The 43,996-nt window shown below is 45.1% G+C and carries 36 protein-coding genes, 1 other RNA gene and 1 CRISPR repeat array; all 37 genes read left to right on the top strand.

The annotated features are described in order from the left end of the window. Positions 1 to 712 precede the first annotated feature (712 nt). On the top strand, positions 713 to 1,954 hold the full coding sequence (locus Q0612_RS01795; RefSeq protein WP_298879982.1) for an MFS transporter: 1,242 nt from the start codon (positions 713 to 715) through the stop codon (positions 1,952 to 1,954). A 293-nt stretch (positions 1,955 to 2,247) separates the two neighbouring features. Next, a complete protein-coding gene (gene queC, locus Q0612_RS01790) occupies positions 2,248 to 2,928 on the top strand; it encodes a 7-cyano-7-deazaguanine synthase QueC (RefSeq protein WP_298879979.1) in 681 nt (226 codons plus the stop codon). Between the two features lie 14 nt (positions 2,929 to 2,942). Next, positions 2,943 to 3,446, top strand: coding sequence for a QueT transporter family protein (locus Q0612_RS01785; protein ID WP_298879977.1), 504 nt, complete (start codon positions 2,943 to 2,945; stop codon positions 3,444 to 3,446). After that, complete coding sequence (gene queF / locus Q0612_RS01780) at positions 3,446 to 3,943, top strand: preQ(1) synthase (protein WP_009145817.1); 498 nt, start codon at positions 3,446 to 3,448, stop codon at positions 3,941 to 3,943. The genes Q0612_RS01785 and queF overlap by 1 nt, the downstream gene beginning before the upstream one ends. Before the next feature lie 275 nt (positions 3,944 to 4,218). Then, on the top strand, positions 4,219 to 5,253 hold the full coding sequence (locus Q0612_RS01775) for a sugar-binding transcriptional regulator (RefSeq protein WP_298879976.1): 1,035 nt from the start codon (positions 4,219 to 4,221) through the stop codon (positions 5,251 to 5,253). 80 nt (positions 5,254 to 5,333) lie between these two features. Then, positions 5,334 to 6,341, top strand: coding sequence for a type I glyceraldehyde-3-phosphate dehydrogenase (gap, locus tag Q0612_RS01770; RefSeq protein ID WP_087942312.1), 1,008 nt, complete (start codon positions 5,334 to 5,336; stop codon positions 6,339 to 6,341). Between the two features lie 18 nt (positions 6,342 to 6,359). Continuing rightward, on the top strand, positions 6,360 to 8,285 hold the full coding sequence (gene tpiA, locus Q0612_RS01765) for a triose-phosphate isomerase (RefSeq protein WP_298879971.1): 1,926 nt from the start codon (positions 6,360 to 6,362) through the stop codon (positions 8,283 to 8,285). A gap of 55 nt (positions 8,286 to 8,340) precedes the next feature. Continuing rightward, on the top strand, positions 8,341 to 9,855 hold the full coding sequence (gene gpmI, locus Q0612_RS01760) for a 2,3-bisphosphoglycerate-independent phosphoglycerate mutase (RefSeq protein WP_367181678.1): 1,515 nt from the start codon (positions 8,341 to 8,343) through the stop codon (positions 9,853 to 9,855). 17 nt (positions 9,856 to 9,872) lie between these two features. Continuing rightward, the gene (gene eno, locus Q0612_RS01755) at positions 9,873 to 11,156 is read left to right on the top strand and encodes a phosphopyruvate hydratase (protein ID WP_298879969.1); all 1,284 of its coding nucleotides are present in this window, start codon (positions 9,873 to 9,875) and stop codon (positions 11,154 to 11,156) included. A gap of 347 nt (positions 11,157 to 11,503) precedes the next feature. Beyond that, positions 11,504 to 11,734: a preprotein translocase subunit SecG gene (secG, locus tag Q0612_RS01750; protein ID WP_293830174.1), complete on the top strand. Its 231-nt coding sequence runs from the start codon at positions 11,504 to 11,506 to the stop codon at positions 11,732 to 11,734. Between the two features lie 115 nt (positions 11,735 to 11,849). Next, positions 11,850 to 13,850, top strand: a complete 2,001-nt coding sequence (locus Q0612_RS01745) for a sodium-translocating pyrophosphatase (protein ID WP_009145825.1) — start codon at positions 11,850 to 11,852, stop codon at positions 13,848 to 13,850. A 435-nt stretch (positions 13,851 to 14,285) separates the two neighbouring features. Continuing rightward, on the top strand, positions 14,286 to 15,518 hold the full coding sequence (locus Q0612_RS01740) for an S-layer homology domain-containing protein (protein WP_298879958.1): 1,233 nt from the start codon (positions 14,286 to 14,288) through the stop codon (positions 15,516 to 15,518). A gap of 522 nt (positions 15,519 to 16,040) precedes the next feature. Further along, positions 16,041 to 17,252 (top strand): S-layer homology domain-containing protein, encoded by a 1,212-nt coding sequence (locus Q0612_RS01735; protein WP_298879956.1) that lies wholly within the window; start codon positions 16,041 to 16,043, stop codon positions 17,250 to 17,252. Positions 17,253 to 17,762: 510 nt separating this feature from the next. Then, on the top strand, positions 17,763 to 17,975 hold the full coding sequence (locus tag Q0612_RS01730) for a hypothetical protein (protein WP_021720543.1): 213 nt from the start codon (positions 17,763 to 17,765) through the stop codon (positions 17,973 to 17,975). A gap of 117 nt (positions 17,976 to 18,092) precedes the next feature. Next, positions 18,093 to 18,365, top strand: a complete 273-nt coding sequence (locus Q0612_RS01725) for a hypothetical protein (protein WP_044484564.1) — start codon at positions 18,093 to 18,095, stop codon at positions 18,363 to 18,365. After that, positions 18,349 to 18,627, top strand: a complete 279-nt coding sequence (locus Q0612_RS11895) for a DUF4160 domain-containing protein (protein WP_210684768.1) — start codon at positions 18,349 to 18,351, stop codon at positions 18,625 to 18,627. Before Q0612_RS01725 ends, Q0612_RS11895 begins: the two co-directional genes overlap by 17 nt. Positions 18,628 to 18,734: 107 nt before the next feature. Beyond that, the gene (locus tag Q0612_RS01720) at positions 18,735 to 18,929 is read left to right on the top strand and encodes a type II toxin-antitoxin system HicA family toxin (RefSeq protein ID WP_298879939.1); all 195 of its coding nucleotides are present in this window, start codon (positions 18,735 to 18,737) and stop codon (positions 18,927 to 18,929) included. A 19-nt stretch (positions 18,930 to 18,948) separates the two neighbouring features. Beyond that, a complete protein-coding gene (locus Q0612_RS01715; RefSeq protein ID WP_021720541.1) occupies positions 18,949 to 19,353 on the top strand; it encodes a type II toxin-antitoxin system HicB family antitoxin in 405 nt (134 codons plus the stop codon). 307 nt (positions 19,354 to 19,660) lie between these two features. Then, positions 19,661 to 20,419, top strand: a complete 759-nt coding sequence (locus Q0612_RS01710) for a carboxylesterase (RefSeq protein ID WP_298879931.1) — start codon at positions 19,661 to 19,663, stop codon at positions 20,417 to 20,419. 10 nt (positions 20,420 to 20,429) lie between these two features. Then, positions 20,430 to 20,891, top strand: coding sequence for a PaaI family thioesterase (locus tag Q0612_RS01705; RefSeq protein WP_298879928.1), 462 nt, complete (start codon positions 20,430 to 20,432; stop codon positions 20,889 to 20,891). An 11-nt stretch (positions 20,892 to 20,902) separates the two neighbouring features. Further along, entirely contained in the window at positions 20,903 to 23,266 is a 2,364-nt protein-coding gene (gene rnr, locus Q0612_RS01700) for a ribonuclease R (RefSeq protein ID WP_298879925.1), read from the top strand. 2 nt (positions 23,267 to 23,268) lie between these two features. Then, positions 23,269 to 23,736, top strand: coding sequence for an SsrA-binding protein SmpB (smpB, locus tag Q0612_RS01695; protein ID WP_009146155.1), 468 nt, complete (start codon positions 23,269 to 23,271; stop codon positions 23,734 to 23,736). Positions 23,737 to 23,822: 86 nt separating this feature from the next. Beyond that, positions 23,823 to 27,497 (top strand): SNF2 helicase associated domain-containing protein, encoded by a 3,675-nt coding sequence (locus tag Q0612_RS01690; protein WP_298879918.1) that lies wholly within the window; start codon positions 23,823 to 23,825, stop codon positions 27,495 to 27,497. A 103-nt stretch (positions 27,498 to 27,600) separates the two neighbouring features. Continuing rightward, positions 27,601 to 27,950: a transfer-messenger RNA gene (gene ssrA / locus Q0612_RS01685) on the top strand. Positions 27,951 to 28,113: 163 nt separating this feature from the next. Then, the gene (locus Q0612_RS01680) at positions 28,114 to 28,566 is read left to right on the top strand and encodes a hypothetical protein (RefSeq protein ID WP_298879915.1); all 453 of its coding nucleotides are present in this window, start codon (positions 28,114 to 28,116) and stop codon (positions 28,564 to 28,566) included. Positions 28,567 to 28,735: 169 nt separating this feature from the next. Continuing rightward, positions 28,736 to 30,322, top strand: coding sequence for an AAA family ATPase (locus Q0612_RS01675; RefSeq protein ID WP_298879912.1), 1,587 nt, complete (start codon positions 28,736 to 28,738; stop codon positions 30,320 to 30,322). A 609-nt stretch (positions 30,323 to 30,931) separates the two neighbouring features. Further along, positions 30,932 to 32,212, top strand: coding sequence for a hypothetical protein (locus tag Q0612_RS01670; protein WP_298879909.1), 1,281 nt, complete (start codon positions 30,932 to 30,934; stop codon positions 32,210 to 32,212). Continuing rightward, positions 32,202 to 32,396 carry a hypothetical protein gene (locus tag Q0612_RS01665; RefSeq protein WP_298879906.1) on the top strand — a complete coding sequence of 65 codons (195 nt, stop codon included), beginning with the start codon at positions 32,202 to 32,204 and terminating at the stop codon, positions 32,394 to 32,396. Before Q0612_RS01670 ends, Q0612_RS01665 begins: the two co-directional genes overlap by 11 nt. 99 nt (positions 32,397 to 32,495) lie before the next feature. Then, positions 32,496 to 32,759 (top strand): DUF1653 domain-containing protein, encoded by a 264-nt coding sequence (locus Q0612_RS01660; RefSeq protein WP_298879904.1) that lies wholly within the window; start codon positions 32,496 to 32,498, stop codon positions 32,757 to 32,759. Between the two features lie 53 nt (positions 32,760 to 32,812). Beyond that, the gene (locus Q0612_RS01655) at positions 32,813 to 33,463 is read left to right on the top strand and encodes an MmcQ/YjbR family DNA-binding protein (protein ID WP_298879902.1); all 651 of its coding nucleotides are present in this window, start codon (positions 32,813 to 32,815) and stop codon (positions 33,461 to 33,463) included. Positions 33,464 to 33,480: 17 nt separating this feature from the next. After that, a complete protein-coding gene (locus tag Q0612_RS01650; protein WP_298879900.1) occupies positions 33,481 to 34,314 on the top strand; it encodes a deoxyribonuclease IV in 834 nt (277 codons plus the stop codon). A 36-nt stretch (positions 34,315 to 34,350) separates the two neighbouring features. Beyond that, a complete protein-coding gene (locus Q0612_RS01645; RefSeq protein WP_298879898.1) occupies positions 34,351 to 35,670 on the top strand; it encodes a M18 family aminopeptidase in 1,320 nt (439 codons plus the stop codon). Positions 35,671 to 35,805: 135 nt separating this feature from the next. Beyond that, the gene (locus Q0612_RS01640) at positions 35,806 to 37,128 is read left to right on the top strand and encodes a hypothetical protein (protein ID WP_298879897.1); all 1,323 of its coding nucleotides are present in this window, start codon (positions 35,806 to 35,808) and stop codon (positions 37,126 to 37,128) included. An 84-nt stretch (positions 37,129 to 37,212) separates the two neighbouring features. After that, positions 37,213 to 39,357, top strand: coding sequence for a CRISPR-associated helicase Cas3' (cas3, locus tag Q0612_RS01635; RefSeq protein WP_298879895.1), 2,145 nt, complete (start codon positions 37,213 to 37,215; stop codon positions 39,355 to 39,357). Positions 39,358 to 39,575: 218 nt separating this feature from the next. After that, entirely contained in the window at positions 39,576 to 40,226 is a 651-nt protein-coding gene (gene cas5c, locus Q0612_RS01630; RefSeq protein WP_298879894.1) for a type I-C CRISPR-associated protein Cas5c, read from the top strand. After that, positions 40,223 to 41,992, top strand: a complete 1,770-nt coding sequence (gene cas8c / locus Q0612_RS01625) for a type I-C CRISPR-associated protein Cas8c/Csd1 (RefSeq protein ID WP_298879892.1) — start codon at positions 40,223 to 40,225, stop codon at positions 41,990 to 41,992. The genes cas5c and cas8c overlap by 4 nt, the downstream gene beginning before the upstream one ends. After that, positions 41,993 to 42,883, top strand: coding sequence for a type I-C CRISPR-associated protein Cas7/Csd2 (cas7c, locus tag Q0612_RS01620; protein WP_298879890.1), 891 nt, complete (start codon positions 41,993 to 41,995; stop codon positions 42,881 to 42,883). A 215-nt stretch (positions 42,884 to 43,098) separates the two neighbouring features. Further along, positions 43,099 to 43,974: a CRISPR direct-repeat array (repeat unit 31 nt; unit sequence GTCGCTCCCGTGAGGGAGCGAGGATTGAAAT). Positions 43,975 to 43,996 lie beyond the last annotated feature (22 nt).

Below are 43,996 nucleotides of genomic sequence, written 5' to 3'. Positions count from 1 at the left end.
AAGCTTTGCTTACTTACGACTGAGGATAGATAGCTGCGGACTAACTTAGCTTACTCCCATACTTTCTCTATTCGCGAGAGGTATATCGTTTCAGTCAGCAGCAATTTCTTAACGCAAATTTCGCATGGAACCAGGACGAAGTGCCGCAAAACTCGCGCGAAGCTAAAAAATTCTTCAATATAAGTTAAGTTTAGCGCTCAAACAATTGCGACACTTCTATGGTTCCAAATGCTCATTTGCTAAAATTGCTATTCCTTGCACGATATACCTCTCGCTCAATTTACCAGAGTTCTATGTGTGACAGCCAATCAGCGTTGTCCTGTGGACTAGCTTCTTGGATGCGCACGCAAGAATGCGACACTTCTATGATTCCAGACACTCATTTGCTAAAATTGCTATTCCTTGCACGATATACCCATCGCTCAATTTACCAGAGTTCTATGTGTGACAGCCAATCAGCGTCGTCCTGCGGACTCGCTTCTTCGATTTACATTGCTGCAATATACTATTATGACGCACTTCTTCCATTTCCTTATAAAACTCAATAAAACTCAAAAATCCTTATACAATAGACAAATATTCGCACAAATCAAACGGCAAAAAAATATTGACAGTTTTAAGAAGAAATAGTATCATTGTTGTTAACTGTTCGGCAGAAAATATATAAATGAACAGAATTTGTTTTTTTATGAAGGGAAAGAGTACTATGAAAATGACAAACTTCAGATGGAAGGTAGCGTGGCTGATTTTTGCTATCAGCTTTGTATCCTACATGGACCGCGTTAACCTTTCTGTTGCAACACCCGTAATCATGAAGGAATTTGGCTTTACTAAAATAGATATGGGCCTTATTCAATCCTTCTTCTTCGCCGGTTATGCTTTGATGCAGGTTCCCGGCGGTATGCTTGCTGAAAAATTCGGCCATCGCTTTACCGGTTCTATTGCCTGCGCATGGTGGTCAATCTTTACTGCTTTAACTGCTATAGCAAGCGGTAAGTATACCTTTGCCATTGTACGTTTGATGTTTGGCCTGGGCGAAGCACCGATTTATCCTGCGTTTGCTATGGCAGAACACAAATGGTTTAATAAAGATGAAAAGGGCAAGGCAAGCTCCTTTATTCTCAATGGCTGCTTCTTTGGTCCTGTAGTCGGTCCTGCTGTTGTAGTATGGCTGATGACTACCTTTGGCTGGCATCATGTATTCCTCAGCTTTGGTGTAGTTGGTCTGCTGCTGGCTTGGGCTTGGCATAAATATGTTACAGATGATCCGAAGGACAGTCCTTACGTTAATGAAGCAGAACTTGCTCACATTAACGAAGGCCGCGTGGAAGCAACCGGTGAAAAGCAGATTGCTCCTTGGGGCAAGCTGCTGCGTTCTACCCAATTCTGGGCTTTGGGCATTCAGTTTTTGATTACTGACTATATCATGTACGTATTCCTGGCTTGGCTGCCGATGTACCTCATGGAGGTGCACAAATTCTCCTTAGCAAAAATGGGTATCTGGGCAGCTGCTCCCTGGATTTCTCTGATGGCTGTAGTTACTCTTTGCGGTCACTATTCCGATAAACTGCTGCGCAGCGGCATGTCTCAGAACATCGTTAAGACTGCAACCGGTGCTGCAGGTATTCTTCTTTGTGCAGGTGCGTTGTACATTTCCACTCGTACTGCCGATCCGATGATGAATGTTCTCTGGCTTTCCGTATCCTTAGGTTCCCTCGGTCTGACCATGAGTGCTTCCTGGTCCAGCGTTATCAGCATGGGCGGTAAATTTGCCGGTTCCGTATCCGGTTGGATGAACTTCTGGGGCAATATCGGCGGCGTACTTGCTCCGACCGTTACTGCCTGGTTTGCAACAAACTATGGCTGGCAGGCTGCTTTGGCAGCAACTGCTGTAACCGGTATCTGCGGTGCTATTGCTTGGTTCTTTGTAAAACCTGATAAAGCGATTGTATAATAATAGATAAGCTATAACGCTTTTAAGACAGACATCTCGATATGCTTTAAGTGTGTCGGCGGTGTCTGTTTTTGATTATGCTATTTTCTTATGCTGGACAAATAACGCGATATGCTGTATAATATCTTAGAAGTTCATAACAGACAGTTCGTAACCATCCTGTCTATAAATAAAACTACGGGCGATGTACTGGCGCCGGCCGGTATTTTTTATGTATGCAAGGATTTCGTCTGTAGATGACGGAATCCTTTTATATTTTGTGGACTTTGCCCGCTCATTAATTGGGAGGAGAAATGAAGGTTTTAGTATTATTAAGCGGTGGCGTAGACAGCTCAACCTGTCTGGCACTGGCAAAAGAAAAATACGGCGATAATGTTCTGGCTTTGTCGATGTCTTATGGTCAGAAGCATGCCAAGGAGCTTGCAGCAGCGCAGGCGATTGCCGATTATTATCATGTGGAGCTGCTGCATATGGATTTGTCGAAGATTTTCGCTCACAGCAAATGCTCCCTGCTGCAGGGCTCGGATGAAAGTGTTCCGCACGCATCCTATGCAGAGCAGCTGAAGGAAAGTAAGGGTGAGCCTGTAAGCACATATGTGCCTTTCCGTAATGGCCTGTTCCTGGCTGCTGCGGCAAGCATTGCCTTGGAATATGAATGCAATGAGATTTACTACGGTCCCCATGCCGATGATGCTGCAGGCAATGCTTATCCCGATTGCAGTGTTGAATTTAATGAGTCGATGAATTTGGCAGTATATTTGGGAAGCGGCCGCAAGGTGCGTCTGGTTGCTCCGTTTGTTGATAAAACGAAGAAGGATATCGTTGCTGAGGGCTTGCGCTTAGGTGTTCCCTATGAGCTGACCTGGAGCTGTTATGATGGTGGCGCAAAGCCCTGTCACAAGTGTGGTACCTGCATTGACCGTGAGGCTGCCTTTGCTGCCAACGGTGTTGTTGATCCCTTAGCAGAGGCTTGAAGGAGGTAAGGATAATGAAGAGCTTAAGTAACCAAAAATTAGTATTTTCCGCGTTGTGCATTGCTTTATATATTGTTGTGATGATGTGCACCCAAAGCTTTGCTTTTGGTCAGTATCAGATTCGTATTGCTACTGCGCTGTATGGACTGAGCGCTATTTTCCCGTTTTTGATTTTACCGTTTGGCCTGGCCAACGTTGTCAGCAATACGGTGATGGGCGGTCTTGGTCTGCCGGATATTATCGGCGGCTTTATTGTAGGAATTGTAACAACTGGTATTATTGTTTTGGCTAAGCGTCGTGGCTGCGGCAACTGGATTATTTGGGCGGCAGTTACCTTTGTACCAGGACTTGGTGTTCCTGTATGGCTGAGCGTACTGCTGGATATTCCTTATCTGGTGCTGGCAAGCAGTCTGCTGATTGGTCAGTGCATCTGCGGTATTGCGAGTGTAATGCTTGTTACCGCTTTGGAACGTGTGGGAGCAGGCAAGCTGTTTGCATTTGATGGAGGTAAGCAATAATGACAAGTGGCAGAAGTAAAGAAGAATTGCAGGGCGTAAGCCTGTTAGGCAATAAGACTGCTTATAAAAGCGATTATGCACCGGAGGTTCTGGAGTCCTTCCCGAATAAGCATCCGCAAAACGATTATTGGGTTAAATTTAATTGCCCGGAATTCACCAGCCTTTGTCCGATGACGGGACAGCCTGATTTTGCGACTATCTACATTTCTTATGTGCCGGATGAACGCCTGGTGGAAAGCAAATCCCTGAAGCTGTATCTGTTCAGCTTCCGTAATCACGGTGATTTCCATGAAGACTGCGTAAATATCATTATGAAGGATCTTATCAAGCTGATGGAGCCTAAATATATTGAGGTTTGGGGCAAATTCCTGCCGCGTGGTGGTCTGTCCATCGATCCGTATGCCAACTACGGCAAGCCGGGAACCGAATGGGAGCAGGCTGCAAAGAAGCGTCTTTTCATGCATGATATGTATCCCGAAACAGTTAATAACAGATAAAAATCTGGAGCTGCTGCGTAATGCGGCAGCTCTTTTTTTTGCGCACGCAGTATAATTAAGAAGATAAAAAACTTTTTAGGCAGCATAAGTCAGCCAAGGCTAACCAAAGGGCGGTTTTAACAAAAATTTTTCGATAAACACTAATACAGCACTTTATTTCTTAATTAGAGTATGCTATAATGAGCTATAGACAAATAATTCACTTATTTGTATTGAATCTGTGGGACACGAAAAGTACCACGAGGGACAAAACACGTCAAGGGATGTAACTGGTTATGGATAGTATTATTAATCTGCAAAAGAAAATTGTGCCGGAGCTGACAGATCTGCTCGTACAGCGTTACCAGATTCTGCGTCAGGTGAGCCATGAAGCGCCGATAGGCAGGCGTGCACTGGCCGCAAGACTGGGACTCAGCGAAAGAGTGCTGCGTGCTCAGGTTGATTTTCTGAAGAAAAGCGGCCTGCTGGATTTTTCTTCCAGTGGCATGAGCGTAACAGATGAGGGTGCGGATATTCTTAAGGAGCTGGCGGATTATGTACGCAAGCTGCAGGATATTTCGTTCTTGGAAAATGCTCTCAGTGATACGCTGAAGATTGGCAAGGTTGTCATTCTTCCTGGTGATTCTGACCAGGAGGATGTTGTCAAGCGTGAAATCGGCCGTACTGCAGCGCATATCCTTAGTAAGCTGCTGAGCGATGGCAATAAGCATATCGTTGCTGTCAGCGGCGGTACTACTATGGCGGCTATGGCAGCCAATGTTTCCGGCTCTCAGCCTAATACGGTGGTTGTACCGGCCCGCGGCGGTTTGGGTGATAATGTGGAACTGCAGGCCAATACGATTGCAACTGTTTTGGCACAAAAGCTCGGAGCATCCTATCGTCAGCTTTATGTTCCTGACTGTGTAAGCGAGGATATCTTAAACAGTATTCTTAAAGAGGATATCGGTGTACGCGCTGTCGTTGATATTATCAAGCAGGCGGACATTCTTGTTCACGGTGTAGGCCGTGCCAGTGTTATGGCAAGACACAGACGCTTAGGCAGCGAGGTAATTGCCAAGCTGGAGGCAAATGGTGCTGTAGGCGAGGCGTTTGGCCAGTATTGCGCTTTAGACGGCAGACAGGTTTATATGACTAATAATGCCGGCCTGATGCTGCAGGATTTGCAGCACATCGGCACAATCATCGGTATTGCCGGAGGCAAATCGAAGGCTGCCGCAATTTTGTCGGTTATTCGTGCTTCCAGACAGGATATTTTGATTACCGACGAGGCCGCAGCGCATGAGATTCTCAAAATGGCCAAAGAGCAATAAGCAGAAAGCTGCGCTTTATTAATTTGTTACTAAGCACATTTGTGCAAAATTTAGATTCTCTCAGAATTAAGGAGGAAATTATTATGACAAAAGTAGGTATTAATGGTTTTGGCCGTATCGGCCGCGAGGTTTTCCGTGTAGCATTCAACAATCCTGAGGTAGAGGTTGTTGCTGTCAACGATCCTGGCGACATCACCGCTTTGGCTCACCTGTTGAAATATGACTCTATCCATGGCACCTTCAACCATGAAGTCAGCATCGAAGGCAACTACATTATTGTTGACGACCGCAAAATCGAAGTATTCGCTTGCCTGGATCCTGCACAGATTCCTTGGGGCGAAGCTGGTGCTGAAATTGTTGTAGAATCCACCGGCCGTTTCACCGAAGCTGCAAAGGCTGCAGCTCATCTGCATGACACTGTTAAAAAGGTTATTATCTCCGCTCCTGCAAAAGGCGAAGACATCACCATCGTTATGGGTGTTAACGAAGACAAATATGATCCTGCAAAACACAACATCATTTCCAACGCTTCCTGCACCACCAACTGCCTGGCTCCGTTCACCAAAGTATTGCTGAACAAATTCGGTATTGAAAGCGGTCTGATGACCACTGTTCACTCCTACACCAATGACCAGAGAATCCTGGACCTGCCGCATAAAGACCTGCGTCGTGCTCGTGCTGCTGCTTGCTCCATCATCCCGACTACTACCGGTGCTGCAAAAGCAGTTGCTCTGGTTCTGCCGGAACTGAAAGGCAAACTGAACGGCTTTGCAATGCGCGTTCCGACTCCGAACGTTTCCATCACCGACCTGACCGTACTGCTGCAAAAAGACACCACTGCTGAAGAAATCAACGCAGTGCTGAAGGAAGCTGCTGAAGGCGAACTCAAAGGCATCATGGGCTACAGCGACGAACCGCTGGTATCCCGCGATTACAACGGTTGCCCGCTGAGCTCCATCATCGACGGCCTGTCCACCATGATGGTTGGCCCGCGTATGGCTAAGGTTGTAAGCTGGTACGACAATGAATGGGGTTATTCCAACCGCGTAGTTGACCTGGCTGCATATATTGCTAAAAAAGGTCTGTAATAAAGGAGATTCTTATCAGTGGATAAAAAAACTGTACGTGATTTAGACGTTGCCGGTAAAAAAGTACTGGTACGCGTAGATTTTAACGTTCCTCTGAATGATAAAGGCGAGATTACCGATGATACCCGTATCACCGCATCTTTACCGACAATTCAATATTTGCTGGAGCAAAAGGCTGCTGTTATTTTAATGGCGCATCTTGGCCGTCCTAAAGGACAGGTTAAGCCGGAACTGTCTTTGGCTCCCGTAGCTAAGCATTTGGGCAAGCTGCTGGGCAAAAAGATTTTGTTTGCACCGGATTGCGTAGGCGAAGCTGCACAGGCTGCTGCCAGCAAGCTGAAAGCGGGCCACATCCTGCTGCTGGAAAACCTGCGTTTCCATAAGGAAGAAGAAAAGAACGATATGGACTTTGCTGAGAAGCTGGCTTCTCTGGCAGATCTGTATGTCAACGATGGCTTCGGTGTATCTCACCGCGCACACGCTTCTGTAGAAGGCGTAACCCACTTCCTGCCTGCAGCTGCAGGCTTCCTGTTGGAAAAGGAAATCCAGTATGTAGGTCAGGCTGTAAGCAATCCGCTGCATCCCTTCGTTGCTATTATCGGCGGCGCTAAGGTAAGCGACAAAATCGGCGTTATCAGCAACCTGCTCGATAAGGTTGATACCCTGCTTATCGGCGGCGGTATGGCTAACACCTTCCTGGCTGCACAGGGCTACAAAATGGGCAAATCCCTGGTAGAAGAGGATAAACTGGACCTGGCTAAAGAGCTTTTGGCTAAGGCTAAGAAAAATAAAGTAAATATGCTGCTGCCTACCGATCTGGTAATGGCTGCTGCATTTGCTCCCGACGCTGAGCATGTAACCGAAAAGGTGAAAAACCTAAACCAGGCTTACATGGCTCTGGATATCGGTGCGGAAACCAGCAAGGCTTATGCCGAAGCTCTGGCTGACGCTAAGATGATTGTCTGGAACGGACCGATGGGCGTTTTTGAAATGGACGCCTTCTGCAAGGGTACTGAGGCTGTAGCGAAGGCTGTAGCCAAGAGCCGTGCTACCAGCATTGTCGGCGGCGGCGACAGCGTTGCTGCTATCGAAAAGCTGGGCCTGGCTAAACGCATTACCCACATTTCCACCGGTGGCGGTGCTTCTCTGGAATATCTGGAAGGCAAGGTACTGCCCGGCGTTGCTGCACTTGATGACCTGCGTCGTAAAATGATTGCCGGCAACTGGAAGATGCACAAAACCGTAAGCGAGGCTGTAGACCTTGCTGAAGAAATTGTTATGGAAACTAACGGTACCTTGAATGAGGTTGTTATTTTCCCGCCGTTCACCGCACTGGAAACTGTTGCAGATGCTATTGACGGCAAGCATGTAGGCTACGGTGCACAGGATTTGCATTGGGAAGACAAGGGTGCCTTCACCGGCGCTGTTTCCGGTGCGATGATTGCTGACATCTGCGCTGAATATGTTCTCGTTGGTCACAGCGAACGCCGTACTATTTTCGGTGAAAACGAAAAAATTGTTGCCAGCAAGATTATTGCTGCTTACCGCAATGGCCTGAAGCCGTTGCTGTGCGTTGGTGAAAACCTGGCTGAGCGTGAAGCAGGCAAAACTGCCCGCAAAATCAACATGCAGCTGAAGAGCGCTCTGCGTGTAATTACTGCAGAGGATGCAGAAAACCTTGTTGTTGCTTATGAGCCTATCTGGGCTATCGGCAGCGGTAAGGCTGCTACTCCGGAGGACGCTTTGGAAGTATGCACTCTGATTCGTGAAAAAATCAGCAAAATCTTTACACCTGATATTGCCCGTAAGGTTCGTATTCTTTACGGCGGCAGTGTTAATGAAAAGAACGCTGCTTCCTTCAACCTCAGCGGTATTGACGGTGTGCTGGTAGGCGGTGCAAGCCTGAAGGCTGACACCTTTGCCGCAATCGTAAGAAGCTTTTAATAAGACCTCGGAGAAAGCACCTGTTGCTTTCTCCTTCGTCTTTAGGAATTTGATAATGAAAAAACCAGTTTTACTAATGATTCTTGATGGTTGGGGCATTGCTCCCGCAGACAAAACCAATGCTGCGGCGATGGCAAAAACCCCTAACCTGGACAGTTATTTTGCAAATTATCCTCATACAACCTTGGAAGCCAGCGGCAAGGCTGTAGGTCTGCCTGCAGGCCAGATCGGTAATTCTGAGGTAGGTCATCTGAATATCGGTGCCGGCCGTATTATCTACCAGAGCCTGACACGCATTGACAAGGCGATTGAGGATGGCGATTTGTATAAGAACAAAGAGCTCAGCAGGGTGATGGACGAAACGAAGCAGGCAGGCAAGGCGCTGCATCTTCTGGGATTGTTATCCGACGGCGGCGTACACAGCCACATTGAGCATCTTCTGGCACTTATATGCATGGCAAAGGTTAAAGGCCTGACTAAGGTTTATGTGCATGCCTTCCTGGACGGACGTGATGTCGGTCCGAAAACAGCACTGGAATATATCCATGAGCTGGAAGATGGCATGGCGCAGATTGGTGTAGGCAAGATTGCTACCGTCAGCGGACGTTATTACGCAATGGACCGCGACAAGCGCTGGGAGCGCGTGGAGCGTGCCTATAAAGCGCTGGTGCTGGGCGAGGGCGGCAAAGCTGCAAGCGCTGCTGCCGGCGTAGAAGCATCCTATGCTGCAGGCGTAACAGACGAGTTCGTTGAGCCCTTCACTGTTGACGGCGTAGATGGCCAAATCACTGCCGGTGACGGTGTGATTTTCTTCAACTTCCGTCCTGACAGAGCGCGTGAAATTACCCGTGCACTGCATGATGAGGACTTTCCGTATTTTGCACGTCCCGAGGGCGCACGCCCTGTAAATTATGTGTGCATGACGCAATATGATGCAACAATTACCGCACCGGTAGCCTTTCCTCCGGAGGAGATTAAGGATACTCTGGGTGAAGTACTGGCACAGCATGGACTGCACCAGCTGCGCATTGCGGAAACCGAAAAATATGCGCATGTAACCTTCTTCTTCAACGGTGGTGTAGAAGCTCCGAATGCTAATGAGGAGCGTATTCTGATTCCTTCGCCGAAGGTTGCAACCTACGATTTGCAGCCGGAAATGAGCGCGGAGGAGGTTACGCAGGCACTGCTGGCAGAGCTGGATAAGGACAAATTCGACGCCATTATCCTGAACTTTGCTAACCCGGATATGGTTGGCCATACCGGTGTGCTCAGCGCTGCGATTACTGCGATGGAAAAGGTGGATGACTGTGCCGGACGCATTGTGCGCAAGGTGCTGTCACTTGGCGGCAGCGTGTGCATTACTGCGGACCATGGCAATCTGGAGAAGATGGCCGAAAGCGACGGTTCTCCGAACACTGCGCACACTACCAACCCTGTACCGTTTATTTTAGTAAGCAAGGAGCAGCATAAGCTGCATAACGGCATTTTGGCCGATATTGCACCGACGCTGCTGCAGCTGCTTGATATTAAACAGCCTGCCGCTATGACAGGTAAAACTTTGATAGACTAATCATGAGGTGATAAAAAATGGCAATGATTACTGAAGTTTACGCTCGCGAGATTCTGGATTCCCGCGGCAATCCGACCGTAGAAGTTGAAGTATGCCTGGAAGACGGCGCAATGGGACGCGCTGCAGTTCCTTCCGGCGCATCTACCGGTGTACATGAAGCTGTAGAGCTGCGTGACGGCGACAAAGAGCGTTACCTGGGCAAAGGCGTTACCAAAGCAGTTGATAATGTTAATGACATTATTGCTGAAGCAATTATCGGCCTGGACGCAACCCGCCAAACCGAAATTGATGAGCTGCTGGTTCGTCTGGACGGCACTCTGAACAAAGGCCGCCTCGGCGCTAACGCTATCCTCGGCGTTTCCATGGCTGTAGCTAAGGCTGCTGCTGCTTCTGTAGGCCTGCCGCTGTACCTGTACTTAGGCGGTGTTGCTGCCAAAGAGCTGCCTGTTCCGATGATGAATATCTTAAACGGCGGCGAGCATGCAGACAACAACGTTGATATCCAAGAATTCATGATTATGCCGGTTGGCGCTAAATCCTTCAGCGAAGCACTGCGCATGAACGCTGAGATTTATCATAACCTGAAGGCTCTGCTGAAGGAAAAAGGTCTGAGCACTGCTTTGGGTGATGAGGGTGGCTTTGCACCGAACCTGAAATGCAATGCAGAGGCTATTGAGGTTATTCTCGAAGCAACTGAGCGTGCTGGCTACAAACCGGGCAAGGACATCGTTATGGCGATGGACGTTGCTTCCAGCGAATTCTATGTAGACGGCAAATACCAAATGACCGGCGAAGGCGTAGAAATGACCAGCGAAGAAATGGTTGATTATCTTGCTGACCTGTGCGCTAAATATCCTATCATCTCCATCGAAGACGGTATGGCTGAGGATGACTGGGACGGCTGGAAGAAGCTCACCAAAAAGCTGGGCAAAAAAGTTCAGCTGGTTGGCGATGACCTGTTTGTTACCAACGAAGAGCGTCTGGTTCAGGGCATTGAAAAGGGCGTAGCAAACGCTATTCTGATTAAGGTAAACCAAATCGGTACCTTGACCGAAACCTTCAATGCTATCGAAACTGCTAAACGTGCAGGCTACACCTGCATCATCTCTCACCGCAGCGGTGAAACTGAAGACACCACTCTGGCAGACATTGCTGTTGCTGTAAACGCTGGCCAGATTAAGACCGGTGCTCCGGCCCGTACCGACCGTGTTGCCAAATACAACCAGCTGCTGCGCATTGAAGAGGATCTGGGCAAGGCTGCAAAATATAACGGCATGAAGGTTTTCTACAATATTAAATAAAATTTGACAAAGCAATATAATTGCGCTATAGTTAACTCGACAAGAGATTGTGCAAATGTCATAGTTCGCACGCAAAAAGAAAAGCCCCGGGATTGCGCCTCGGGGTTTTTCATTTTAAGCTGACTGTGCGCTATTTTCGGTCTAACCATTTGCAAATATAATAGCTGATTATACCTGCCATAGCAGAAAGAATAAGAGATTGAGCAAATTCTGCCATAATTTACCATTTTCTCGCTGGAAAGAGTAGTAGCAAATATAATATAAAATAATCTGTGAAAAAAATACTAGCTTTATAATTGGCTTTATGGTAAAATACTATGGTACAAAAATATGAGGAGGTAAGCTCTGTGATTGAAACTGTCTTGATGGTTCTTGAAGTTATCGTTTGCATAGCACTCATTGGCGCAGTTCTGCTGCAGTCCGGAAAAGGCGGCGGTATGGGCAGTACTTTCGGCGGCAGTGACGGTGCTTTTTTTGGCAAGGGCAATGATCTTGATACAGTCATGGCGAAGGCTACGATTGTTTTGGGTGTTGCATTTGCTGTTATTACTTTGGCGCTGGCAAAAATCAACGCTTAAGACTGACGGGATTTTCCTGTTTGTCGCACTCATCATGTTACCAAGAGTGCAACTGCACTCTTAAAATTTTAAATTTTTTTATAAAAAGAAAGGGGTTTGGGTCTTGAATTTCTTAATGATCTCCATTGTTGTCGGCCTCATTGCACTCGCAGTTGCACTGATGCTGAGCAGCGCAATCGGTAAGGCTCCTGCTGGTACAGCACGTATGCAGGAAATTGCCGGTTACATCCATGAGGGCGCTATGGCGTTCCTGTTCCGCGAATACAAAGCACTGTCTGCTTTCGTAATCGTAGTTGCTATCGTAATTTCTATGTTCTTATCTCCGCTTACTGCAGTATGCTTCGTTGCAGGTGCAGTATTCTCCGTATGTGCTGGCTACATTGGTATGACCGTTGCTACCAAAGCTAACGTTCGTACTGCTGCAGCTGCTCAACATGGCGGTATGCCGGAAGCTCTGAAAATTGCTTTCTCCGGCGGTGCTGTTATGGGTCTGGGCGTTGTTGGTCTGGGTATCGTTGGTGTTGCTGCTGCTTACATGCTGTTCGGCAACATTGATATCGTTACCGGCTTCGGTCTGGGCGCAAGCTCCATTGCATTGTTCGCTCGTGTTGGCGGCGGTATCTACACCAAAGCTGCTGACGTTGGCGCTGACCTGGTAGGTAAAGTTGAAGAAGGTCTGCCTGAAGATGACCCGCGTAACCCGGCTACCATCGCTGATAACGTAGGCGATAACGTAGGCGACGTTGCAGGCATGGGCGCAGACTTGTTCGAATCCTATGTAGGTGCTATCATCTCCGCTATTACCCTGGGTGCTGTTGCATATCCGGGTGGCGAAGGCATTATGTTCGTATTCGAGCTGGCTTTCGCTGGTATCATTGCTTCCCTAATCGGTGTATTCTATGCTCGCAGCAGCAAATCCACCAACCCGCAGGCTGCTCTGAACCATGGTACCTATGTTGGCGGCGTAATCGTAATTGCTGCTGCTTACTACCTGTCCACTTCCATCTTCGGTAACACTGCTGCATTCGTAGCTATTGCTTCCGGTCTGGTAGTTGGCCTGTTAATCGGTAAAATCACCGAAATCTACACCTCTGCTGATTATGCTTCCGTTAAGAAGATTGCTGAGCAATCCGAAACCGGTCCGGCAACCACCATCATCTCCGGTCTGGCTGTTGGCATGTATTCCACCTTCCTGCCGATGATCTTCATCTGCGTTGGTGTAATCCTGGCATTCTTCACCATGGGTGGTGCTAAAGATGCAGGCATGGGCCTGTTCGGTATCTCCCTGGCTGCAGTTGGTATGCTGTCCACCACCGGTCTGACCGTAGCAGTTGACGCTTATGGTCCTATCGCTGATAACGCTGGTGGTATCGCAGAAATGTCCGAGCTGCCTCCTGAAGTACGTGAAATCACCGATACCCTGGACTCCGTTGGTAACACCACCGCTGCTATCGGTAAAGGCTTCGCTATCGGTTCCGCTGCTCTGACTGCTCTGGCTCTGTTCTCTGCTTATGCACACACTGTAGGCCTGAAAGCAATCGACCTGCTGAACCCTGTAACCCTGATTGGTCTGTTCATCGGTGCAACCCTGCCGTTCGTATTCGGTGCTATGACCATGGAATCTGTTGGTAAAGCTGCTTACCAGATGATCGAGGAAGTTCGTCGTCAATTCCACGAAATCCCCGGCCTGCTGGAAGGCAAAGCTAAAGCTGACTACCAAAAATGCGTAGACATCTCCACCGCAGCTGCTCTGCACGAGATGATTATGCCTGGTGTAATCGCTATCGTTGCTCCTTTGCTGGTTGGCTTCCTGTTCGGTACTGAAGCTCTGGGCGGCCTGATTGGCGGCTCTCTGGCTTCCGGCGTACTGGTTGCAATCCTGATGGCTAACGCCGGCGGTGCATGGGATAACGCTAAGAAGTTCGTAGAAGCTTCCGGCCGTAAACACACTCCGGTGCATGACGCAACCGTTGTAGGCGATACCGTAGGTGACCCGTTCAAAGATACTTCCGGACCTGCAATGAACATCCTGATCAAACTGATGACCATTGTATCCCTGGTATTTGCTCCTGTACTAGCAGCAAATGGCGGTATCCTGCTTGGCCTGTTCAAATAATTTTATAGTTAAGCTATAATCCACGCTGCTGCAGCATTAGCTGCAGCAGCTTTTTTGTTGCGCTGAAGCCAACTTATGCAAAATGTAATTATACTTTTTCGAAAATTATATACACTTGGAAAACAGTAATGTTTACATCTAAAAGCTAAGTGTAATAATAGAGTAAAATGCACGTAAAAACAATAAGTGATTAACAAAAAAAGCTTGCGCTCTGATTTGGCACATGGTATAATTCAACTATCGGTAATGAATGAGCATATACTCTTACTGATACATATTGCTTTATAAATCATTGCGAAGGAAAAACCGGCAAAGGATGACAGAGGAAACAAGGCAACTCTTGAGCGGAATTTGTTGGCGGCTCCGGAAGATGATTTGTAAAAATAAATTATGAGCAGTTTGATAATACTGCTACTTCCTGAGGAGGAAACAACAATGAAAAAATCCTTAGTACTCGCTATGGCTATGGCACTGGGCGTAACCGCTTCTGCTTATGCTGCAAATCCGTTCTCTGATGTACCTGCTGGCCACTGGGCATATGACAGCATCAACAAGCTGGCTGCTGCTGGCGTAGTTGAAGGCTACGGCGACACCACCTTCGGTGGCGACAAGCTGATGACTCGTTATGAAATGGCTCAAATCGTTGCAAAAGCAATGGCAAAAGGCGCTAACGTTGACAAACTGGCTGCTGAATTCGCTGACGAATTGGACAACCTGGGCGTTCGCGTAGCTAACCTGGAGAAAAAAGCTGACAACGTTAAAATCACCGGCGAAGTTCGTTTCCGTCATTTTGAATATAGCGGTGACAAAAAAGCTGATAATGGCAATAATAGTTCCCAAATGCGTTCTCGTATCTTCATTAATGGCGCTATTAATGATGACTGGTCTTATACCGGTATGTTGGAAAATCTCCAAAAGTTCAGCCATAACAATGCTGGTGAAGAGGATACCTCTTTCCAACGTGCATTTGTAACTGGTAAACTGGGCGGTGTAAATGTAACTGCTGGTCGTTATGCAGAATTCCTTGAAGATGGTAACTTCTTCGATGGTCGTGCTGATGGCGTTGTTGCTTCCTATGGCAAGGACGTAAAACTGACCGCCGGCTATGCAAAGGTTTCCAATAAAGCTACTAGTGGTACTTCTGCAGGTACTTCTGCTGCTGATACCATGACTTATGGCGTTCTGTCCAGCAAAATTGGTGTAGTAAATGCACATGTTGGTTACTACAAAGTTGAAGATGTAAAAAACCTGAGCTATAACGATACTAATGTATGGACTGCAGGTGTAGCATTCCCGCTTGCACAAGATCTGACCTTGTCTGGCTTGTATCTGAAATCTGACCTGGATAAAGTAGGTCGCACCTCTATTGATGACGATGGTTATGTTGTTGGTTTGAACTTCAAAGGCGCAAAAGCTAAACAAGCTGGCTCCTATGGTGTTTGGGCTAAATATTATGATCAAGCAGCTGGTACTGTAATCGCTCATACCATGAACGGTAATGCTAGCGGAAGCTACTTAACCGATGGTTTCAAAGGTTATGGCGTTGGCTTGGATGTAACTCTTGCTAAAAACATTATTGGTAGCGTAGAATACTACGATCTGAAAGATAAAACTCAAGAAGAAAAAACCGATAAGACTTTGTGGTCTTCTGTAGTATTTAAATTCTAATTTAACACATAATTACATTTGCAAATTGTAAAATGGTGCAGAGCTGTCCTTTTGGGCAGCTCTCATTTTTATAAGCATTGCAAGGCTAAAATTCATTTAGTATTCTAATGCTTTTTTTATTTACACAGAAATGGAGAAGCTGATAAATACATCAGAAACTGATTTAGGTAAATATTCTTTTAAAGCAATACAACTAATACGTGCTACTGTAGAATAACAAAAGAAGCCTAAGAGTATACATGTAGAACAGAATGATATGGGAATAGTGTTAAGAAAAAACAATAAAAACATTTGCGCTCTGCGTTGTTGTATGGTATAATGCAATCATTGGCAAGTAAATTTAGATACTTTACTTGCCGTTAACATGCTTTATAAATCATTGCGAAGGAAAAACCGGCAAAGGATGACAGAGGAAACAAGGCAACTCTTGAGCGGAATTTGTTGGCGGCTCCGGAAGATGATTTGTAAAAATAAATTATGAGCAGTTTGATAATACTGCTACTTCCTGAGGAGGAAACAACAATGAAAAAATCCTTAGTACTCGCTATGGCTATGGCACTGGGCGTAACCGCTTCTGCTTATGCTGCAAATCCGTTCTCTGATGTACCTGCTGGCCACTGGGCATATGACAGCATCAACAAGCTGGCTGCTGCTGGCGTAGTTGAAGGCTACGGCGACACCACCTTCGGTGGCGACAAGCTGATGACTCGTTATGAAATGGCTCAAATCGTTGCAAAAGCAATGGCAAAAGGCGCTAACGTTGACAAACTGGCTGCTGAATTCGCTGACGAATTGGACAACCTGGGCGTTCGCGTAGCTAACCTGGAGAAAAAAGCTGACAACGTTAAAATCACCGGTACCATCAAAGCTTCCTATGCTTCCTATGATGGAGACAAACTGGGCGAAGGTAACACCACCAACCATCAAGGCCGTCTGCGTTCCGATATTTGGGTAACTGGTCAAGTAAACGATGACTGGACTTACACCGCTATGTTCCGTGGTCAAGAATTCTTCACCAATGATAAAGCCAACAAAGGCGAAGAGGACATTAACTTCCAACGTGCTTATGTAAATGGTAAATTGGGTGGTTTGGCTGTTCAAGCTGGCCGTTACAACAAAACCGATATCACCGGCGGTAACATCCATGATAACCGTATGGACGGTGTTCAAGTTTCCTATGGCAAAGACGTTAAAATGACTGCTGGCTACGGCAAAGCAACTGGCGTTGAAGCGCTGGCTAACGAAAACAAAGACTTTGCTTATGCAGAATTGGCTGCTAAACTGGGTGCTGTTGATGCAAATGCAGCTTACTACAGATTCGATAACGTTGCTAAAACTGCTGACGACGATAAAATCTGGACTGTAGGCCTGGGCTTTGACCTGGCTAAAGACCTGAAATTGTCCGGCAACTACATTAAATCCGACTATGACAAAGCCGGCGTTGACGATGACGGCTATGTAGCAACCTTGGCTTACAAAGGCGCTAAAGCTGCTCAAGCTGGTTCCTGGGGCCTGAGCGCTACCTATTATGATCAAGGCATGGGCACCTTTGTTGCTCACACCATGGATGGCGTATACTTCGATGAAGGCTTCAAAGGCTACAGCGTAAGCGCTAACTATGCACTGGCTAAAAACATCGTAGCAGGTGTAACCTACTATGATCTGGAAACCAAAGAAGCAGGCAAAGATACCGACGCTCAAACTCTGTGGAGCCAAGTAGTATTCAGCTTCTAATCTGACTTTACGTCAATCCGCTGAAAAGCAAAAAATCGCATATGCATAAATGAAGAGAGGACGGTGCGCACCGTCCTCTTTTTGCAGTGCGTTGGGGAAGAAAGGTTTCTTGACAGATTAAAGATTTGCCTTTATACTATAGATAAAGGCATAGTCCTGTTTGTTGCTGCTTGACATGCAACTAAAATATAGTCAAGTTCAAATGTTTGTTGCTGCTTGACATGCAACTAAAATATAGTCAAGTTCAAATGTTAAAGACTTCATTCGTATTGAGTGAAGTCTTTTTTTCGAGGTGTAAGATGCTAACTGGTCATTTTGAATCTATACCTGATAGAATTTCTTTGGAAAAGCCCAAGGGAGTAAGTTACAGCGAAAGCATAGATAATTTTATTAAAGTATGAGGACGGTGCGTATCGTCCTCTTTTTGCAGTGGGCAAGATAGATTTTGACTTTTTGCTGAAATACAGTACTATGTAAGTAGGATAGTGTGTTTAGAAAGGTTGGTGTCTTATGAGTCAACAAAAATATATTTCTGACGAGCAGGTTGTGAAACGTGCTAATTGTGCCGTAAAAATTGCTTTAGAAAAGAAGCGTGCTATGGATGTGCCTATTTTTACATATGATAGGGAAACGCAGAGTATTTGTGTAATTGGTAGTGATGGTAGTAAAACTCAGGTATGTGGGAGATATAATCATGGACGCTACAGCGAAAGAGTTAAATAAAAAGCCGGAGATAATCGTTTTTGTTGGTAAGAGTATCTTTTGGCAGTGATAAAAGAATAACTCTCTTGCTTTTTGATACGCTTTTGTGTACACTTAGACTAAAAGGAGGGGATTACTTTGATGTATCCGTTTTTAACCTTAGACGATAATACAGAAATTGTACATTCTGAGATGCGCAGTGATGGAACTGTAAAAGTTTACATTGAAAAGCCTGATGCCAAGGATTGCTTTCATCATGCTACGTGCTATTTACCGGATTATAAGTGGGAAGATATATTTGGTTTTTCACAAGAAGAAATAGATAAGTATCAGGAAATTATTGAATCAACGGCACATTTAATCATGCAATTCTCTCAAGAGGGTGGGTTCGATAATGCCTCAGGTTTTTAAGATAGGTTCTTACTGGGTTTATTTTTGGACCAACGAAAATGAACCATTAGAGCCTATACATGTGCATGTCTCTCAGGGTTCGCCTAGAGCTAATGCTACAAAAATTTGGATTACAAGGGCTGGAAAGTGTTATTTGTGCCACAATAATTCACATATTCCTGAGCGAGTTTTGAAAAACATTATGTCTATTATCGAAGCAAGAAGTCAAAGTGTTGTAAATAAGTGGCAAGATTATTTTGGACAAGTGAGATATTTCTGCTGATTTTAATAATGCCAAGAGAGAGGACGGTGCGCACCGTCCTCTTTTTGCGTATCTAAGGCTTGTACGTATTCAGTACGTGTGATATAATAAAGCCAAGGAGTGATGACATGCCACGCAAGTTTAAAGACATTATCAAGCTCATTGAAAAGGATGGTTGGGTGTTGGTGGCTCAGGTTGGCAGTCACAGGCAGTACAAGCATCCTACCAAACCTGGTCGCGTAACTATTGCTGCGCATAAAATAAGTGATGACATAAGCCTGAAAACAGAGGCAAGTATTTTGAAGCAAGCCGGATTAAGGTAAATTACAAGGAGGCATTTCTATGTACAAAAACTACCCGGACAATTATATTTTTCCTGCCATTATAGAAAAAAATGAAAAAAACTACAATATATATTTTCCTGATTTACCGGGCTGTGTTGCCTCGGGGGAGGATATTCCTCAAGCTGTTAATCAGGCTAAGGGTGCCTTGGAATTGCATCTTTGGGGAATGGAGCAGGATGATGAGGTTATTCCGGTTCCTGAATATAGAGATATGCATATTGCAGCCAATGAAACCATCTGCTTTATTGATGTGAATATGTTTGGGATACGTGCAAAGATGGATAACCGTTCCGTTAAGAAAACTCTCTCGATTCCCTGGTATCTGAACGAATTGGCAGAAAAGAAAAAGATTAACTTTTCTCAGTTACTGCAAAGCGCACTTAGAGCGCAGCTTGGGTTGTAAAAATATATGAGGACGGTGCGCACCGTCCTCTTTTTTCTACATCGCAATGTATGAAGTTGACCAAAAACAGCTTTTTTCTACATCGCAATGTATGAAGTTGACCAAAAACAGCTTTTTTCTACATCGCAATGTATGAAGTTGACCAAAAACATCTTTTTCTACATCGCAATGTATGAAGTTGGCCAAAAAACGTCTTTTTCTACATCACAATGTATGAAGTTCTTGCAAAATCAAAGCATGCTGTAATCAGTATGCTTTTTTTATGATATAATATAAACTAGTATAGAATAATTTTGAGGTGAAGCTTGTGCAGATAATTGAAGGTGCAGAATCATTTCTGCTGGAAGGGAAAAATAATAAGGCGGTTTTGCTTTTGCATGGTTACACCGGTGCGCCGTCGGAAATGCGACCGCTGGGAGATTACCTGCATGCGCTTGGCTACACTGTGAGCTGCGTGCGCCTTCCTGGCCACGGCACGAGCATCAAGGACCTGGAGGCAACCACCGCGACGGATTGGTATGGTGCTGCCGAAGCGGCCTGCCAAGAGCTGCTGGAGCGCTTTGACAGCGTTTATGTGGCAGGCCTTTCAATGGGCGGACTGCTGGCTATCAAGCTGGCAGCAAAGCTGCCGGTGAAGAAGGCTGCCTTTATTTCGGCACCTATTTTTGTGCAGGATAAGCGTGCGCCGCTGTTGGCGTTTTTGCGCTTTTTCATCCACTACTTGCCCAAGCACAAGAAGAATTACCAGGAGCTGCAGAAGTATTGCATATCTTATGCCAAAATGCCGACGAAGCCGTTGATGAGTCTTTTTAAAATGCTTAACGAATGCAAGAACAAGCTGTTGGCGGAAATCAAAATCCCCTGCCTGGTTTTGCAGTCCAAAACAGAGCATACGGTGCAGCCGCGCAGTGCTGAATACATCTATAATAAATTAGCCGCAGCCGCCAGCAGAAGATTAGTCTGGTTTGAGCGCAGCGGGCACATTCTGACACTGGACCGCGAGCATGAGGCAGTTTTTAAGGCAATCGCCGATTTTTTTGCAGAAGAAAAGGATATTGAGGGGTAAACGAAGAAATATGGATAAGTCAATATTAAACAATAACGAATATAGCTGGTGCTTTGCCTGTGGCAAGGATAATCCCAGCGGTTTACATATGCGTTTTGAAATTGATGACGACAAGTGCACAGCGTACTTTACGCCGCGCAGGGAGCACCAAAGCTATCCCGGTCGCATGCATGGCGGCCTGGTGGCAGTGCTGCTGGACGAGGTGACAGGCAATTATCTTTTTGCCAAGGAGGGCAAGCCTTCCTATACGGCAAAAATTGAAATCCGCTACCGTCAGCCACTGGCGATTGGCGAAGAGGTTATCTGCACCGGGCGCGAGCTGAAGCGCAAGGGACGCATGGTGGAAATGCAGGGTACAATCTGCAAGAAGGATGGTACGCTTTTAGCAGAATGTCTGTCGAAGATGATGATTGTGGACGAAACGCCGCAACCGTCGCGTAAGCTCGCCGCAGGCGAGGGTGAAGAAGAATAGAGGTAAATATTATGCAGACGAAGGACGTACGAGAAAAAATTTTAAGCCTGATGCGTGATGGCAGCTATGCGCCGATGACCTCGGAGGAGCTGGTGGATGCACTGGGGCATGATGTTAATCCCAATAAGTTTTGGGATGAGCTGCTGGCGCTGGAGCAGAACGGTGAGATTATCAAAACACGCTTTGAAACATACGGCCTGCCGGAGAAAATGGGCCTGGTTGCAGGACGCTTTCAGCTGACGAGCAAGGGCTTCGGCTTTGTCATCCCGGATAACAAGGGCGACAGACCGGACGTGTTCATTCCACCGCGCGCTTTGCATGGTGCGATGAACAATGACCGCGTGCTGGCGCGTGTGAACAATGCGGCGCAGGGCAAAAAGCCTGAGGGCGAAATCCTGCGTATCATCACGCATGCTAATAATAAGGTGGTAGGCGTTTTTCACCAGACCGGTGATTTCGCCTTTGTAACGCCTGACGACAAGCGCATCGGTCAGGACGTATATGTTATGCGCAAGCATTTTAACGGAGCCAAGGAAGGACAGAAGGTAGTAGTAGAAATTACCGAATGGCCACAGGAGCACCGCAAGGCCGAGGGCAAGGTTACCGAGGTTTTGGGCAACATCGGTGATGTAGGCCTGGAGATTCTGTCGATTATCAAGCAGAATGACCTGCCATTGACCTTCCCGGAGGAGGTGCTGGAGGCTTCGCGCAAGGTGCCGAAGTCTATTAAAAAGAGCGAGCTGGCAGGACGCCGTGACCTGCGTGAGCGCACTGTCGTAACCGTCGACGGCGAGGATGCCAAGGACTTGGACGATGCTGTTTACGTAGAGCAGATAAGCGATAATGAATACCTGCTGGGCGTTTATATTGCGGATGTCAGCTATTATGTTACGGAAGACAGCGTATTGGATAAGGAAGCAAGAGAGCGCGGCACAAGCGTTTATCTTGTCGATCGCGTACTGCCGATGCTGCCGGAGCGTCTGTCGAACGGTATTTGCAGCCTGAATGCCGGTGAGGACCGCTTGTCCATGGCCTGCGAGATGCACATCGACAAAATGGGCAAGGTTCTTGGCTACGAGATTTTCCCGGCGGTTATCAATGTCCGTCATCGCCTGAGCTATAATATTGTGCGTGCGATTTTGGCAGGCGACAAGGAAATGTGCGACAAGTATGAGGATATTTTGCCGATGATTGCCCGCATGGATATTCTGCGCCAGATTTTGCATGACAAGCGTGCGCGTCGTGGTGCAGTGGACTTTGATTTGCCGGAGCAGAAGGTTATTCTGGATGAAAAGCTGCACCCGATTGAGATTGTGCAGCGTATCCACGGCAATGCGGAGTCGATTATCGAGGAGTTCATGCTGGCGGCCAACGAAACCGTTGCGCAGCATATGTTTAACCAGCACTGGCCGTTTATCTATCGCGTGCATGATATTCCGAACGAGGAAAAGATGCAGGAATTCGCCAAGCTGTTGGCAAACTTTAATATTAAGTTCATTCCCAAGGAAGAAACGGAACCGAGGGATATTCAGCAGGCTGTGAAGGAAATCGCCGGCCGTCCGGAGGAACGCCTGGTAACAACAGTAGCGCTGCGCTCCATGAAGCAGGCAGTTTACCAGACGGATAACATCGGTCACTTTGGCCTGGCGGCGAAGTACTACACGCACTTTACCTCGCCAATCCGCCGTTATCCTGACCTGATTGTGCACCGCCTGCTGCGTGCCTGGATGGCCAAGCCCACGCTGAAGGAAGCAGATGCTGAAAAGCTGGGCGATAAGCTGGATATTATTGCTGACCATTCCTCCATTCGCGAGCGTGCAGCAGCGGACGCCGAGCGTGCTACCGTCGACCTCAAAATGTGCGAATATATGGCAGACCATATCGGTGAAGAATTTGACGGCGTAATTTCCGGCGTGACGGCCTTTGGCATGTTCGTTGAGCTGGAAAACGGCGTCGAGGGCCTGGTGCATATTTCCAGCCTGATGGACGATTACTACGAATATTACGAGGAGCGTTATGCCCTTGTCGGCACGCACAGCGGTCACACCTATCGCCTGGGCGATAAGGTGCGCATTGAGGTGCTGCAGGTAAATATTAGCGATGTAAGCATCGACTTCATCATGGCAGGGGAGAACGCAGGCGTGCGTGAGCACATCCGCCAGCAGCTGCTGATGAAGCAGAAGCCGAGCAGCGGACGCAGCACGCAGAGCATCGCTCTGAGTGCGGAAACGCAGAAGAAAAAGCACAAGGGTGCGAAGAATAAAGAGGCCGGACGCCGCAGCGCTAAGCACGGCAAGCCTGCACCGAAGAGCAGTTCCAAAGGTGGCAGCAAGTCCGGTAAAAAGAGCAGAAAAAAGAATAGGAAAAGCAGATAATTATGGCAGAACAAAAGATTAAAATTATAGCAGAAAATCGTAAGGCACGCCATGACTTTACCATTTACGAAACCTTTGAGGCAGGCATTGCGCTGACCGGTACGGAGGTAAAGTCCCTGCGTGCAGGCAAGGCGAATATGAAGGACAGCTATGCGCAGGTAACGCGTCAGGCGGAGGTCTTTGTGTATAATCTGCACATCAGCCCCTACGACCATGGCAATATCTTTAACCATGACCCGCTGCGCAGCCGTCGCCTTTTGCTGCACCGTGCGGAGATTAACAAGCTCATCGGCAAGGTGAAGGAAAAGGGCTATGCGCTTGTACCGCTCAAGCTGTACTTTAAGCATGGTCTGGTGAAGATGGAGCTGGCGCTAGCAGTAGGCAAGAAGCTGTACGATAAGCGTCAGGACATGGCCAAGCGCGACGCAAAGCGCGAGATGGAGCGCGCGCTGAAGGACAGGAACAGGTAAAACAGGTAGCTCTCTTGAGTGCGCCGGAAGTGTATTGGTGTGCTTAAGAGAGCTTTTTGCATGAAGGGTACAGGAGTGTTGCGATAGTGAAGTGGCAGAATTATTTTCCTTGGAAAATATTACAAAGAGGCAGAGAATATTATTGTGCAGGCAATATTGATGATCTTATTATCGATGGCTTGTCCTTGGAGGCCTATGTATTTGGCAGAGAGTTATATCATGTGCATGCAAAAATAACTGAAAACCATAAGCTTGCTATGGACTGCTCTTGTCAATATAATGCTACAGGACCATGTAAGCATCTGGCTGCTGCCTTATTTCTAGCAGAGCAGGAAGGCTTTTTTGATGATGAGCGCATTAATGAACTTTTGGGTAAAAATGATAAGACATTCATTAAGCAGTTTTTTTCTGCCAGCGATTATGATGAATGCATTTTTAATCTGGCAGAAATAACCAGCAAAGTTTGTTGCACTGAAGAAGCTTATGAAAAAGCTAAAAAACTGGTGCAGCAGCAGGAAGTTGTTTTGACAGCTTGTGATACAGAAGAAAATAATTTCTATTCGCCTGGTTCGAAAAAAATCTTAACAGCCCGTATAGAAGGATATGCCTTCTTTAGCAATGGACGTTATCCGTTAAAGATTGTTTTTTCAGAAGATGATATTTTAGCTATAGAATGCAGCGTGCCGCGAGCACAGTTTAGTTATTTTGCGCATTGGTCATCGGAAGCTAAGAGGTTTAAATTTAATGCCTACCTTATGGCTTTTCTTTTTTTGATTGATGCTTACATTAAAGAACATAATCCTGGCGATTACACCAGCACTGCCGGAAGGGAATTGCTGGAGCTTTATAGCAGCAAGCCGAAATCTTTAATTCCTGTTATGCAAAAGCATAGTAATGCAAGCATGGTGCAGCTTGTACCTCGGTTGGAGCTTAGTGAGGATGCGTTAAATCTTTCCTTTAAAATTGGCAGGGACAAGCTGTTCGTTGTCAAAAATATCCCCTTGTTAGTAAAGGAGTATAGCTTTAGCGCAGAACATGCTTTGGGCAGCAAGGACAGTATTAATTTCAGTATAGAGAAATTTACGGAAGCTGCAGATAAGTATTACACCCTGCTTAGGGAGGTTGTGGAAGAAGATAATTTTCGCAATGACGAAAATATGAAATATCGCAGTTATGGCGTACCGGTTAAAAGCATTGCTTCAGGAAACAGTATTTTGCTGTTTGGCAAGACGTTAGACAGTTTTTATGAGCTGGCGAGCGGTACAAAAATTGAAGCAACATGTAAGCTTGGCGACAGTAGCAAAAAGCTTATCTTAAGCCTTCGTGATAAGAATCTGGATGTAAACCTTATTCTTTCTCCTGATATGAATAAGAAGGGTGTATTTAAAGGAATCAATGTGGAGGGCAAACTGCCTAAGGTGTATCCGGGTTCTAAATTTGCTTACTTTGCTGATGATTATTATTTGAACCGTATGGATATTGCTCTTTTTAATAAATTACAGCCTTTGCTTAAACATAGTGAAAATGGTAAGGTTAGTCTGAAAATAGGTCATAAGGATTTGAACAGGTTTTATTATCAGGTATTGCCGGAGCTGGGAAGCTGTGCACAGATAATTGAACATGATGCGGCTGTTATTGAAAAATATCTGCAGCCGGAGGTAAAATTTTCCTTCTTTTTGGATTATCAGCAAGGCAAAATTTTTTGTGTGGCCAAAGCCTGCTATGGTGAAGAGCAATATAATCTGCTGGATGCTTTAGCTGGTAACATGATTGCTACCAGCAGAGACGAAGATAAGGAAAAGCAGCTTGTAGAACTGCTTCACTATTATTTTAATGACGTTGATATGACTGAGCTTGCTTTTGTTATTGATAAAGATGAAGACGTCATGTGGCAGTTCCTGGAAAATGGTGTTGCCCAGCTTATGGAGTTAGGTGACGTGAACACCACGGATGCTTTTCAGCGGATTAAAATCCACAACAAAGTTAATGTCAGTGTGGGTGTAAGCATTGACAGCGGCTTAATGGATTTGTCGCTGAGCACCAGGGAAATTTCGCTGGAGGATTTGTTGGCTATCATAGGCAGTTATAAAAACAAGAAAAAATATCATCGCCTGCGTAATGGTGACTTTGTCAATATTACTAATAAAGCTGTTGAAGAATTAGCAGATATGTTTACGGCTATGCGGATTGCCCCCAAGGATTTTGTCAAAGGAAATATGCAGCTGCCTGCTTACAGGGCATTTTATTTGGATAAAATGCTGGAGCAAAATGCATATTTATATACAGAGCGTGACAGCAATTTTCGCAGGCTTATTAAGGAATTCAAGGTTATCAATGAATCTGACTTTGAAGTGCCGCCATCTTTAGCTAAAATAATGCGCAATTATCAGGAATATGGTTATAAATGGCTACGAACTTTGGCAGCTTATGGTTTTGGCGGTGTTTTGGCAGATGACATGGGGCTTGGCAAAACCCTGCAAAGCATAGCTGTTTTAGCAGCTGCTAAAGAAGCAGGTGAAGAGGGAACATCGCTGATAGTTTGTCCTGCTTCGCTTATTTATAATTGGCAGGAGGAATTTACACGTTTTGCACCAGCTTTAAAGATTATTTTAATTGTTGGGACACAAAAAGAGCGGGAAGAAAAAATTGCTCAGCTTACCGGTTATGATGTAGCTATTACCTCTTATGATTTATTGAAGCGTGATATATCTGCTTATGAGGGCAAGACCTTTAATTATGAATTTATCGACGAAGCCCAATTTATAAAAAATCATACTACGGCTGCAGCAAAATCGGTTAAGCTGATTAAAAGTAAGCACCGCTTTGCACTTACGGGCACACCTATCGAGAATCGCTTAAGTGAACTCTGGAGCATTTTTGATTATCTGATGCCGGGCTATTTGTATGAATATAGTTGTTTTAAAAAGGAGCTTGAGCAGCCTATTGTTAAAAGCAATGGTGAAGCTGCTGCCAAGCGCTTAAAGCAATTAATAGCTCCCTTTATTTTGCGACGTTTAAAGAAGGATGTTTTAAACGAACTGCCGGAAAAAATCGAAGAGGTGCGTATCGCATGCTTTGATGCCAAGCAACAGGCGCTTTATGATGGGCAGGTTGTGAAAACGCTCAAATTGGTGCAGTCGCAGAGTGAAGAAGAGCTTTCTAAGAGCAAAATACAGATTTTGGCAGAGCTGATGCGTTTGCGCCAGATTTGCTGTGATCCTGGCTTGGCGTTCAGTAATTATGAAGGTGCTTCTGCTAAGCGGGAACTGTGCCTGGAGATGGTGCAAAGTGCGATTGCAGGCGAGCATAAGGTACTAATTTTTTCTCAGTTTAAATCTATGCTGGAGCTTTTGGCTGATGATTTGCAGCGAGAAGGCATTGGCTACTATACGATTACCGGTGCAACGCCTAAGGAGAAAAGGCTTGAACTGGTGCGTGCCTTTAATAATGATGCTACACCTGTATTTCTTATTTCGCTTAAGGCTGGTGGTACCGGTTTGAACCTGACCGGAGCAGATGTGGTGATTCATTATGATCCGTGGTGGAACGTTGCAGCACAAAATCAGGCGACAGATAGAGCGCATCGCATTGGGCAGGAAAAGGTTGTTTCTGTTTATAAGCTAGTGGCGAAAAACTCTATTGAAGAAAAAATCTTAAAGATGCAGAACGATAAACAGAATTTGGCTGAAAGCATTTTGTCTGTTGATGGACGCAATAGCATCTTTACGATGTCTAAAGAAGAGCTGCTGAATTTATTGTAAAAGCCGTCACAATTTATTCATAATATGCTATTTGACTTTTTGACTAAAGCATAGTACAATATCATTGTAGCGTATCGGCTCTTTCACCGATATATTCCAATTTGGGGATGTACTGGTTTCGACGGGGGTAGGTGCGGTATGATAAGCGAGCCGTGGTTCCATCTGCACGATAATCGGTGGGCACGTTTAAATATAAACGCTGAACAAGAATACGCTTTAGCAGCTTAATCTGCTAACTGTCTCCAAGCCTCCTCCCGCGGGTGAGGAATGACAGTCAATAGTGGGATACCTTAAGGCTGATTCCTATAGGCTTTAAGGGAAACTCTTTAGGATAGCAATGTGAAGGCCCGTCGTCAGGCAGTCGCAGCGCGAAACAAAGTATGACGTCTGCGCTCGGAGAAAGTTGTATGGCAATATTTTCGGACAGGGGTTCGACTCCCCTCATCTCCACCAGAATTAGTCCAATCGTGACAGTTGATTGGTGGAATAAAAAACAGAGGATAGTGTATAACAGCACTATTCTCTGTTTTTGTTTGAAAATGATTTTATATGCAGGAGTGTCGGGATAGAATAGATTATTCCTGCTGGCGGAGTGGAAAAGAAAGTGGGTTATAGCGTGGAAAATTTTGGCGAATATCTTTTAGGTGCCTTAGGCTGTATTAACATGATTTTGGCGATGCGCAAGTTTGAAATACAGTGGACGTTTTGTGATTATGTGGTACCTGTGCTGGAGGAGACGGGCGAAACAATCCTGGGAAAACGTGGCTCCTTCTTAGTACTGGTTGCGACCATCTTTATTCTGGGGTTGCCCATCAGACACCAATTATACCGGGGTGATTATGTGCTGCCTTTGTTTATTTTCCTGCATTTTGTTGTTATGCGGGTATTTTGGCTGCAGACACAGAGAATGATTTATCTTGTGTTCGATCAGTATAATGAGGAAATATGTGAAAGCTACGAGAAGCAGGAGGAGGAGCCGGAGTATCCCTGGAAGGAAGCGGAGCTGAGCCTGCTGTCGTTACCGTGGACCTGGACTGATAGTTATAATCGCTATAATAATTTAGAGTAGGCTGGGGGAATGTTAAGAGGCAAGCCAGCTTTGCTTTGAGATGCGGCATTCAAGAACTTCAGAAACAAGAATGAAGTATTTTTTCAATGCTGTTTATTATATACTGCAATAGTCCTTTCTGCTATAATTTTATATATAGGTAACGTGAAATGCGAGGAGGTTAAAGCAGATGGGCAGGTTTGTTAATCCTGATAACAGCGCTTTTCAAAATGCGGTTAATGGAGAAATATATATAGATAAGAGCGGATTGATAGAACTGACCAACAGATTTCTTGGTACGCCACAGGAATTTATATGCAACACACGTCCGCGTCGTTTTGGTAAGTCTATGGCTGCCAATATGCTGGCAGCTTATTATAGCAAGGGGTGCGATTCCAGAGAGCTTTTTAAGGGACTGCAGATTGAAAAGAATGCCAGCTATGAAAAGTATCTCAATAAATTTGATGTTATTCATTTTGATGTGCAGTGGTGTTTTAAAGAAGCTGGTAGTGCGGAAAAAACTGTCAGCTTTATTACGCAGACTATCTTAGCAGAATTGCGTGCTATCTATGGAGCTGTTATTCCTGAAAATGTAGATAAGGTTTCCGGTGCTTTGTCTTATATTAGCGCAGCAACCGGCAATAAATTTGTGATAATTATTGATGAGTGGGATGTGCTTATCAGAGATGAGGCGACCAATAAGGCGGTGCAGGATGAGTATATTGACTTTCTGCGTAACCTGTTCAAAGGTGTAGAGCCTACTAAATTTATCGCACTGGCCTATATTACAGGCATCTTGCCCATAAAGAAGTATAAAACTCAGTCGGCATTGAATAATTTTGATGAATATACGATGATAGGACCAGGACTGATGGCGCCCTGGATTGGCTTTACTGAAGGTGAGGTCAAGGTCTTATGTGAAAAATATCAAAAGGACTTTGCTGAGGTTAAGCGTTGGTATGATGGTTATCAATTAGAAGATTATCATGTGTATAATCCGCGTGCCGTTGTTAGTCTGATGCTGCAGGGGACCTTCCAGAGCTATTGGACGCAGACGGGAACGTATGAATCCATTCTGCCGCTGATCAATATGGATTTTGATGGCTTGAGGTCTGCTATTATTGATATGTTAGCAGGCGACGCTGTGGTAGTTATACCGTATTTTTTCCAAAATGATATGGTAAGCTTTAGAGACAAGGACGATGTCTTGACGTTGCTCATACATTTAGGGTATCTTGCTTATAATCAGAAAAAGAATCAGGCGTTTATACCTAATGAGGAAATACGTTTTGAGTTTGCAATGGCAACGAAGGTAAATAAGTGGAGTGAGCTGATCAGCTTTCAGAAGGAGTCACGTGCTTTGCTGGAAGCTGTATTGGATGAGGATACAGAAGCTGTTGCGGAGATGATGGAAAGCATTCATAATCAGTACACCTCTGTCATTCAGTATAACGATGAAAATTCTTTGAGTGGTGTGCTGACTATTGCTTTTTTAGCTGCGATGGATTATTATTTCAAGCCGATCAGAGAGCTACCGACCGGGAGAGGCTTTGCAGATTTTGTATATCTTCCCAAGCCAGCGTACAGAGAGGATTATCCTGCGCTGGTGGTTGAGCTGAAATGGAACAGGGGTGCTGAGACAGCATTGCAGCAGATTAAAGAGAAGCGCTATGCGGAATCGCTTAGGGAGTATGCTGGCAGTGTTCTTTTAGTAGGGATTAACTATGATAAGAAGACGAAGGAGCATAGCTGCAGCATAGAGCGGATTGCTAAATGAAAATCTTTAAAGCATAAAAAAGCCTACTGGATTACGTGGTCAGTAATTAAGTAGGCTTGATTTTTTGGAACATGTCGGTGTTCAGCTGATGAACAAAGCATAGCATATAATAACGAGGTAATCGTGGAAAAAAGGTGCGCATTGATTTTGTTAGAGAGAGCAACACAGGCTGACGCTTCGCATTTACGCAAGGCGTCAGTTTTTTTCGTTGGCAGCTGATAATTTGTGCCAAGTGTCCCGAATAATATATAAAATTTAGGACACATGCTGCTCTTGTTGATGCCCATGCTACTCATTATTCTAAGCAGTGTGATTGACAATTATGGTTAGAATATGAGCAGAATGATTAGAATATGGTTAGAATGGTTAGAATATGAGTAGAATAGAACTGAGGAGTGAGCAGAAATCCGCACCTTGCCAATGTCTTTTACCATAATTCATAGCATATAACACAGGCTGACGCTTCGCATTTACGCAAGGCGTCAGTTTTTTTTCGTTGGCAGCTGCTACACTGACTAAAGCTTTTTATATTGAAATTATGTTCGTAAAGTGCTATAATAACATTACAAAAACACAACGAATGTTCGCTTAGCGCGGGAGGAATTTGTCATGGAAGCCAATAAGCAGAAAACAGAAAAATACTATGCCTGTATAGATTTGAAGAGCTTTTTTGCTTCCGTAGAATGCGTGGAGCGCGGGCTTGATCCCTTCGAGGCGAATCTGGTGGTAGCTGATGCTGCGCGCGGACGCGGCGCAATCTGCCTGGCCATCTCCCCGGCGCTGAAGCAGCTGGGCGTGCGCAACAGGTGCAGGCTGTATGAAATCCCCTCGTGGATTAAGTACACGATAGCCAAGCCACGCATGAAAAAGTATATGGAATATTCCACTGCCATTTACCGCAACTATTTGGATTACCTCAGTCCGGAGGATATTCACGTATATTCTATTGACGAATGCTTTCTTTATCTTTCACCCTATTTGCGGCTCTACAAAAAATCCCCGCTGGAGTTTACGAAGCTGCTGATGGATTCTATATATACTAAATTTGGTATTTGTGCTACCGGCGGCGTGGGCACAAATATGTTTTTGGCGAAGGTGGCGCTGGACGTGCAGGCCAAGCACAAGCCGGATAATATAGCGTATCTTGACGAAGAGCTTTTTAAGCAGACGATGTGGCATCACCAGCCGCTGACTGATATCTGGAACATCGGCAAGGGGATTGCCAGAAGACTGGAGCGTCATGGCATCTGCGACCTTTACGGCATTTGCCAGGCGGACAAAAAATGGCTTTATAAGGAATTCGGCGTGAATGCGGAGTATTTGATCGACCACGCCTGGGGACGGGAACGCTGCACGATGCAGCAGCTTAAGGCGTACCGGCCCAAGTCGCACAGTATTTCCAACAGCCAGATTCTTTTTGAGGATTATGCTTATGAGGACGCGCTGATTGTGCTGGTGGAGATGGTGGAGCTTTTGGCGCTGAAGCTGGTGGAAAAGCAGATGCTGTGCAATGTTATAAGCCTGCAGATAGGCTATAGCAAGGAGTGCTATGCACCGACCGGCGGCAGCAGGCGTTTGCCGCAGCCAACAGATTCGTTTCAGGTGCTGGAGGATTTTTTTGTTGCACTGTATAAGGAAAAGACGCTGCAAAATCAACCAATCAGGAAGCTGACGGTTTGCGCGGATAATCTTGCCTGGCTGGGCAGCGAGGAGCAATCGCTGTTTGCGCCGTATGATGTTGATGAGGACAAGGACAGGGACGTGCAGCAGGCGCTGCTGGATATTAAGGGTAAGTATGGCAAGAATGCTATCCTGCGCGGAATCAGCTATCGGGAAAAGGCGACGGGCAAGCTGAGGAATACGTTGATTGGAGGTCATAATGGTGAATGATGATAAGTGTTTTCGCAAGGGCGGCAGGCGCCAGGCGGTGCATAATCCGTTTAAGGCTGCAGCCGAGGATAATGCAGATTACAGCGTGCGTGCGAAGCAGTTTGCTGCTTTTGACGCTTTGAAGGGGTTTCGGGAGCTGATAGAGGCAGCGGAGGCGGACGCGGAGGAAGAGTACGACGGGTAGGTGAAGGGTGCCACGCTATTATCCTTTACAGCACGTGGCGGAGAAGGCGTGTTTTGTAGTATAATTATATAAGCTGACATACTTCCGGAGGTTAATATTATGACTAGAGAAATGCATATGGGCGACATTGTGCGCCATTTCAAAAGAGAGACTATCGCCAATCCTACGACGGAATACTTGTATAAGATACTGGCCTTTGCCGAGCACACGGAGACCGGCGAAAAGCTGGTGGTGTATCAGGCGTTGTATGCTCCGTTCAAGATTTGCGCCCGTCCTTACGCTATGTTTATGAGCGAGGTGGAGCGCGAAAAATATCCTGCGATTAAACAAAAGTATCGCTTTGAGGTTGTGCAGGAGTTCTGATTTCAGCTGATTTGCTGGCGGTATTGCTGATTTTATTTGCAGGGGGAAGGGCAATGCTTTATCCTATTTTAGAGCAATATGATGTTGATATAAAAAAGGCGCTGGCCTATGGCTTTGTGCAGAAGGGCGCAGGGCTGACACTGCGCAAGCCGCTGCCGGAAACGGAATTTTACGCTGTTGTTACGCTTGCAGGCAAGGCGGTGGCGGTAAATGTTTTGGAGAGTGATACGGACGAAGCGTACCTGCCCTTTAACGTGGCCGATAACATCAGCGGCTACGTGATGAGCGTGCGCGAGAGGGTGGAGGCACTGCTAGAGGAAATAAAGGCGCAGTGCCTGGTGAAGAGCAATGTTAAGCTGCAGCTGATGGATTATTGCTCGCAGCGCTTTGGCACTGTTCCCGACGCTCCCTGGCCGGAGACGCCGGATGCCTTTACCTTTAAGACGGCGCGGAAAAATAAATGGTACGCTTTGTTTATGACGATTCCCTATAAAAGCCTGGGGATAGCGAAGGCAGGGAAGGTTGATGTTTTGAATATTAAGCTGCCACCAGCGAAGGTTTTGCAGCTGGTGGACAGGCAGCATTTTTATCCTGCGTATCATATGAATAAAAAGCATTGGCTGACGGTGCTGCTGCAAAAGGATGCAGACATTTCGTTGGTACAGAAGCTGCTGGCGGAAAGCTATCAGCTGGTGGAAAAATAGCAAAGGAGATTGAGCAAGTGTTACATATAGGTTGTCATTTATCCTCATCGAAGGGCTTTTTGGCGATGGGGAAGACGGCGCTGTCGATCGGTGCCGATACGTTTCAGTTTTTTACGCGCAATCCGCGCGGCGGCAAGGCAAAGGCTGTGAAGCCGGAAGACGCGGCGGCGCTGAACGCGTTGATGCAGGAGCACAATTTTGCGCCGATTCTGGCACACGCACCGTATACGATGAACCCCTGCGCGGCGGATGAAAAGCTGCTGGAGTTTGCGCAGATGGTGATGGAGGGCGATTTGGCGATGCTGGAATATGTGCCGGGGAATATGTATAATTTTCACCCCGGCAGCCATGTGAAGCAGGGAGCTGAGGTTGGCATTGAAAAAATTGCGGCGTTGCTCAACAGCGTGCTGCACAAGGATTTGCATACCACAGTTCTGCTGGAGACGATGGCAGGCAAGGGTACGGAGGTTGGTCGCAGCTTTGAGGAGCTGGCGGCGATTTTGAGCAGGGTGCAGCTTAACGAAAAGATGGGTGTCTGCCTGGATACCTGTCATATTTTTGACGGCGGTTATGATATCGTCAGCGACCTGGATGGCGTACTGGCGCAGTTCGATAAAATTATCGGCCTGGAGCGTTTGAAGGCCGTGCATCTGAACGACAGCCTGAATATCTGCGGCAGTCATAAGGATCGTCATGCGTGCATCGGTGTAGGCAACATCGGTCTGGAGGCGCTGACGGCGGTGATTAACCATCCGGCGCTGCGCACACTGCCGTTTTACTTGGAAACGCCGAACGAGCTGCCGGGCTACGCTGCGGAAATCAAGCTGCTGCGTGAGCGCTTTGCAGAGTAATATACCAAGAATTTTTGCAAGAGGTGAAAGATAGAAATGGAAATGGCTTATACAGAGCTGAATGCGAAGCTGTGCGCTTTTTTGGATAAAACGCCCAACAGCTTTTTTGCCGTGAAAAATATAAAAGAGGAGCTGGCGGCTGCCGGCTTTACCGAGCTGCAGGAAAACAGCAGATGGCAGCTGCAGAAAGGCGGCAAATATTATGTGAGCCGTAACGGTTCGGCGCTGCTGGCCTTTGCAATTCCGCAAAAGGATTACCTGGGCTTTCAGGTTTATGCCTGCCACTGCGATTCGCCGGCGTTCAAGCTGAAGAATAATGCCGAAATTGTGGTAGACAAAAAGTATGTGAAGCTGAATGTGGAAAAGTACGGCGGCATGCTGCTGAACACCTGGCTGGACAGGCCGCTTTCCGTTGCCGGACGCGTGCTGTGCAATGTTGACGGCCGTTTGGAAGCGCGCCTGGTTAATATTGAGCAGGATTTGCTGCTGATTCCCAATCTGGCAATCCACATGAACAGGGAAGCCAACGATGGCGTTAAGCTGAACGCGCAGACGGATATGCTGCCGCTTGTTGGCAGTGCTGCGACCAAGGGCGGCCTGCAGAAGCTGCTGGCAGAGGCCTGCGGCGTTACTGCGGAGCAGATTGTAGATACGGAGCTTTTCCTGTACAACCGTATGCCGGCGACTACAGTGGGCCTGGCGCAGGAATACGTGGCCAGCGGCAGGCTGGATGATTTGCAGTGCGTGTTTGCCGGTCTGCAGGGTTTTTTGGCGGCAGAGGCAGGCGCAAGTGTGCAGGTGTTCTGCATGCTGGATAACGAAGAGGTTGGCAGCGGGACGAAGCAGGGCGCGGCGGCGACCTTCTTAAAGGATGCGCTGCAGCGCATCAATATGGCACTGGGCAGGGACGAGGAGGATTATCTGGTGTCCTTGGCCAACAGCCTGATGCTTTCGGCGGACAACGCTCATGCGGTGCATCCCAATCATACGGATAAGAATGACCTGACGAACAAAACCTATCCTAATGAGGGCGTGGTTGTCAAATACAGCGCTAACCAAAAATATACTACAGATGCGGTATCCGGCGCGCTGGTGCAGCTGCTGGCTAAAAAGGCGAACGTGCCGCTGCAGCTTTTCTATAACCGCTCGGATATGGCAGGCGGTTCAACCTTAGGCAATATCTCTACCAGTCAGGTAGCAATCAAATCGGTGGATATAGGCCTGGCGCAGCTGGCGATGCATTCCGCCTACGAAATGGCCGGCGTTAAGGACACGGCGTATCTGGCGGAGCTGGCGCAGGCATTTTTTGCCGCCGCTGTGGCGGAGGCTGGCGACGGAACGTACTTCCTGAAGTAACAATTTAATATGTATAGATATAGGGGCATAGCAGATGCTGGTGACAGGTCTGCTGTGCCTTTGCTATTAGTTGCGGGCGTTTCGGCGTGGTGCTATACTGAGCTTAGAAAGTTCATAAGCGAAAGTGGTGATTATATGTTGCAGGCAATACGCAGATTATCTAAAACACATCTGGCAGTGCTTTGCATCTGCCTGCTGGCTGTGGGCAGTGCGGTGTACTTCTTTTTGGCGCAGCGTGCCAGCCGCCATGCGGCGGAGCTTTTTAACTATTATATGGCCAAGCAGCAGGTGCTGGCAGGCACGGTGACGGCCGAGGAGCTGCGTGCTGATATCTGGGGCAATGTATATTTTAAAAACCTGACCTGGGATTCGCCGGAGGATGAACGCTTGCTGGATGTGCCGGAGGGACGCATCAAAATCAAGCCGAAGGATATTATCCTGCGCATTGCCGGTATTGATACGGTGCAGGAGGTGGAGCTGCGCGGTGCTTATATTCATCTGGGTTTTGATGATAAAATGCGCCTGGACATCCTGCAGAATAAAAAGACGGCGGAGGAGATTTTGCCGGACGAGGTGCCACCGGAAAAGCGCCATTTGCAGATTAAGGGCAAGCTGCCGAATATCAGGCTGATTTTGCATGATACGGTGCTGTCGGCAGAATACAAAAAACGCCATTTTATTTTGAATGATGTGGACGCAGCGGCGCAGATACATGAGCATCAAAAGCTGGAGCTGCATCTGGCGGCAGGACGTTACGGCGGCAGCATTGCAGGCAAGGGATTGAATATTGACGGAACCTGCGAGCTGCAGGGGGAGCAGAAGACGAATATCAACATCTGCCTGTATGATGTTATCCCGGATTCGCTGGGCATGAAGAATGTTAATGATGCGATGACTGTGACCGGGCAGATGACAGGCAGCCTGAAGAAGCCTTTGATTGATGGGGCGCTGGCGCTGAAGGAGCTGCATCTGAACGATTTGTATTTTACGAATATCAACGGCACCTACCATTATGAAAATGCGTTGATCACCTTTCAGGATGTGACGGGCAGCATTTTTGGCGGTACCTTTGATGCTATCGGCCTGTATCATTTTGATAATCGCTATTACAAGATTGATGTTGATGGCAAGAATCTGATGGCTTCGCTGGCTGCCAAAAGCAGCAAGATTAATACGAGCGTTGCTTTGAAGATGAAGTTCCGCAATGAGGGACCGCATGGCAATAATTTGGTATACGGCAGCTTTTCTACGGGCAAGGGAACGTACATGATGGTGCCGTTTTTGAGCCTGCGCGGCAGCTTCAGCGACCAGAGCGGCGAGCTGGCGTTCAGCAATGTGGAGATTGAAACCAAGGTAGGCACGTTTGAAAGCGATGTCTTTAAGATTGTGGACGGCAGATTGCAGCTGGGCGAGATTTTTCTGGCGAACGGCGAGGGCAGGCGTATACGTGTGAGGTAGGGGGGAGGAGAATGTTAGTGTTATGGAGAATTTTCTAAGTGAGTATATGAAGAAAAACTTTTGATATTAGGAGGATAAGTAAAGATGAAGTATATTGGACATAGAAGTGATGATGGCGAAAATAGAGAACAAGCTCTCTTTGAACATTTGAATGGAACAAGTACTTTATGTGCTGAGTTTGCCAAAAAGTTTACAATAGAAGAAATAGGAAAGTTGCTAGGCTTATATCATGATGTTGGAAAGTATTCTATTGGTTTTCAGAAACGAATTCAACAGAATGGACCAAAAGTAGATCATTCAACTGCAGGGGCACAATTACTTGGAAAATATTTTGTACCATTTGCTTTTTGTATTGCAGGCCATCATAGTGGTTTAATGAATCTTGGCGTAAGAGGTGATATTGATAACGGAACTTTGGTAGCTCGTATGCGAAAGGAATTAGTAGGAATTTTAGATTATAGTGCCTTTAAAAACGAATTACCTGAATTAAGTGTAAACAAAAAACTTTTTCCAGCTTTCGTTGATACCTTTTCAGCTATGTTTTTCACAAGAATGCTATTTTCCTGTTTGGTAGATGCTGACTTTTTGGATACAGAGCGGTTTATGCGACCTGATACTCTGAAGCGTGGTGAATTTTCTGATTTAGAAGAGCTATATAAGCGATATAATGCCTATATTATGGCTTGGGGAAAGCCTACAAATAAACTAAATGAAAAACGTACGGAAATTCGTGAAGAATGTATTAACGCAGCTCATGGTAATGAAGGAATGTATACGTTAACTGTTCCTACTGGTGGCGGTAAAACAATCGCGTCGCTTGGTTTTGCTTTGGAGCATGCTATGCAACATAAAAATAAGGAACGTATTATCTATGTAATTCCTTATACTTCCATTATTGAGCAGACCGCTGATGTTTTTCGTTCTATTGTAGGAAGTGAGGATGTAGTTGAGCATCATATGAATGTTGATTATGATGATGCAGAATTTGGTGATAATAAACAAAAAGAAAATGAACGTAAAAAGCTGGCAACGGAAAATTGGGATGCACCGATTATTGTAACGACTAATGTGCAGTTTTTTGAATCATTATATGGCAATAAAACTAGTCGTTGTCGTAAATTGCATAATATTGCTAACAGTATTGTGATTTTTGATGAAGCACAGATGTTGCCTAATGATTATTTAATTCCTTGTATGCGAGCTATAAGGGAATTAGTAAGTAATTATCATGTAACTGCGGTATTGTGTACAGCAACGCAGCCTAGTTTGAATAAATATTTTACTGAAGATGTACAACTACATGAAATTTGTTCTAATGTAGATGATTTGTATGATTTTTTTAGGCGTGTTCATTATGAAAAGACTGATTTTGAGGACACAGAAGCTTTGGTTGCACAACTTAATATACATAAACAGGTATTATGTATTGTTAATTCTAAAAAAGCTGCACAGAAAATTTTTGATGGCTTGAACGGAGATGGTTGCTATCATTTATCAACTTTTATGTATCCGCAGCATAGACGAAAAATCTTGGTTGAAGTTAGGGAACGACTTAAGAATAATTTGCCGTGTAAGCTTGTAGCTACCAGTCTTGTTGAAGCTGGTGTCGATGTGGACTTCCCGGTAGTTTATCGTGAAATTGCCGGCTTAGATAGTATAATTCAGGCAGCTGGCAGGTGTAATCGTGAAAATAAAAGACCATTAGAAGAGAGTATTGTTTATATATTTGAAATTAAGAAAGATGATACTAAAATCCCTAGTTTTATAAGATTACCAAGAGAAATTACGCAAATGGTAATGCGTGATTTTAATGATATTTCATCTACAGCGGCAATAAAACAATATTTTGATCAGTTACATGTAAATAAAGGCGAAAGCCTAGATATGCACAATATTTTGGGGATGTCTGATAAGAGGATGTTGTTTAAAGATATTGCTTCGGATTTTAAGATTATAGGCGAAACCGGTCGAGGAGTTTTTATTCCATGTGATGATGTCAGCAAGAAGTTATTGGAACAACTGCGTGCAGGCGTATGTAATCGGTCCTTGATGAGAAAAGCAGGACAGTACATAGTAAATGTTTATGAAAATCAATTTCTTAAGTTGCAAGGAGCAGGAGTTATTGATGTTATTGACGAAAATATTAATGTATTGACTGATATGAGTATTTATGATGTCCATAAGGGATTGATAGTAAATATTGATGATGGTGTTGGTGTGTTCTTTTAAATTTTAAAAACAAATAGAGACGGAGGTACCCGTCTCTATTTGCTTTACTATAAAAGTAAATCGACAATATTTCTATCCACATGAGAATTTCATGACATATGTATAATATCAGAGAAGAAAAATATATGCAAGACTATTGTGGTATCATTGACAAAAGATAGAACTAGATATATAATTAAAGTAAATCAACAATGAAATAAATAAAAGGCGGTGATAATGTGAGTATTAAATTAGAGGTTTGGGGTGATTATGCATTATTTAGTCGCCCGGAGTTGGCTGTTGAGCGTGTTTCTTACGATTGTATAACGCCATCGGCAGCGCGTGGTGTTTTAGAAGCAATTTACTGGCATCCCGGCATGAAATGGATCGTGGATAAAATCTATTTGCTTAGCCCTATTCGTTTTACTAATATTAGACGTAATGAGGTTAAGGCAAAAGCTAGTGGTAGCAAGGCAAGAAGTGTGATTAACGGAGCTGATGGTAAAGATTTATATCTTAATACCAAAGATGAAATTCAGCAGCGTGCGTCAATGGTGCTCAAGGATGTGCATTATGTTATCGAAGCGCATTTTGAAATGACGGATAAAGCTAATGCAGGCGATAATCCTGGTAAGTTTCAGGATATAATCAAACGACGCATTACTAAAGGCCAATGTTACCATACACCATACTTTGGTTGTAGAGAATTTCCGGTTAATTATCGTATGTACGATTTTAACAATGTGCCTACGATTGCTGAAAATCGTGATTTAGGATTGATGCTCTATGACATGGATTATAGTGATTTAAATAACATCAAGCCTATGTTTTTTAGAGCTGTATTTGTCAATGGCGTAATAGATCTTACGCAATGTGAGGTATACAAATGATACTGCAAGCATTAGTAGATTATTATGAGGCTTTAGCTGCTAAAGGAAAGGTGGCTAAACCAGGTTGGGGAAATGCCAAAATATCTTATGCGCTGAATATTGATAAACAGGGAAGGTTACTAAACCTTCTTTCTTTGAAAATTTCTGTGCAAAAAGGTAAGAAAACAGTCGAATTGCCACAGAACATATTACTGCCGGAAGCAACGAAACGTACTGCAGGAGTTGCTGCACAGTTTTTATGGGATAATGCAAAATATGTTTTGGGTATAGATTCCAGTGGTAAAACTGAGCGTAGTAAGCAATGTTTTGAGGCAATGGCACAAAAATGTCAGGAAATATTGGCAGATGCTATTGGTGAAAAAGCAATGGCACTAAAAGCATTTTTTGCAACTTGGCAACCAGAATTAGCTCATGAAAATATGCTTTTGCAGCCTTATATGGAAGATTTACTGGGTTCAGCTAACTTGATGTTTAAGGTTGATGGCGAAAGTGTAGAACAGGATGAAGAAATCAAACGGGCGTGGGATTCTTATAAAAGCCAGCAAACTACGGATGTAGCTAAAGGAATTTGTTTGGTTACTGGAAAAACGGCTCCTGTAGCTCGTCTGCATCCTAGTATTAAAGGGTTGTATGGAGCACAGTCTTCTGGCGCCGCTTTGGTAGCGTTCAATGCTCCTGCTTATGAATCCTATGAGCACAAGCAGGGAGACAATGCACCGGTCAGTGAGTATGCTGCCTTTGCTTATACAACAGCGTTGAATACTTTATTGTCGAACGACAGAAATTATCTACGTATTGGTGATATGACTGTTGTGTTTTGGGCAGAAGAAGCAGATGAAGATAATGAAGATGTTTTTGCTGATCTTATTAGCAGTGCCAATGAGATTATCAAAGACGATGATATCAAGGGCTTTTTCGAAAAAGTTCGAGCTGGTAATACGTTTGAAATTAGTGATTTTACGGTTAAACCGGATAACAAGTTTTATATTTTAGGATTGTCGCCTAATGCTGCAAGAATTTCAGTACGTTTTTTCTTTACCAATACCTTTGGTGATTTTGTTAAGAATTACGAAAAATATTTTCGCGAATTTGAAATTATCAAACCAGGATTTAATAACAGAGTAAGTATACCATTATGGCAGATTCTGCAGGAAACTGCTAATAAAAATTCCAAAGATAAAGCAGCTACACCGTTGTTGACAGGTGCTGTTTTACGTAGTATTTTAAGCGGTACAAAATATCCTGAAGCGTTGTATCAGAATACAATCTTACGAGCAAAGGCTGATCAGGATAATCCTGATAAAAATATTACTAAAATCAGTAGAATCAAGGCGGCAATCATTAAAGCTTGTTTGATGAGAAATTACAAATATAATGAGGAGGTTGTTACTGTGGCATTGAATGAAGAATGTAAAAAAGTACCTTATGTGTTAGGAAGATTGTTTGCGGTACTTGAGGACTTGCAGGAAAAAGCTAATCCTGGTATTAATAGTACTATAAAGGATCGCTACTTTAATTCTGCTTGTGCTAATCCTAGCATGACTTTTCCGCTGTTGACTAAGCTTGCCAATACGCATTTGAAGAAAATTTCATCACAAAAAGGTACTGTAATCTATTTTGAAAAGTTGATTGGTGAACTTATGAATAAACTTGAAGTTGCAGACAATGCGATGCCGGCTCGTTTAAACTTACCGGAACAAGGTGAATTTGTTCTCGGATATTATCATCAAGTGAAAAAACGTTATGAGAAAAAGGAGGAAAAATAAATGGCTGAAGTAATCAAAAACAGATATGAGTTTACAATTTTATTTGATGTAGAAAACGGTAATCCGAATGGTGACCCGGATGCAGGCAACATGCCGCGCATTGATCCTGAAACTGGCTATGGCATTGTTACTGATGTTTGCCTGAAGCGTAAAATCAGAAATTGTGTTGAGACGATGTGCGAAGATAAAGAAGGCTACAAAATCTATATTAAAGATGGTGTACCTCTGAATGAAAGCGATAATACTGCATATATTGCGTTTGGCACTGATGAAAAGAAAATTAAGGAATTAAAAAAAGATGATCCTGAAATTGATAAGAAAATTTGCCAATTTATGTGCAATAATTTCTTTGATATTCGTACTTTTGGTGCAGTTATGACTACATTCGTAAAGGCTGCTTTGAATTGTGGTCAGGTTCGCGGTCCTGTGCAGTTGGGCTTTGCTCGTAGTATTGATCCGATTGTGACACAAGAAGTTACAATTACCAGAGTTGCTATTACAACTAAAAAGGATGCAGAAAATAAGAGCACAGAAATGGGCCGTAAATATATTGTTCCTTACGCATTATACCGTGTAGATGGTTATATTTCTGCAAATCTTGCACGTAAAGTAACTGGATTTAGTGAAGATGATTTGGCTTTGTTGTGGCAGGCAATTATCAATATGTTTGAATACGATCATTCTGCTGCTCGTGGCAATATGGCTGTACGTGAGCTTATAGTATTTAAGCATGCCACGGAATTAGGTAATGCTCCTGCATATAAGTTGTTTGATATTGTGAGTGTTAAGCGTAAGGAAGGAGTTATTGCTGCTAGAAGCTATAATGATTATGAAGTTGAAGTTGCAGAAAATAAACTCCCTGAAGGTGTAAGCTGTACACGTATGATTTAAGGTAATTTCTTCTGTGAGCAATTAGTGTTTGTGTAATTTAGGTTCATGGTGCGAAGTTATATGGAACATAAAATTTAGCTTAGGTTCGCAACTTAAGCTAGAATGGGAAACTATAAGTTTTCTCACATCAAAATAAATTTTTGAGTATTTGAGTTGAGCTAGTTCGCAAAAAATGCTTGATTTAAATGAATAGAGAAGTAATTTGTTTTGATGCTGTCGCTCCCGTGAGGGAGCGAGGATTGAAATTGAACAAAATGGATGGCGTGTATATCATCAAGAGTCGCTCCCGTGAGGGAGCGAGGATTGAAATTCTGATATCAAAAATAAGGTTAAAGAGCTGAAAGTCGCTCCCGTGAGGGAGCGAGGATTGAAATCCAGATGAATACTTTGATAAAGCAAAAGCCGCAGGGTCGCTCCCGTGAGGGAGCGAGGATTGAAATACGTATGGCAACATCAGCAGTTTTTACTTCGTCCGTCGCTCCCGTGAGGGAGCGAGGATTGAAATGGCGCGCTTCTCGGCGGTATTGCCGGCGGCGGTGGTCGCTCCCGTGAGGGAGCGAGGATTGAAATTACTTCGATGCATTTACCACATCTCCATGTCCGGTCGCTCCCGTGAGGGAGCGAGGATTGAAATCTGCCGACGTGGTGGAGCGTCGCAGAGAGATTGCGGTCGCTCCCGTGAGGGAGCGAGGATTGAAATCTACTTAATCCATTGCGTAAAGTATAAAATAGCGTCGCTCCCGTGAGGGAGCGAGGATTGAAATCGTCAAATAAATATCCTTTAAACTCATCGCAATAAGTCGCTCCCGTGAGGGAGCGAGGATTGAAATCTTAAATAGGTTATAATCAGCTTCAGCAATAGCGTCGCTCCCGTGAGGGAGCGAGGATTGAAATACGAAGTTGCCGTAAAAAAGCGTCATGAAGGTGAGTCGCTCCCGTGAGGGAGCGAGGATTGAAATTTTGTCAACTTCATACAGATTTTTGGGAACCTGCTCGTCGCTCCCGTGAGGGAGCGAGGATTGAAATAATATGAATAAAAAAGAAATAAGTATCCTTGCTAGTCGCTCCCGTGAGGGAGCGAGGATTGAAATAATATGAATAAAAAAGAAATAA

It is taken from the genome of uncultured Phascolarctobacterium sp., from assembly GCF_937920985.1.
Lineage (GTDB): Bacteria > Bacillota > Negativicutes > Acidaminococcales > Acidaminococcaceae > Phascolarctobacterium_A.
This window is presented reverse-complemented; position numbering and strand designations above follow the sequence as displayed.

Coding starts and splice junctions, on each gene's coding strand:
- Q0612_RS01795 (WP_298879982.1), top strand. CDS start 713: ATGACAAACTTCAGATGGAAGGTAGCGTGGCTGATTTTTGCTATCAGC.
- queC (WP_298879979.1), top strand. CDS start 2,248: ATGAAGGTTTTAGTATTATTAAGCGGTGGCGTAGACAGCTCAACCTGT.
- Q0612_RS01785 (WP_298879977.1), top strand. CDS start 2,943: ATGAAGAGCTTAAGTAACCAAAAATTAGTATTTTCCGCGTTGTGCATT.
- queF (WP_009145817.1), top strand. CDS start 3,446: ATGACAAGTGGCAGAAGTAAAGAAGAATTGCAGGGCGTAAGCCTGTTA.
- Q0612_RS01775 (WP_298879976.1), top strand. CDS start 4,219: ATGGATAGTATTATTAATCTGCAAAAGAAAATTGTGCCGGAGCTGACA.
- gpmI (WP_367181678.1), top strand. CDS start 8,341: ATGAAAAAACCAGTTTTACTAATGATTCTTGATGGTTGGGGCATTGCT.
- eno (WP_298879969.1), top strand. CDS start 9,873: ATGGCAATGATTACTGAAGTTTACGCTCGCGAGATTCTGGATTCCCGC.
- Q0612_RS01745 (WP_009145825.1), top strand. CDS start 11,850: ATGATCTCCATTGTTGTCGGCCTCATTGCACTCGCAGTTGCACTGATG.
- Q0612_RS01740 (WP_298879958.1), top strand. CDS start 14,286: ATGAAAAAATCCTTAGTACTCGCTATGGCTATGGCACTGGGCGTAACC.
- Q0612_RS01735 (WP_298879956.1), top strand. CDS start 16,041: ATGAAAAAATCCTTAGTACTCGCTATGGCTATGGCACTGGGCGTAACC.
- Q0612_RS01730 (WP_021720543.1), top strand. CDS start 17,763: ATGAGTCAACAAAAATATATTTCTGACGAGCAGGTTGTGAAACGTGCT.
- Q0612_RS11895 (WP_210684768.1), top strand. CDS start 18,349: ATGCCTCAGGTTTTTAAGATAGGTTCTTACTGGGTTTATTTTTGGACC.
- Q0612_RS01720 (WP_298879939.1), top strand. CDS start 18,735: ATGCCACGCAAGTTTAAAGACATTATCAAGCTCATTGAAAAGGATGGT.
- Q0612_RS01715 (WP_021720541.1), top strand. CDS start 18,949: ATGTACAAAAACTACCCGGACAATTATATTTTTCCTGCCATTATAGAA.
- Q0612_RS01705 (WP_298879928.1), top strand. CDS start 20,430: ATGGATAAGTCAATATTAAACAATAACGAATATAGCTGGTGCTTTGCC.
- rnr (WP_298879925.1), top strand. CDS start 20,903: ATGCAGACGAAGGACGTACGAGAAAAAATTTTAAGCCTGATGCGTGAT.
- smpB (WP_009146155.1), top strand. CDS start 23,269: ATGGCAGAACAAAAGATTAAAATTATAGCAGAAAATCGTAAGGCACGC.
- Q0612_RS01675 (WP_298879912.1), top strand. CDS start 28,736: ATGGGCAGGTTTGTTAATCCTGATAACAGCGCTTTTCAAAATGCGGTT.
- Q0612_RS01670 (WP_298879909.1), top strand. CDS start 30,932: ATGGAAGCCAATAAGCAGAAAACAGAAAAATACTATGCCTGTATAGAT.
- Q0612_RS01665 (WP_298879906.1), top strand. CDS start 32,202: ATGGTGAATGATGATAAGTGTTTTCGCAAGGGCGGCAGGCGCCAGGCG.
- Q0612_RS01660 (WP_298879904.1), top strand. CDS start 32,496: ATGACTAGAGAAATGCATATGGGCGACATTGTGCGCCATTTCAAAAGA.
- Q0612_RS01655 (WP_298879902.1), top strand. CDS start 32,813: ATGCTTTATCCTATTTTAGAGCAATATGATGTTGATATAAAAAAGGCG.
- Q0612_RS01645 (WP_298879898.1), top strand. CDS start 34,351: ATGGAAATGGCTTATACAGAGCTGAATGCGAAGCTGTGCGCTTTTTTG.
- Q0612_RS01640 (WP_298879897.1), top strand. CDS start 35,806: ATGTTGCAGGCAATACGCAGATTATCTAAAACACATCTGGCAGTGCTT.
- cas3 (WP_298879895.1), top strand. CDS start 37,213: ATGAAGTATATTGGACATAGAAGTGATGATGGCGAAAATAGAGAACAA.
- cas8c (WP_298879892.1), top strand. CDS start 40,223: ATGATACTGCAAGCATTAGTAGATTATTATGAGGCTTTAGCTGCTAAA.
- cas7c (WP_298879890.1), top strand. CDS start 41,993: ATGGCTGAAGTAATCAAAAACAGATATGAGTTTACAATTTTATTTGAT.